This is a genomic window from Bacillus sp. UMB0728, from assembly GCF_002858875.1.
GTDB classification, from domain to species: Bacteria; Bacillota; Bacilli; order Bacillales; family Cytobacillaceae; genus Bacillus_AB; species Bacillus_AB infantis.
The window spans coordinates 115343-165509 of the sequence record NZ_PKLA01000001.1 but is presented as its reverse complement, the minus strand read 5'-3'; the positions used below and the strand labels follow the sequence as shown (position 1 = coordinate 165509).

General features: G+C 46.6%; 50 protein-coding genes and 1 pseudogene (1 of these 51 only partly in view). 9 read left to right on the top strand and 42 right to left on the bottom strand.

Annotation, left to right across the window (positions count from 1 at the left end; genetic code table 11):
* Window positions 1-268: 268 nt before the first annotated feature.
* From CYJ37_RS00820 to CYJ37_RS00810, 3 genes are all read right to left on the bottom strand, one after another.
* On the bottom strand, window positions 269-763 hold the full coding sequence (locus CYJ37_RS00820) for a CcdC family protein (RefSeq protein WP_101547531.1): 495 nt from the start codon (window positions 761-763) through the stop codon (window positions 269-271).
* Window positions 764-899: 136 nt separating this feature from the next.
* Window positions 900-1259, bottom strand: a complete 360-nt coding sequence (locus CYJ37_RS00815; RefSeq protein ID WP_101547530.1) for a response regulator — start codon at window positions 1257-1259, stop codon at window positions 900-902.
* Window positions 1260-1488: 229 nt separating this feature from the next.
* Entirely contained in the window at window positions 1489-2196 is a 708-nt protein-coding gene (locus CYJ37_RS00810) for a cytochrome c biogenesis CcdA family protein (protein ID WP_009790950.1), read from the bottom strand.
* 322 nt (window positions 2197-2518) lie between these two features.
* Between CYJ37_RS00810 and CYJ37_RS00805 the strand changes: the two genes are divergently transcribed.
* Entirely contained in the window at window positions 2519-2692 is a 174-nt protein-coding gene (locus tag CYJ37_RS00805; RefSeq protein ID WP_009790949.1) for an aspartyl-phosphate phosphatase Spo0E family protein, read from the top strand.
* 49 nt (window positions 2693-2741) lie between these two features.
* On the opposite strand, the gene CYJ37_RS00800 is transcribed toward CYJ37_RS00805, so the two are convergent.
* Together CYJ37_RS00800 and CYJ37_RS00795 are read right to left on the bottom strand one after the other, a co-directional pair.
* Complete coding sequence (locus CYJ37_RS00800) at window positions 2742-4541, bottom strand: ABC transporter ATP-binding protein (protein ID WP_009790948.1); 1800 nt, start codon at window positions 4539-4541, stop codon at window positions 2742-2744.
* A complete protein-coding gene (locus tag CYJ37_RS00795) occupies window positions 4531-6294 on the bottom strand; it encodes an ABC transporter transmembrane domain-containing protein (RefSeq protein WP_101547529.1) in 1764 nt (587 codons plus the stop codon). The genes CYJ37_RS00800 and CYJ37_RS00795 overlap by 11 nt, the downstream gene beginning before the upstream one ends.
* Window positions 6295-6498: 204 nt before the next feature.
* On the opposite strand from CYJ37_RS00795, the gene CYJ37_RS00790 reads away from it, so the two are divergent.
* A complete protein-coding gene (locus CYJ37_RS00790) occupies window positions 6499-6768 on the top strand; it encodes a hypothetical protein (RefSeq protein WP_101547528.1) in 270 nt (89 codons plus the stop codon).
* Window positions 6769-6813: 45 nt separating this feature from the next.
* Here the strand turns inward: CYJ37_RS00790 and CYJ37_RS00785 are convergent, their stop codons facing one another.
* The 7 genes from CYJ37_RS00785 to yneA form a co-directional block, all read right to left on the bottom strand.
* Window positions 6814-7011 carry a hypothetical protein gene (locus CYJ37_RS00785; protein WP_009790945.1) on the bottom strand — a complete coding sequence of 66 codons (198 nt, stop codon included), beginning with the start codon at window positions 7009-7011 and terminating at the stop codon, window positions 6814-6816.
* Window positions 7012-7149: 138 nt separating this feature from the next.
* The gene (locus CYJ37_RS00780; RefSeq protein WP_009790944.1) at window positions 7150-7365 is read right to left on the bottom strand and encodes a YneF family protein; all 216 of its coding nucleotides are present in this window, start codon (window positions 7363-7365) and stop codon (window positions 7150-7152) included.
* A gap of 86 nt (window positions 7366-7451) precedes the next feature.
* On the bottom strand, window positions 7452-7889 hold the full coding sequence (sirA, locus tag CYJ37_RS00775) for a sporulation inhibitor of replication protein SirA (protein ID WP_022543749.1): 438 nt from the start codon (window positions 7887-7889) through the stop codon (window positions 7452-7454).
* A 199-nt stretch (window positions 7890-8088) separates the two neighbouring features.
* Entirely contained in the window at window positions 8089-10089 is a 2001-nt protein-coding gene (gene tkt / locus CYJ37_RS00770; protein ID WP_101547527.1) for a transketolase, read from the bottom strand.
* Window positions 10090-10268: 179 nt separating this feature from the next.
* On the bottom strand, window positions 10269-10508 hold the full coding sequence (locus CYJ37_RS00765) for a DUF896 domain-containing protein (RefSeq protein ID WP_009791601.1): 240 nt from the start codon (window positions 10506-10508) through the stop codon (window positions 10269-10271).
* A 130-nt stretch (window positions 10509-10638) separates the two neighbouring features.
* On the bottom strand, window positions 10639-11286 hold the full coding sequence (locus CYJ37_RS00760) for a YneB family resolvase-like protein (RefSeq protein WP_009791600.1): 648 nt from the start codon (window positions 11284-11286) through the stop codon (window positions 10639-10641).
* Between the two features lie 15 nt (window positions 11287-11301).
* Window positions 11302-11634, bottom strand: coding sequence for a cell division suppressor protein YneA (gene yneA / locus CYJ37_RS00755; protein ID WP_094767395.1), 333 nt, complete (start codon window positions 11632-11634; stop codon window positions 11302-11304).
* A 158-nt stretch (window positions 11635-11792) separates the two neighbouring features.
* Between yneA and lexA the strand changes: the two genes are divergently transcribed.
* From lexA to CYJ37_RS00740, 3 genes are all read left to right on the top strand, one after another.
* Window positions 11793-12416, top strand: a complete 624-nt coding sequence (lexA, locus tag CYJ37_RS00750; protein WP_009791598.1) for a transcriptional repressor LexA — start codon at window positions 11793-11795, stop codon at window positions 12414-12416.
* A gap of 252 nt (window positions 12417-12668) precedes the next feature.
* Window positions 12669-12950, top strand: coding sequence for a DUF4257 domain-containing protein (locus CYJ37_RS00745; protein ID WP_094767396.1), 282 nt, complete (start codon window positions 12669-12671; stop codon window positions 12948-12950).
* Window positions 12951-13156: 206 nt separating this feature from the next.
* On the top strand, window positions 13157-13699 hold the full coding sequence (locus CYJ37_RS00740) for an IseA DL-endopeptidase inhibitor family protein (RefSeq protein WP_009791595.1): 543 nt from the start codon (window positions 13157-13159) through the stop codon (window positions 13697-13699).
* 113 nt (window positions 13700-13812) lie between these two features.
* On the opposite strand, the gene CYJ37_RS00735 is transcribed toward CYJ37_RS00740, so the two are convergent.
* The 7 genes from CYJ37_RS00735 to hflX all read right to left on the bottom strand — a co-directional run bounded on the left by CYJ37_RS00735 (window position 13813) and on the right by hflX (window position 20540).
* Complete coding sequence (locus CYJ37_RS00735) at window positions 13813-14346, bottom strand: helix-turn-helix domain-containing protein (RefSeq protein ID WP_009791594.1); 534 nt, start codon at window positions 14344-14346, stop codon at window positions 13813-13815.
* A gap of 97 nt (window positions 14347-14443) precedes the next feature.
* The gene (locus CYJ37_RS00730; RefSeq protein ID WP_142385207.1) at window positions 14444-14776 is read right to left on the bottom strand and encodes a hypothetical protein; all 333 of its coding nucleotides are present in this window, start codon (window positions 14774-14776) and stop codon (window positions 14444-14446) included.
* A gap of 195 nt (window positions 14777-14971) precedes the next feature.
* The gene (locus CYJ37_RS00725) at window positions 14972-15217 is read right to left on the bottom strand and encodes a hypothetical protein (RefSeq protein WP_101547525.1); all 246 of its coding nucleotides are present in this window, start codon (window positions 15215-15217) and stop codon (window positions 14972-14974) included.
* Between the two features lie 813 nt (window positions 15218-16030).
* On the bottom strand, window positions 16031-17365 hold the full coding sequence (gene glnA, locus CYJ37_RS00720) for a type I glutamate--ammonia ligase (protein WP_009791587.1): 1335 nt from the start codon (window positions 17363-17365) through the stop codon (window positions 16031-16033).
* A gap of 34 nt (window positions 17366-17399) precedes the next feature.
* Window positions 17400-17804 carry a MerR family transcriptional regulator gene (locus CYJ37_RS00715; protein WP_009791586.1) on the bottom strand — a complete coding sequence of 135 codons (405 nt, stop codon included), beginning with the start codon at window positions 17802-17804 and terminating at the stop codon, window positions 17400-17402.
* 163 nt (window positions 17805-17967) lie between these two features.
* The gene (locus tag CYJ37_RS00710) at window positions 17968-19236 is read right to left on the bottom strand and encodes a methionine gamma-lyase family protein (RefSeq protein WP_101547524.1); all 1269 of its coding nucleotides are present in this window, start codon (window positions 19234-19236) and stop codon (window positions 17968-17970) included.
* 47 nt (window positions 19237-19283) lie between these two features.
* Window positions 19284-20540 carry a GTPase HflX gene (gene hflX, locus CYJ37_RS00705; protein WP_101547523.1) on the bottom strand — a complete coding sequence of 419 codons (1257 nt, stop codon included), beginning with the start codon at window positions 20538-20540 and terminating at the stop codon, window positions 19284-19286.
* A gap of 294 nt (window positions 20541-20834) precedes the next feature.
* Between hflX and CYJ37_RS00700 the strand changes: the two genes are divergently transcribed.
* Entirely contained in the window at window positions 20835-21446 is a 612-nt protein-coding gene (locus tag CYJ37_RS00700) for a trimeric intracellular cation channel family protein (RefSeq protein ID WP_094767406.1), read from the top strand.
* Between the two features lie 197 nt (window positions 21447-21643).
* On the opposite strand, the gene spoVK is transcribed toward CYJ37_RS00700, so the two are convergent.
* The 3 genes from spoVK to miaA all read right to left on the bottom strand — a co-directional run bounded on the left by spoVK (window position 21644) and on the right by miaA (window position 24601).
* The gene (spoVK, locus tag CYJ37_RS00695) at window positions 21644-22594 is read right to left on the bottom strand and encodes a stage V sporulation protein K (protein WP_094767522.1); all 951 of its coding nucleotides are present in this window, start codon (window positions 22592-22594) and stop codon (window positions 21644-21646) included.
* 743 nt (window positions 22595-23337) lie between these two features.
* On the bottom strand, window positions 23338-23571 hold the full coding sequence (gene hfq, locus CYJ37_RS00690; protein ID WP_022543740.1) for an RNA chaperone Hfq: 234 nt from the start codon (window positions 23569-23571) through the stop codon (window positions 23338-23340).
* A 28-nt stretch (window positions 23572-23599) separates the two neighbouring features.
* Window positions 23600-24601 carry a tRNA (adenosine(37)-N6)-dimethylallyltransferase MiaA gene (miaA, locus tag CYJ37_RS00685; protein ID WP_257964148.1) on the bottom strand — a complete coding sequence of 334 codons (1002 nt, stop codon included), beginning with the start codon at window positions 24599-24601 and terminating at the stop codon, window positions 23600-23602.
* Window positions 24602-24856: 255 nt separating this feature from the next.
* On the opposite strand from miaA, the gene mreBH reads away from it, so the two are divergent.
* Both mreBH and CYJ37_RS00675 read left to right on the top strand, forming a co-directional pair.
* Complete coding sequence (gene mreBH / locus CYJ37_RS00680; RefSeq protein ID WP_009791505.1) at window positions 24857-25864, top strand: rod-share determining protein MreBH; 1008 nt, start codon at window positions 24857-24859, stop codon at window positions 25862-25864.
* A gap of 143 nt (window positions 25865-26007) precedes the next feature.
* A complete protein-coding gene (locus CYJ37_RS00675) occupies window positions 26008-26544 on the top strand; it encodes a CBO0543 family protein (RefSeq protein ID WP_009791506.1) in 537 nt (178 codons plus the stop codon).
* A 51-nt stretch (window positions 26545-26595) separates the two neighbouring features.
* Here CYJ37_RS00675 and CYJ37_RS00670 read toward each other — a convergent pair whose 3' ends face one another.
* Together CYJ37_RS00670 and CYJ37_RS00665 are read right to left on the bottom strand one after the other, a co-directional pair.
* On the bottom strand, window positions 26596-27282 hold the full coding sequence (locus CYJ37_RS00670; RefSeq protein ID WP_094767408.1) for an HAD family hydrolase: 687 nt from the start codon (window positions 27280-27282) through the stop codon (window positions 26596-26598).
* Window positions 27279-27818, bottom strand: coding sequence for a GrpB family protein (locus CYJ37_RS00665; RefSeq protein ID WP_101547522.1), 540 nt, complete (start codon window positions 27816-27818; stop codon window positions 27279-27281). The genes CYJ37_RS00670 and CYJ37_RS00665 overlap by 4 nt, the downstream gene beginning before the upstream one ends.
* A 218-nt stretch (window positions 27819-28036) precedes the next feature.
* Between CYJ37_RS00665 and CYJ37_RS00660 the strand changes: the two genes are divergently transcribed.
* The gene (locus CYJ37_RS00660; protein ID WP_094767410.1) at window positions 28037-28441 is read left to right on the top strand and encodes a nucleoside 2-deoxyribosyltransferase; all 405 of its coding nucleotides are present in this window, start codon (window positions 28037-28039) and stop codon (window positions 28439-28441) included.
* 58 nt (window positions 28442-28499) lie between these two features.
* On the opposite strand, the gene CYJ37_RS00655 is transcribed toward CYJ37_RS00660, so the two are convergent.
* The 18 genes and pseudogenes from CYJ37_RS00655 to CYJ37_RS00575 form a co-directional block, all read right to left on the bottom strand.
* Window positions 28500-29039, bottom strand: a complete 540-nt coding sequence (locus tag CYJ37_RS00655) for a helix-turn-helix domain-containing protein (RefSeq protein WP_101547521.1) — start codon at window positions 29037-29039, stop codon at window positions 28500-28502.
* A gap of 105 nt (window positions 29040-29144) precedes the next feature.
* Window positions 29145-31067: a DNA mismatch repair endonuclease MutL gene (gene mutL / locus CYJ37_RS00650; protein ID WP_101547520.1), complete on the bottom strand. Its 1923-nt coding sequence runs from the start codon at window positions 31065-31067 to the stop codon at window positions 29145-29147.
* An 18-nt stretch (window positions 31068-31085) separates the two neighbouring features.
* Window positions 31086-33737, bottom strand: coding sequence for a DNA mismatch repair protein MutS (gene mutS / locus CYJ37_RS00645; RefSeq protein WP_180827218.1), 2652 nt, complete (start codon window positions 33735-33737; stop codon window positions 31086-31088).
* A 162-nt stretch (window positions 33738-33899) separates the two neighbouring features.
* On the bottom strand, window positions 33900-34340 hold the full coding sequence (locus tag CYJ37_RS27940) for a VOC family protein (protein WP_224952342.1): 441 nt from the start codon (window positions 34338-34340) through the stop codon (window positions 33900-33902).
* Window positions 34341-34628: 288 nt separating this feature from the next.
* Window positions 34629-34940 (bottom strand): annotated as a pseudogene (locus CYJ37_RS27935) (VOC family protein); the annotation flags it as partial.
* Window positions 34941-35102: 162 nt separating this feature from the next.
* On the bottom strand, window positions 35103-35651 hold the full coding sequence (locus CYJ37_RS00635; RefSeq protein ID WP_009791515.1) for an outer spore coat protein CotE: 549 nt from the start codon (window positions 35649-35651) through the stop codon (window positions 35103-35105).
* Between the two features lie 249 nt (window positions 35652-35900).
* A complete protein-coding gene (locus CYJ37_RS00630; protein ID WP_009791516.1) occupies window positions 35901-36329 on the bottom strand; it encodes a RicAFT regulatory complex protein RicA family protein in 429 nt (142 codons plus the stop codon).
* Window positions 36329-37873, bottom strand: coding sequence for a tRNA (N6-isopentenyl adenosine(37)-C2)-methylthiotransferase MiaB (gene miaB, locus CYJ37_RS00625; protein ID WP_009791517.1), 1545 nt, complete (start codon window positions 37871-37873; stop codon window positions 36329-36331). The genes CYJ37_RS00630 and miaB overlap by 1 nt, the downstream gene beginning before the upstream one ends.
* An 804-nt stretch (window positions 37874-38677) precedes the next feature.
* The gene (locus tag CYJ37_RS00620) at window positions 38678-39544 is read right to left on the bottom strand and encodes a 2-oxoacid:ferredoxin oxidoreductase subunit beta (RefSeq protein WP_009791518.1); all 867 of its coding nucleotides are present in this window, start codon (window positions 39542-39544) and stop codon (window positions 38678-38680) included.
* Window positions 39545-41281, bottom strand: a complete 1737-nt coding sequence (locus tag CYJ37_RS00615; protein ID WP_101547518.1) for a 2-oxoacid:acceptor oxidoreductase subunit alpha — start codon at window positions 41279-41281, stop codon at window positions 39545-39547.
* A gap of 264 nt (window positions 41282-41545) precedes the next feature.
* Entirely contained in the window at window positions 41546-42472 is a 927-nt protein-coding gene (locus CYJ37_RS00610) for a dipeptidase (protein WP_101547517.1), read from the bottom strand.
* Window positions 42473-42705: 233 nt separating this feature from the next.
* Window positions 42706-42966, bottom strand: a complete 261-nt coding sequence (gene spoVS, locus CYJ37_RS00605) for a stage V sporulation protein SpoVS (protein ID WP_009791522.1) — start codon at window positions 42964-42966, stop codon at window positions 42706-42708.
* Between the two features lie 199 nt (window positions 42967-43165).
* Window positions 43166-43963 (bottom strand): TIGR00282 family metallophosphoesterase, encoded by a 798-nt coding sequence (locus tag CYJ37_RS00600; protein WP_009791523.1) that lies wholly within the window; start codon window positions 43961-43963, stop codon window positions 43166-43168.
* Between the two features lie 113 nt (window positions 43964-44076).
* Window positions 44077-45639 (bottom strand): ribonuclease Y, encoded by a 1563-nt coding sequence (gene rny / locus CYJ37_RS00595; protein ID WP_009791524.1) that lies wholly within the window; start codon window positions 45637-45639, stop codon window positions 44077-44079.
* 324 nt (window positions 45640-45963) lie between these two features.
* Window positions 45964-47010 carry a recombinase RecA gene (gene recA, locus CYJ37_RS00590; protein WP_022543735.1) on the bottom strand — a complete coding sequence of 349 codons (1047 nt, stop codon included), beginning with the start codon at window positions 47008-47010 and terminating at the stop codon, window positions 45964-45966.
* A gap of 745 nt (window positions 47011-47755) precedes the next feature.
* Window positions 47756-48997: a competence/damage-inducible protein A gene (locus CYJ37_RS00585; RefSeq protein ID WP_101547516.1), complete on the bottom strand. Its 1242-nt coding sequence runs from the start codon at window positions 48995-48997 to the stop codon at window positions 47756-47758.
* Window positions 48998-49044: 47 nt separating this feature from the next.
* Window positions 49045-49623, bottom strand: a complete 579-nt coding sequence (gene pgsA / locus CYJ37_RS00580; RefSeq protein WP_009791529.1) for a CDP-diacylglycerol--glycerol-3-phosphate 3-phosphatidyltransferase — start codon at window positions 49621-49623, stop codon at window positions 49045-49047.
* 192 nt (window positions 49624-49815) lie between these two features.
* A protein-coding gene (locus CYJ37_RS00575) for a helix-turn-helix domain-containing protein (RefSeq protein WP_101547515.1) crosses the window boundary here: on the bottom strand, window positions 49816-50167 show its 3' end. Its footprint extends 554 nt past the window's final position; 352 of the gene's 906 nt are visible here — the last part of the coding sequence; the start codon falls outside the window, past its right edge; the stop codon is at window positions 49816-49818.

Sequence of the window (50167 nt, the reverse complement as noted above, 5' to 3'; positions counted from 1 at the left end):
AATTGATATGGCTCCTTATGAGCATTTATTCTAGAAACCATTCCGCTGTCCGTGGAGTGGTTTTTTTCATAAGAAAAGCGCAAGCGCCTTGGTCACCCCCGACAAGCACAAGACGATCCTCCCGGAAAGGCGTTCTTTGCCTTTTTGGGAGGATTGGCTTGTGACCTCGAGGGGGTAGGCGCTGGAGCTAGACAGTAATCGAGGATAAAAAATATACTTTCTTATTTTATAAAAAAAACACCGAAAGCGAATTCGATGTTTTTCAAGGTTATACGGTTGTCTTTGTATCCAATGAGGTACCATTGAGCTCATTGTAGATCTTTTTGTAGTTCAGGTACATGGCGATCCGCCAAGGGACGATCATGCCGAAAGCAAGGATCCAGAACATGCCGCTCAGCTGTCCGACGTCAATCGTGGAGCTGAGGATCAGCTTGGCCACAATCCGGACGACAAGAAGGCCGACCAGGATAAAGGCAAAGGCCTTTGATCTTTTTAAGAAAATATCATTATCACGCACTTCAAATGCCGAGGTTTTGATCAACAGGATTGAAAACAGCATGCCGACTCCGGCAGCTTCTAATATCTCAAGCGGTGTGACGCGAAAGTACGGAAAGACGAACATCAGGGCGCCCGTGCTCATAAATAGCGGCGGCAAGATGATCTTTTTGGCTGAAGCAGGTTTCTTGGCTGCCCGCATCCGGATGAACATGACAAAAACAGCCATGCAGATGGCTCCGATCGAAGAAGCTACAACCATGTTCATAGCATTCATCCTTTGTATGTTTAATATTTACCATTATATTATATCCTAAATTCCTCTGTTTAGAAAATATTTTTCGGGACTTTGGGCATCGGTGCAAAAAGAAAAGCCATTTAAGGCAGGCTTAAATGGCTTTGGGTCAGCTGAGGACCCGGTTGACTGCGTCGAGCACGCGGCCTTCATCAAATGGCTTTACAATAAAGTCTTTGGCGCCGGCTTCGATGGCTTCGACCACCATCTTCTGCTGGCCCATCGCTGAGCACATGACTACCTTGGCGTCAGGAAATTCCTGTTTGATTTCCTTCATGGCTTCAAGGCCGCTCATCTCCGGCATGGTGATATCCATGGTTACGAGCTCCGGCTTGAGCTCGCGGTAAAGGTCAATTGCTTCGCGGCCGTTTTCGGCCTCCCCGACGATTTCATGTTCGGCTTTCTTTAATATGTTGGTTAAGGTAATTCTCATGAATTTTGCGTCATCTACAATTAATATTCTTGCCATGCTGGTTCCCCCTCGACACTGCAACAGAAATCAATCTATTAGTATGTATTTTTCTATATTGTCACATGTCAAAAAACAGTATTAGATAAAAGAGCACATATTTCAATATAACGGAATGTGAGGGAGAATTCAATCCAAAGAATCCGACAAATTTCGCTTTTTCTTCAAATTTCAAGTTGTAATTTATGGAAGGATAAAAGAAAACCCGGCATTTTTGCCGGGCCATCCTTTAGAAACCTTTAAATCCGCCAAACATAGCAGTCATTATAGATATGATCTGAGTCATCCAGTCAAAGAACAGCACAATACCCATGACAATCATCACATAGCCGCCGATCTTCATGATTTTTACGTTATTGCGGCGGATCCATTGCATTTTGCCGATAAAGAACGACAGCACGAAGAATGGAATCGCAAATCCGAGTGAATAGGCAATCATATACACAAGGCCTGAGCCAGGATTTGAGGCAGCGAGGGCCCAAACGGACATGAGGATCGGTCCTGTGCATGGCGTCCAGCCTGCTGCAAATGCAAGGCCGATCAGGACTGAACCCAGGTAGCCGCCTGGCCTGTTCTTGAATTCCAGGCGCCTTTCCTTCATGAGCGCCTCCGGCTTGAAAACGCCGACAACCATCAATCCGAAAATGACAATGAAGATGGCGCCGATCTGCCTGATCAGATCATTATGATCGCTGAATATTCTTCCGATAAAAGATCCCCCAAAGCCGAGGGCAATGAAAATAATGCAGAACCCGAGCAGGAAGAAAAGGGTATGCAGCATGCTGCGCTTCTGCAGCATCGCGTTTTCTTCTTTCAGTTCGCCCACTGACATGCCGGTTATGTAAGATAAGAATGCGGGATACAATGGCAGGCAGCAGGGAGAAATGAAGCTCAGGAAGCCCGCTCCAAGGGCGATGAATATATTGACATCAGTCATTCAAGACACCTACTTTTCCTTGATTCTTTACCATTTTAACAAAATCCCGCCAAGAAAGATAATGGTCACCCTGTGAACACTTTGTGACCTACTATAATTATATTAAAAACATATAAAGGACATGTTATAATTTTGATAATGTTTTTGTCATATCAGAGAAACTTTCTTTTGAATTTATTACCATTATTCGATATACTGTATGAGTAACTAACATTATTTGTTATAATCTTTCATGTTTTTACATGGTTTTGATTTGGAAACTTACATACAGACAATAATAAAATGGGGCTTCTTTTAAATCCACAGGAAAGGACTATCAGCCGTGGCAGGAAAACAAGAACTACTGTCTTTGATTGAGAATAAGCGGGCTGAACTAATCCAAGTCGCCATGAAGAATGGCCTGCATTCAACTGCTGCGATTAAGTACAGTCAGGAGCTTGACCATCTCTTGAACGAATATAACCGTATTTTTATAAAAAAGGTTCAGACACAATAGAAAAACAGCTTGGAAGCTATATAAGCCCAAGCTGTTTTTATTTTGTCTTCTAAGCGTTGCCGACAGCGTCTTCCACTCTCTCGACTGAACCGTTCTGCAGCAGGTACATTTTATGGTACAAGCCTTTTAATGCCAGCAGTTCCTGGTGGGTGCCCCGTTCCACGATTTCCCCCTGGTGAAGGACAAGGATCAATTCAGCATCCTGGATGGTGGAAAGCCTGTGGGCGATGGCAATGGTTGTGCGCCCCTTCCTCATCTTCTCAAGGGCCGTCTGGATGGCCTCCTCTGTCTCAGTGTCGATATTGGCAGTCGCTTCATCAAGCACAAGGATTTTCGGGTTGGCTGCAATCGTGCGTGCGAAAGCAATCAGCTGCCTCTGACCGCTGGAGAAGGTCGAGCCTCTCTCAACTACCTTGTGATCGTAGCGGTCATCAAGCTTCTCAATGAAGGTATGCGCCTGAACGAAATGGGCAGCTTCCTCTATTTCCTTATCGGTCATCTCTGTATCATGGAGGCGGATATTGTCCTTGACCGTTCCATAAAACAGGAAAGGATCCTGGAGGACTAGACCAAGCTTTTCCCTCAGCTCTTCCCTTGGATAAGATTTAATCGACTGCCCGTCAATCAGAATGTCACCTCTTGAGAATTCATAAAACCTCATCATTAGATTGATGATCGAGCTCTTTCCGCTTCCTGTATGGCCAACCAGCGCCACTGTTTCGCCCGGCTTGGCAGTAAAGCTGATGTTTTTCAGCACATCCCGCTTTCCATCATACGAAAAGCTGACATCCTTGAATTCAATCTGTCCGTCCCCGATTGAAAGCTTCTCTTCCTTTTGAGCGGGCGCAAGCTCTTCTTCATCCAGGAGCCTGAAGACCCTGGAGCCGGCAATGATGGCCTGCTGGTACATGGATAACCGCTGCATCATATTGTTGACCGGCTCGAAAAAGCGGTCCAGATAGCTGACAAATGCGAATAAAACTCCGACTTCAATCGGATTGCTGAATGAGGTGATCCCGAAAAAGCCCAGGACAATTACAAGCGCAAGTGTATAGACCAGGTCGATTGCCGGCCTGAGGAGCAGCCCATCAACCTTGATGTTCCTCATTCCTGCGTCATAATGCTTCTGGTTAATGTCTGCAAATTCCTTGCGCAGGCGCTTTTCCTGCCTGAACACCTGGATGATCCCCATTCCCTGGAGCGACTCGCTGAGCTTCGCATTCAGCTGGCTGAGCCTTTCCCTCATATCCTGATAAAAGCGCGAGCTGTATTTGCGGTACATCTGCATGATCATAAAGATGATCGGCAGGATCACCAGGCAGAATAAGGCGAGCTGGACATTCAGGGCAAACATCGCGATGAATATCCCGATCAGCAGAAAGCCGCTCTGGATGAAGATGACCAGGACGCTGACAAACATATCCTTGATGGCCTCTGTATCATTCGTGACCCGCGAGACAATGCTTCCGGCCGGCGTCTGGTCGAAGTATTTCAGGCCGAGCGACTGCACCTTAGAAAAAACGTCGATCCGCAGCTGCTGAATGATCTTTAGTGCGATCTCCTGGAACTTAAGCAGCTGGAAATAAGAGATCAGGACATTCATGACCTGGATGCCGATATAGCCTGCCCCGAGCAGGAACAAAGGCTCAAATGCCAGATTCCTTGGGGTCAGATAATCGTCAATGAATATTTTAACAAGGATAGGCCCCATGATATCGCCGATCGTTGTCAGCAGCAGCAGGCTGAAGGCGAGGATAAGCGTTGCTTTATGCGGCTTTGTATAAGCAAGGAGCCGGTATAGGACGGTCCGCTGTTCTTTCTTATTGATATCCTGCTGGTTATGCTCCATGATTTCTGCCTCCGTGCTCTACAAGTTCTTCAAGCTGCTGGCGGAGATACATGCTCTTATACCAGCCTTCTTCTTCCATCAGCTCGTCGTGTGTGCCTTTTTGCGCTATCCTGCCCTCATCGAGCACAAGGATCAGATTCGCATGCTGAATCGCACTCAAGCGGTGGGCGGTGATGATGGTCGTCTTGCCTGCCCGGTTTTTCCTGAGGCCGTTCAGGATGGCTTCCTCGGTCTTCGCATCAACCGCTGACAGAGAGTCATCCAGGATCAGTACTTCCGGGTCCATCATGAGCGCCCTGGCGATTGAGATCCGCTGCTTCTGCCCGCCAGACAAGGAAACGCCGCGCTCACCGACAACCGTTTCATAACCTTCCGTAAATTGAAGGATATCTTCATGGATATTGGCAAGCTTTGCTGCCTTAAATACTTCCTCCCGCTCAGAGGAAGGGTTTGCAAAGGCGATATTTTCTGCAACCGTGGCTGAAAAAAGGAAATGATCCTGCGGAACATAGCCAATGGCCTCATGCAGCTTTTCGAGCGTATAATCATTGACAGAATGGCTGCCAAAGCGGACATCCCCTTCAAAACCGTCAAATTCCCTGATCAGCAGCTTAAGGAGCGTTGTTTTCCCGGCACCTGTCTTCCCGACGATCCCAAGGGTTTCTCCCCTTTTCAATTGAAATTGGATGTCTTCTAGGACAGGTTTTTCTTCGTTAGGGTAATGAAATTTATTTATATCATAAACAAGATCCCCGCTCGGAACGATTGCAAGTGCCCCTTCCTTGTCAGCCACCTCTGCCTTTTCGGCAAGCAGGCTCATGATCCGGTCATTGGAAGCCCGCCCTCTTTCAACGATATTAAAGAGCCAGCCAAAGGCAAGCATCGGCCAAATCAAGAGTCCGAGATACGTTGTAAACGAAACAAGCTCCCCGATCGTTAATTCCCCTGAAATCACATATCTGGCACCAAAAGCGACAGACAGGAAAAAGGAAACCCCGACGATGATGCTGATTGTTGGATCGAATAGTGAATCTACCTTGGCCACTGAAATATTTTTCTCCACCACATCATGTGATTGCTTGCGGAAATCCTCTATATCTTCTTTCTCCTGGCCAAAGGTCTTGATGACCTTGATGCCTGTGATGCTTTCCTGTGTCTTATCATTTAAAGCAGAAAAAGCCTCCTGTGCCCCATGGAACCGCTTATGGAGGAGCGTCCCATACCAGCTCGTCAAAATCGCCATGAGAGGCATCGGGATCAGGCAGATGAGCGTCAGCTTCCAGCTGATCGTCGCAGCCATGGCGATGATGACAAATCCACCGGTCGCAAGCGAGTCGACAAGGGTCAAAACGCCTGAGCCGGCCGTCTGCTGGACGGCCTGCAGGTCATTTGTCGCATGGGCCATCAGGTCCCCGACCCGCCTTCTTTGGTAAAACGATTGCGGCATCTCTGTAAAATGCCGGTACAGCCTGTTCCTCAGCTGCCTGGACAGCTTGACGGCAGATCCGAAAATCATGATCCGCCAATAATAGCGCAATATGTACATCATGAGTGCGGTTCCGATCAATATCAGGAGCCAGTTGACAAGAAGGCCGCTGGTCAAAGTATCGTTTTTGATATGATCAACCACAATCCCGATGACCTTTGGCGGAATCAGCTGCAGGAATGCTACAAACAGCAGCAGGAAAATCCCTGTCACATACGATTTCTTCTCTTGCTTAAAAAACCACATTAAATCTGCAAATACTTTCATGCTTGCTTCCCCCGGCTCTCGTGTTCCTGAATTTTCCTCAATTATGCTCCAAATAGTTTATCAAATATTTTAAAAATAAGAAAGATTTTTCAAGGGGCGCACTAAAGACATATTCATCATTTATCGGAATCCGTGATATTGGCAGGGACAAGTTGGAGCGTACAAGCATTAACTATAGAGATAAAAAGGAAAAGAGGTGTTTAAATGTCTGCTGGTATTCCATCTTTGCCAAGCCTTCCGACAGTCGTAACAGTCTGCTGGTTCCGGAACCCATTAAGTCCTGTATCACTGAGAAGGATTTCCCAGGCGACTGTTCTGGGAAATGATGCAGAAGCCTGCCTTGAGACACTTGAAACAGGAGCCCTTTATGGCCCGGCATCAGAATGCCTTCTGGCTAACGGCTTTCAGCTCGTGACCCTTCTTGATTTCGGCATCTACGGATTTTCCGTTTTCACATCTACGCCAGAAGCATAATAAAAAGAGGACAAGTATCCCTGTCACCCAGGTGCTTGTCCTCTATCAGCTTCCGTTTCCGTCATAAAGACGCACAAAATGCTTCATCAGCTCTTCTTCTGAAATTTGGATCCGGTGCTCCAGGTCTTTCGTCCGCAGGACATATTCCTTAATGCCGATGAATTCGGATTCAGCAATCAGCCAGAATACTGTACCGCGTTTGAATCTGCCGTTAAAGCCAGTTTTCAATCTGTATTTTTTCATGTTATCCTCAGCTTAACATTTACGATTTTTATCTAAAAAGCCGCTTTCTCTGTCATAATCACAGAAAAAGCGGCTTTCTTGTTGTACAGTGATGGCCATGTAATAGACTTTATTACAATAGGGAGCCCTATGTAAGCCTTACTTGCCGGACTGCTTATTCATGGCAGACATCATCTGATTAATTTTCTTCTGAGATGGTTTCATACCCATTTGCATCATCATCATTTTAAGCATTTGTTCGTTGATTGGCGGATTTTTCTTTAAGTAGCTCATCATATATTTACGAGCGATGAAAAATCCTAGTGCTACACCGGCGATCAATGCCAGTATACCAACTAGAATAACGTCCCACATTCAAAACTTCCTCCTTCATGTTGTCTATCATACAGTGTACTAAACCAAAGGTTATTATACAATATTTGCACCTGTTTTTCCCCTATTTAAATAAATTTTCTTTCTTTGATCGGCTTCAGCCAGCCAAAGCGCCTGTTCGTCATATCTACCGCCAGATAAGAGGATTCATTTTTCCGGAGGATTTCAAAGAACACCGTTTCTGCATCATAATTCCCATGTGATTCAATCACTAAACATCGGTCATAGATTTCAAGCCGCGCCGAACTGTTTTTTCCGTTTTGGATAACATAGGCCCCCTGATCGGCTGATGCTCCTTTTTTCCTTGAAAGCTGCTGTGTAAGATACTGGTGAAGCCTGAGGGCGGGAATCGGCCTTGTGATAAACTCAATCTGGCGTGACAGGATCGATTTCAGCTCTCCCTTCGAACGGCTGTATTCCTGAAAGAGCTGGTAGAACATCCGCTCTCTGCCGAAATAATGGGAAGCAAATTCGTCTTCTATTAAATAAAGCTGATAGGTTCTCACCAACATCTCCTCCAATATCTTCTATATTGCTTCAAGTATAAGGGAACAGAATCAGTTACTTTGTCTTTCAGCGTCAAAAATAGGCACTAATTTTGTCGAACAGGCTTATTTGCCTATCAATTATATAAAAAATAAAAATATTCAATCAATTATAAGGAAATAAAAAAGAGAGCGTACTCTGACGCTCTCTTTATACCCTTTACAGAAGGGCCTTTAAACGTGCAACCACGTTTTCAACTGTGAAGCCGTACTCTTCGATGATCTTCTCACCTGGTGCAGATGCGCCGAATGTATCGATCGCCAATACTTCGCCTTCATCACCGGCATAACGGTGCCAGCCAAGTGAAGAGCCCATTTCAATGGCAAGGCGCTTCTTGACAGCCTTCGGAATGACGCTTTCTTTATATTCCTTGGACTGTGCTTCAAAGCGGTCCCATGCAGGCATGGAAACAACTGCTGCATCGATGCCTTCTTTCTTCAGGGCTTCCTGCGCTTTTACAGCAAGATGCACTTCAGATCCGGAAGCAAGCAGCAGGGCATCTGCCTGATCTTTGCCAGCCGGTGAGACAACATAAGCTCCTTTAGATACGCCTTCATACGCGTTTTTGTCAGTATCCTGGAGGGTAGGCAGGTTTTGGCGCGTCAGCACAAGAGCTGTCGGCTTATCCTGTGATTCTACCGCCACTTTCCAGGCAGCAGAGGTTTCATTGCCATCAGCCGGGCGGATGACAGACAGATTAGGCATCGCACGAAGTGATGCAAGCTGTTCAACCGGCTCGTGTGTAGGGCCGTCCTCACCAACCGCGATGCTGTCATGCGTGAATACATAAGTAACAGGCAGACCCATCAGGGCAGCTAAGCGGATTGCCGGGCGAAGATAGTCAGAGAATACGAAGAATGTTCCTCCGAATACCTTTAAGCCTCCATGAAGGGCCATACCGTTTAGGGCGGCACCCATGGCGAATTCCCTTACGCCGAACCAGATGTTGCGGCCTTCGAATGAAGCAGGGGTAAAGTCGCCCGAGCCTTTGATCATCGTTTTATTTGAACCGGCAAGGTCAGCAGATCCGCCGATAAAGAATGGAAGATTCTGCGCGATTCCGTTCAGTGCTTCGCCTGAAGAGGCGCGGCTTGCCAGGCTTGAACCTGTTTCGTATACAGGGATATCCTTATCCCATCCTTGCGGAAGCTCGCCTTTCATTGCTCCGTCAAGCTGTGCACCGAGCTCAGGGAATTCCTGCTTATAGCTTTCAAGCATAGAGTTCCATTCCTGCTCAGTCTTTTCTCCGCGTTCAGCGATGTGTTTCTTGAAGTGGCTGTACACTTCATCCGGAACATGGAAATCTTCTTCAAAAGTCCACTTGTAAGCTTCCTTCGTCAGCTTCAGCTCATCTGCACCAAGCGGTGCGCCGTGAACATCTGATTTCCCGGATTTGTTAGGTGAGCCGAATCCGATGACCGTTTTTACTTCAATCATAGTCGGATGGTCAAGGTCGCCTCTTGCTTCCTCAAGCGCTTTCGCCACTTCGTGAAGGTCATTACCGTCTTCAACACGGATATACTGCCAGCCGTAAGATTTGAACCTTTGCTCCACACTTTCAGAGAAAGAGCGGTCAAGGTCGCCGTCAAGGGAGATATCATTTGAATCATAAAGGACAACGAGCTTGCCAAGCTTCAGGTGGCCTGCCAGCGATGCTGCTTCGGCAGATACACCTTCCATAAGGTCACCGTCGCCGCAAATGCTGTATGTAAAGTGGTCGACTACATTATACTTGTCTTTATTGTAGACGGCTGCCAGGTGGCGCTCAGCCATAGCCATGCCGACTGCCATTGAGATTCCCTGTCCAAGCGGACCAGTTGTCGCGTCAACGCCCTTTGTATGTTTGTATTCAGGGTGTCCGGGAGTCTTGCTTCCCCATTGGCGGAATTCTTTCAGGTCATCGATTGTGAGACCATAGCCTGATAAATGGAGCAGGCTGTATAGAAGCATGGAACCATGTCCTGCAGATAAGACAAAACGGTCACGGTTAAACCACTCAGGGTTTGCCGGGTTATGGTTCATGAAACGGCTCCAGAGTGTGTACGCCATAGGAGCTGCCCCCATAGGCATGCCAGGGTGGCCGGAATTTGCTTTTTCAATAGCATCGATAGATAGAGTTCTGATCGAGCTTATGGACAAATCATCGATAGATTCAAACATATACTACATCCTCTCTTTAAAAAAATCCTGCTCAATTAATTTTATAGCGGCTCTTTATTTTACACAACTGAGAAGCTTCTGTATATCTTGTGCATTTTGGAAACCTGTATGTAAAAGAGAACCAAAAAATAAATCCAAAAAGGAACACAGATTGTTGTATTCCTTTTTGGCCTGATGCATTAATGAAGGCGCTTCTTCTCGTCCTCACGCAGCTTTTTTATCTTTTTCGGTGTAACGTCATTCCCCTTTGGATCCATGATGGTTACACCTTTTAAGGTTGTGAGCATATTGGAACGGAATGTCTGCAGATACTCGCTGCGAAGCTTTGTCTGTTCCTTTGCCTCTTCATTCGTCAGCCCTGCGGTCTTAGCTTTGTTTGCCAGCTCATTGATTCTGGCCATTTTATCTTTAGGCAGCATAATAACGCTCCTTTTTCATTCATTTCATTTGGCTTTCTCTAGTCGTCTTCCCCTTAGGGCCTTGGTCTAAACGGCCGGAGAATACATCAAATGTTACTATAAAAAAAAGCGTTTGCCAAGGCAAACACTCTTACTCTTCCTGTGCATCTATGTATTCCTGATAGCGCCTGTGCACTGTCGCCTTGGAAATGGGATAGCCGAAGCCCCTGAGAGTCGCCGCGATCTCCGAAAATGTCAGCCTGCTGGCTCTCAGGCGGACAATTTCTTCTATTGGAACCTCGATCCGTTCCCTTCCAGAGTGCTCCCCCAGATTCTTCAGGTTCTTCTCTGGCCTGAATCCTTTGTCCACTGCCCTTTTCATGCCTCTTTTGATCTTGATATTATGCAGCTTGCGCTGATATTCTTCCACCATCGAGACGATATTAAGAACCATGGAATCTGATTCGGAAAGCTGCAGCTCACCATTGTGGGAAATGCTGTAGAGCACAGCGCCCTCTTTATATATGAAGTGAAGCAGGGCGATTTTGGCATTGCCCCTTCCGAGCCTCGTTTCATCCTGGATAAGGACCGCTTTGATGCCTTCATCCTTTATAAGATCAAGAAGCTCGAGTACACCGTCCCTCTCCAGGTCATACCCGCTTGCCTGTTCCCTGATGATCGCGGCTACTTCAAAGCCTTTTTCCCCGGCAAGCGCAGTCAGTTCCTCCTCCTGCCTCTCCAGGGATGTTTCCTGCGCTTCTTTTGTTGTCGATACCCTGCAATAGATTACTGCTTTCATATATGCTCCTTTATGTCATTCACCCGCAAAGTTCTGCAGATCATCCTGCAGCTGCCTTGTATGGCTGTCTGCTTTAACCGGGATCAAAATCTGCTCCCCCGCTTGGATTGCACTGCCGGCGATTCCATTCTCCTCTTCCACCCACATTACAAAGTCTTCTGCAGACAGCTTATGCTTGTCCGAAAATTGCTGAGACAGCCCCCATAAGGTATCTCCTTCATCAACCGTCACCTTTATGTAGTCTTCTTCACCGAAAATTTTGTCGTATCCGGTAAGCAGCAAAGCCGCCCCAAAGCTTAAAACGATAAGTATAATAGCATATGAGTATTGATTCCACAATTTTTTCATACAAGACACCCCACTGTCAGAATATATGTTCGCATTTCGTTAAATTTATTATAAACCGAACATGTGTTTTCCGTCAACAAAAATTCGAACTTATGTTTGTATCTGTTCCGGGTACATGCTATAATTTAATCAATAATAACCATACGGGGTGCGAATACATGGCTAAAATATCAAAAAGGCAGCAGGATATACTCGAATTTATCAAGGAAGAAGTGAAAGCGAAGGGCTATCCCCCTTCAGTCAGGGAAATTGGGGAAGCAGTCGGCCTGGCCTCCAGCTCGACTGTGCATGGGCATCTTGCCCGCCTCGAAAGCAAAGGGATGATCAGAAGGGATCCGACAAAGCCGCGTGCAATTGAAATCCTGGAGCTTGATGAAACATCTCATATTCCAAGGAATAATGTCGTCAACGTTCCTATCCTCGGGAAGGTTACAGCAGGACAGCCGATCACTGCGATTGAAAATGTAGAAGAGTTCTTCCCGCTTCCTGAAAGCATGGCACCGGCAGCCGAACAGGTCTTCATGCTTGAAATCATGGGTGAAAGTATGATTGAAGCCGGCATCCTTGACGGAGACTACGTCATCGTCCGCCAGCAGCAGTCAGCCAACAATGGCGATATCGTCGTTGCAATGACAGATGAGGATGAAGCAACTGTCAAGCGTTTCTTCAAGGAAAGGGATTATATCAGGCTTCAGCCTGAAAACTCTACAATGGAGCCTATCATTCTCAGGAATGTTTCCATTCTTGGCAAGGTCATTGGCGTCTACCGCCATATCCACTGATTATATGATTCTCTCAGCCCGGGCCATGTGTTGCCTGGGTTTTTTTCTGCCCAAAAACCTTGTGAGCACTAGAATAGTCGCATCTTTGCTGCTTACTTTTTCCTGAAGAGTACATATGTACCATTCGCTGTGCGCTGAAAATTCAGTCGATTTATGCATATCTTTCCTCTCCCGCTCTGTTATATAATAGAGACAGCACCATGATTGACCTAAGGTCGCACCAAAAATACCGGCTTTAGGAGTGTGAGGCAAATGTGGCAGCATGTCGTCTTCGCAATATTCATTGGTGGCCTTGTCGGCGCGGTTGGGCATCTTAAGAAGCACGGGAAGCTGATCATGCCGAAAAGAACAAAGCAATTCATCTATCTAGGCTTTTTGGAGGAAATGGTATTAGGTTCACTCGCCTCAGCGCTGCTTGTGCTTTCATCAGATGCAAGCTCCCTCTTGAAGGTAGCATTCCTGTCCATGCTGGCAGGACTTGGCGGTGAAGCTCTGATCCGCAGCCTTGACCTCATCAGGGCCGAAAAGAAATGAAACAGGAGGAAATGCAGAAGCTATGCTTAAAACAGCAAAAGTAAAGACGTAAGAAGCCTCTCCCGGGAAATTGGGCAGAGGCTCTTTTTATGCCTGAAAACTGTAAACAATCATCTGCATTTCGGTAACCTTTCTGTAACTCTTTTGAAGAGATGGAACGATAATATAAGGTTAGCAAGTGACTACAACTTATTGGAGGCTTTAAAATGAAAAAATTATTATCCATCCTGCTGGCTGCTGTCGCCCTGTTTACTTTCAGCCTTGGCGCCTCGGCCAAATCCGCGAGCGGAGATTTAAGCAGCAAAAAAGCAGTCGAACTGGCGCAGAGCGCACGTGTGCATCACTGGAATGCTATGAACGGACATATCCCATCTAAGAAGAATACAGCCTGCTCCATTAAGACTTTTCAGTACAAAGGCACAGAATATCGCTACCTTTGCAGTGAAATCAATACGAAAGCAAAGCTGACCAAGTACCTTAACGAATCTTTCACCTTAAATGCAATCGATAAAGGCTACAAGAAATACAGATTCATTGAGTATAAAGGAAAAATGGCACAGCCAAATGCCGATGGCGGCAGCCTGCTCCAGTGGAATAAAGCTAAGGCAAAGCTGATCTATTCCAGGAAAGATATCCGCCAGTTTGAATTCACGGTGCCTTACGGCGAAAAGCAGCATGAAAAGAAAAAGGTTACGTTTGTAAAGGTACGCGGGAAGTGGCAAATCAATGCTTTTGATGCAGTGAGATAGTATAAGAAAAGGGAAATACCTTGAACTTTTGTTCAAGGCATTTCCCTTTTTAGCTGGCCGCGCTATTTGTTTATGGCCATTTAGATTATCTGCAGCCTACATTAATCCAGGAATTATAAACCCAAAGCATTTATTTTGATCCCAAATGTACCAATGCCAATTAATTCGCCTTCTTCCCCTAGCAGGGGATATCCTACTATATAATGCGTGTGTACTTCATTGTTATATTCATATTCTGCGAATGTTCCTGATGTTTCTTTGGTATCCAGTACTCTTTGTTTAAGAGAGATCAATTTTTGGGAATCGATGCAAAAGCTTAATTCATCATCCCTTGCACCGATAAACTGATTGACTTCCTCCTGATTGGCCGAATCAAAAATCCATGTATATCTCAGATCAAGGTCACTGTGCGCAAGCATGCATTTCGTTCGCGTGAACACCTCTTGAAAGGCGGCTAAATCAGACAATAGAAGCGAAGGGTTTATATCTAAAACCTTAGCAAGGTTCCTGCTTATATCCACACTGGGATTTCTTGTACCAGATTCGATCTGCGAATAATAGGCCCGGTCGATAAAAATCGAGTCTGCCACGTCCGCTTGAGTCAGATTTTTATTTTTTCTAAGCGTTATCAGCCAGTCGCGTTTCATACTATTCCCCCCTCTTTATCATAATACGGCCCCCTTGGTGAAAAGAGAAGGAATAGAACTTAGTCAATGTGTAATTTCAATGAATAACGATTGGCCATTATTTGGAATCCGGATTTTGATTGAGATAAAAAAATCTTTCCATAGGAATCTCATCGTAACTGCAGCCCAATTTCCTTTTTACATGGTCATTCAGTGCACTTTCTATATCTTCCACATAAAAATTCACTCTTACATGGCAATGAGCAAGCGCAAGATGATCAGTAAAGCTTTTTGCCAGCTGATCCAGAGGATATATGTGGTCATCCAGAACTTTTTCCTCTGAGTAAACTTCTGCTTTGATGATGTTCGATCTCATTTCGTCAGATGGCAAACTATCTTCCTGAGAAAAATCATCAGGAGTGCTGGGTCTTTTTTCATCAATGATTATCATTCGATACGTTTTATCATCGAAAAAAATGTCCCATGCTTCCAGTTCACTGGAAAATAAACACGTTTGTGGACAACATTACTCGGAACTACGGTCACCAAGGCACAGCCTAAGTAAGGAAGAGTTTCAGCCCTTTAAGGATAAAAGGGCTTTTTTGAATTAGAAAAAGCCCTCTAGAGTGAGAAAGAGCTTTTTCCATTAAAAGAAAAAATAGAATATGCCGAAAGTTAGTGACAATCCAAAGAAAATAGTCATCACCAAGTTAAAGTTATATGATTTATCTTTTTGCTTGGAATGAAGAATAGTTCTTGTTAAAGAAGCAATAAAAATTAGTAATCCCGAAGTCACAAAGAACAATTCGTCCTTACCCATGATTAAGAATGAGGTTGATGCTAAAAAGAGAAAGATGGCAGCTGCTTTTAGCCAGACCGGAGAATTATCCATTTATTACCTCCCTTTTCAGTGTATTATAAGCAATCTTATCGCGGTAGGAAAGAGGAAAATAAACAAACATATTGAGCAAAAAGCAAGCAGGAGAATATATGTGCATCCGGTATGGCCCGGCAGGAGCGCTTTCAAACTAACAAGAAATATGAAAAAGCAAGAATAAACCAATTCGAGGACTGACAGGCATTTTTTAGCGTCTGAGTACTCATATTCCCCACTAGAGGCACTCTGTTGGGCTTTTTCGACCTTTAGAGTGATTCATGTCCTTATCTTGAGGCACTCTACTCAGCCTTGCCCACCATCAGAGTGATTCATATTCTCCTCTTAAGGCACTCCGGTTGGCTATTTCACCTTTAGAGTGACTCATATTCTCTTCTTGAGGCACTCTGCTCAGCCTTCATCACCATCAGAGTGCCTCATATTCTTTTCTTGAGGCACTCTGGTTGGCTTTTTTCACCTTTAGTGTGACTCATATTCTCCTCTTGAGTCACTCTGACCTGTTTCTTCCACCACTAGAGTGACTCATACCCTCCTCTCGAGTCACTCTGAACTGCATCTTCCACCACTAGAGTGTCTCATACCCTCCTCTTGAGTCACTCTGACCTGTTTCTTCAACCACTAGAGTGACTCATACCCTCCTCTTGAGTCACTCTGACCTGTTTCTTCCACCACTAGAGTGACTCCTATCTCCCTCTTGCGGCGAACCGGCCAAATATATGAAGACTGCCCTTAAATCGTAAAAATCGGACCCCTCTTAAAATCAACACAAAAAAGCCCCTCAATACCAATGGTATCAAGGGGCTAAATCTATTAATACATCTGCAGGTACTGCTCGCGCTCCCAAGGGTGAACTTGTGTGCGGAACATATCCCACTCAATTTCCTTCGCTTCAATGAAGTGTTCGAAGATGTGCTCGCCGAGGGCTGAAACCATGATTTCATTGCTCTTCAGCTGGTCAAGCGCCTGGGCTAGTGTTGCAGGAAGATCTTCAATGCCTTCTGCTACGCGCTCTTCTTTGTTCATCACGTAAATGTTGCGGTCTACCGGTGCAGGAGGAGTCAGTTTGTTCTTGATTCCATCAAGCCCTGCTTTTAATAGCACTGCCATAGCCAGGTATGGGTTGGCTGCCGGGTCAACGCTGCGGACCTCAACACGTGTGCTCATGCCGCGTGATGCCGGGATGCGGATAAGCGGTGAACGGTTCCTTGCAGACCATGCCACATAGCAAGGTGCTTCATAGCCGGGCACAAGGCGCTTATAAGAGTTGACAGTCGGGTTCGTTACAGCTGTGAAAGCCGGAGCGTGCTTGATGATGCCGGCGATGAACTGGCGGGCAGTATCGCTTAGCTCAAGGTTTCCAGTAGTATCATAGAATGAGTTCTTGCCTTCATTGAACAGGGACATATTGCAGTGCATCCCTGATCCGTTTACGCCGAACAATGGCTTTGGCATGAATGTTGCGTGCAGGCCGTGCTTGCGGGCGATTGTTTTAACAACAAGCTTGAATGTCTGGATCTGGTCGCATGCAGTCAGCGCATCAGCATATTTAAAGTCGATTTCATGCTGTCCTGGAGCCACTTCGTGGTGGGAAGCTTCAATTTCAAAGCCCATTTCTTCAAGCTCGAGCACGATGTCGCGTCGGCAGTTTTCGCCAAGGTCTGTCGGCGCAAGGTCGAAGTAGCCTCCGTTATCGTTCAGTTCAAGAGTAGGTTCGCCCTGCTGGTCAAGCTTGAACAGGAAGAATTCCGGCTCAGGTCCGAGGTTAAAGTCTGTGAAGCCTAATTCCTTCATCTCATCAAGGATTCTTCTCAGGTTGTTGCGCGGATCGCCATCAAATGGAGTCATATCCGGGTTGTAGATATCGCAGATCAGGCGGGCAACCTTGCCCTTTTCAGCTGTCCAAGGGAATACAACCCAAGTGCTGAGGTCAGGATACAGAAGCATATCTGATTCTTCAATGCGGACGAAGCCTTCGATGGAAGAGCCGTCGAACATCATTTTGTTGTCCAGCGCTTTTTCAAGCTGGGAAATCGGGATTTCCACGTTTTTGATTGTTCCGAGGATATCCGTAAATTGAAGGCGGATAAATTTTACGTTTTCTTCTTCAGCAATACGTTTAATGTCATCTTTAGTGTAGTTAGCCATTAGTTTTTCCTCCCTTAGGACACATCAATTTTATTTAATGGAAAAAGCGGGACATATCTCCCTGGCGGAGTGAATGCCGGTTGAATCGGCCGGCCTGCATCATTTCCTGCCTCAGGAGCTTTCTCAATTCATCATCAGACAAATCGCGCCTTACTTTTTCTGCTTGCTGCTGTACTTCAGCTGATAATGTTTGTTCCTGCATGGCGAATAATTGCTTGATTCCCGCCATATTGACTCCCTGATCGATCAAATCCTTGATCTCCAGGAGCTTATCAATATCATTTAAGGAAAAAAGCCGTCTATTTCCGTCAGTTCGTGCTGGAGAAATCAATTGGTGCTCTTCGTAATAGCGGATCTGCCTGGCCGTCAGCTCAGTCAGCTGCATTACAGTCCCAATTGGAAATAGCGGCATGGAACGGCGTATTTCACTGCCTTTCATCCGATTTCTCCTCCTTTTCAATCATTTCTTGTGTTTATTATATGTAATGTCAGATTTGTTGTCAACCTTATGTAAGGTTTTATAACATTAAAAACACAAAAAATTTTCCCCCTGACAAAAATTAAAAAGGACAGCCTCTGCTGCCCTTTTATATATTCACCTATTAAAGTTGTATTAAACCCTTTTTTGCTAAAAGGTTGACCGCTGTGCATACGGCAATTTTTACATGCGAGTATGTGAGCCCCCCCTGGACATAGGCCACATACGGCGGACGCGTCGGTCCATCGGCTGTAAGCTCAATGCTCGCACCCTGGATGAATGTGCCTGCCGCCATGATCACATCATCTTCATAGCCCGGCATATAAGCAGGATAAGGGGTTACATGGGAATTGATCGGAGATGCATATTGAATGGCCTGGCAGAATGCCACCATTTTATCCCGGTCATCGAACTGGACGGATTGAATCAGGTCTGTCCTCTCTGCATCCCATTTTGGCGAAGAATTCATCCCGAGCATTTCAAGCAGTGCTGCAGTGAATACTGCCCCTTTCAGTGCTTGGCCGGCAACATGCGGAGCAAGGAAGAATCCCTGGTACATCTCCTGGAGACTGTATAGGGAGGCTCCCGCTTCCGCACCGATCCCTGGCGATGTCATTCTGTAAGAGCAAGCCTCAACCAATTTCTTTTTGCCGACAATATAGCCGCCGGTTTTGGCAAGGCCGCCGCCTGGATTCTTGATGAGGGATCCGGCCATCAGGTCAGCGCCAACATGGCAAGGCTCCATTTCCTCGATGAATTCCCCATAGCAATTGTCCACAAAGACGACCGCGTCCGGCTTGATTCCTTTTACAAACTCAATCATTTCCTTGATCTGGGAAATTGTAAAAGAAGGCCTGACAGCATAGCCTTTAGACCGCTGTATTCCGATCATCTTCGTATTCGGCTTAATGGCGCTCCTGACGGCTTCAAAATCCACATAGCCATCCTCACCGAGCGGAACGCTGCTGTAGCTTATGCCGAATTCCTTCAGAGAGCCTGTCCCTTTGCCTCTGATGCCGACGATTTCTTCAAGGGTATCATAAGGTTTACCGGTCATATAAAGCAGTTCATCCCCTGGGCGGAGGATACCGAAAAGAGCGGTAGAGATGGCGTGTGTTCCTGAGATGATCTGCGGCCTTACAAGACCTGCTTCCCCTCCGAACACCCTCGCATATATTTCTTCAAGTGTATCCCTTCCGATATCATCATACCCATAGCCTGTCGAAGGAATGAAATGAGAATCGCTTACCTTATAATGCTGAAAGCTTTCAAGCACCCTGAACTGGTTGGCTTCGATTCTTTGGTCAATCTTTTTATGAACGGATGCAATTTTTTCTTCTGCCTGTGAAGCCAGTTCTTGAATCCGGCTTCCGTATTCTAAATGCTGAAACATGCTGTTCTCCAATCCAAGAGCCGGAGGTTTCATTCCCTCCGGCCTTTTTATACTGTATATTTATTTAATTCTCCAGTGATCTGGTGATCTTCAAGGGCATATCCTTTGCAGAGATAAACCTCTGTCTCTTCCTGGAATGAGAGCTCCCTCAATATGGTTTCGTTTTTCAGCTGCGACAGCAATCTGCCTTCAGTTGACGGAATTTCTACCTGATAAGGCTTCATCATGCCCAGGACAAGCTCCTCGATTTTCCGCTTCAGCATGCTGCGGTCCTGATCCGCAAATGCGCTGATCACAACGGATTCGGTCTTTGCCGATGGAACGAAATCCGGATGCACCTGGTCACTTTTATTATAAACCGCCAGCTGCGGGATGTGCTGGATATCAAGATCCTCGAGCAGCTTGTTCACGGTCTTTTCATGCTGAAAATAATCCGGATTTGATGAATCGATGACATGTAGCAGCAGATCTGCTTCACTCACTTCCTCAAGCGTCGACCTGAAGGCTGCAACAAGCGTTGTCGGCAGATCCTGAATGAACCCGACCGTGTCGGTTGCAAGCGCCAGATAACCGCTTGGGAGGATGAGCTTCCTTGTCATCGGATCAAGCGTCGCAAAGAGCTGGTTCTCTTCAAAGGATTCAGCTTCGGCAAGCCGGTTGAACAGGGTCGATTTCCCTGCATTCGTGTAGCCGACAAGGGCGATCTGGAACGCTTTATTTTTTTTGCGGCGCTCGCGGTATCTGTCCCTGTGCTGCACAATGACTGACAGCTGGAACTTGATATCATCAATTTTCCTGCGGATATGGCGGCGGTCGGATTCAAGCTTCGTTTCCCCCGGCCCCCTTGTCCCGATCCCAGCACCAAGCCTGGAAAGCTGGATACCCTGCCCGCCAAGCCTTGGGAGCAGATACTGCAGCTGGGCAAGCTCAACCTGCAGCTTCCCTTCCTTCGACCTGGCCCGCTGTGCGAAAATATCGAGGATCAGCTGAGTCCGGTCAATGACCCTGCTGTTCACTTCATTGGAAACATTCCTGACCTGGCTTGGTGAAAGTTCATCATTGAAGATGATCAGGTCTGCTCCAAGCTCTTCCTCAAGCATCTTTAATTCTTCAACCTTGCCTTTTCCTATATATGTAGAAGGATGGATTCTTTCTCTTTTCTGGGACAGCTCGGCGAGCACCTTGCCGTTGGCTGTTTCTGTCAATGAGGCAAGCTCTTCCATTGAATACTGGAAATGCCTGTCGTCCTCGCCAGTCTGGCAGCCTACGAGAATAACCCTTTCGAATTCCGTTTTATTTTCCAAGTAATCCCTCTTTTCTGTATAAGTCTTCAAACATAATCACGTACAGCTGACCTTCAAATATCATACCAAAAATATGCTTTCCATCCTACTATTTTCACCAGCCTGAGCGCTTTAAAACCCTTCTGTTTCTTATTCTTTTCTGCTGCTGGAAAATAAAGATTGAAAAATCATATTTGCATGTTAAAATCATATTTGGTTTGAATAGAATTTTATGCAGGGGAATACGCAAAACGCACTGCCTGATATAAATGAAAAGCTGGCCTGCTACGGCCTTCACCAGAGGAGAAATGCACCATGACTTGGGAAGTATTGAGCATGATTGGCACGATTGCTTTTGCAGTAAGCGGCGCGATCATTGCCATGGAAGAAGAATATGATATTTTAGGGGTTTACATACTCGGGATTGTGACAGCGTTTGGCGGAGGCGCCATCCGCAACCTTCTGATCGGGGTGCCGGTTTCAGCCCTTTGGGAGCAGGGGATGTTCTTCCAGATTGCCCTGCTGTCCATTACAGCGGTATTTCTGTTCCCTAATAATCTGTTAAGGCACTGGCAAAAATGGGGGAACTTCTTTGATGCAATCGGCCTTTCTGCCTTTGCGATCCAGGGTGCGATTTACGCATCGGAAATGGGCCACCCGCTCAGCGCTGTCATCGTGGCTGCTGTCCTGACCGGAAGCGGCGGAGGCATCATCCGCGACCTTCTTGCCGGGAGGAAGCCGCTGGTGCTGAGATCGGAAATCTACGCAGTCTGGGCCATCCTCTGCGGCTTTGCCATCGGGCTCGGGCTGGCAGACTCGGCCGTTGCATTATACAGCCTGTTTGTGTCCATCACCCTTCTCCGGGTGCTGTCGTACACCTATCACTGGAAGCTTCCGGCGAGGCGGCTTGGCGCAGCCAGGCAGTAAAATACAGAAAAGCAAAAAGCAGGCCCGGCAGCCTGCTTTTTTTTTTACAAGATAAGAAAATATAACTTTTACGAATTTGATTACTGTCTACCTACCCCCTCGAGGTCACAAGCCAATCATCCCAAAAAGGCAAAGAACGCCTTTCCGGTATGATCGTCTTGTGCTTGTCGGGGGTGAGCAAGGCGCTTGCGCTTTTCTTACATATCTTCTTCAAACATTAAATCATTGCTTCTGATCGTCATCAGCTCATGCCGGTCGAAATGGCTTTGCATCAGCAGCCTCATCGCCTGTGCACGGATCGATTTTTCAAGGATATTGCGGATATAGCGCCCATTGGAAAAAGCGGTTGTGCTGATATCCGATTTTGCCCACACAAGATGCTCCCTCAGCTTCTTCTCCGCTTCATGGCTCAGGGAATATTCTTTTTCCACCAGCATCTTTTGCGCGATTTCCATCAGCTGCTCGATTGTATAATCAGGAAAATCGATGACAAGCGGAAATCTTGAATGAAGGCCGGGATTGAGTGTGAGGAAATAATCCATTTCCCTTGAGTAGCCGGCAAGAATCAGGATGAACTCGTGCTGCCGGTCCTCCATATGCTTGACAAGCGTATCTATCGCTTCTTTGCCAAAATCTTTCTCTCCTCCCCTGCCGAGTGAATAGGCCTCATCTATGAAAAGAATGCCGCCGATTGCCTTCTTGATAAGGTCACGGGTCTTTTGTGCAGTGTGGCCGATATATTCACCGACAAGATCGGCTCTTTCCGCCTCGATCAGATGGCCTTTGGCAAGGACATTCATCCTGAGGAATAGCTTGCCGATCAGCCTGGCGACCGTCGTCTTCCCTGTACCCGGGTTGCCCTTGAACATCATATGCAGAGCCTGTTTCCCTGCCTTCAGCCCTGTTTCTTCCCTTTTCTTGTTCACATATATCCATGCATAAATTTCTTTTATCATCCGCTTCATTTCTTCCATGCCGACAAGAGCCGCGAGCTCTTCCTCAATTTCTTTAAGTGCTGCATGCTCCTGAGGCAATACCCTTGGAACAACTTGGATGTCCGGGCTTTCCTTTGTAAATGGCTTCCTTTTCTGCGAATTGAGCACAATGCTGATCTGGCCATTATTTTTCATGCGTATCGGCTGGTCCAAAGCTTTCACCTCACTATTTCCCACCAGTATACTCCCTGAAGCTGACTCTTGTGACAAATGCCTATCTTTCAGGCAGAAAAAAAGCCATATTTACTGCTGAAGCGACATTATATCGGGTTTTTCTCCATACAGGAGCTTCCAGATGTCATATCCTGCGGTTTCCCGAGAAATAACCGTTATTTTTATATATATTCACAAGCCTCCAAAATCATTAAAGAAAGTTGCTGAAAAGGGAAATTGTTCTTTCAATATCGCTTTGTTAAACTCTGTTGGTGATAAATGTTTAAATGGAATGATAAACTAGGAAGTCCTATCCTTGATTGAGTGTCAGCCAAGCCTTAAAATAAACGGAGATTCTACTGTTAAGCTGCTGAATTTGGCCAGAGTAGGTATAAATAAGCGGAGAATTTCCGGTTAAGGGCAGCGAAGGTGTCCGTTTTCCTGTTTTCTGAGTTGATAGTTGTAATTTCTCCGTCTATTTGAGCTGTTTTTAGTGTTTTTTCGAAGTTAAGGGGAGTTCCTCCGCTAATTTCCACCTCAGCCTGTCACTGATTCCCTCATTCAGGCTCGTGAAAGTCCGCTCTTTTATAGCTGGGCGGGGAATGGCTCTTAGATGAATTTTAACTATCGAGTGTGTCAGTGTAATAAGCAAGTATAAGTAATATCACCATTGAACTTTAACTTAGCCTTCAATATAAAAAGCCCGCTCCCAGGAAGAAGCGGACTTGCGTTTATAGTATGGACTATTGCTGTCCTTCAAGATCGATCTGGACGTTGCGCTGCGGAGAAAAAGTGGAAATGGCATGCTTATAGACCAGCTGCTGCTTCCCTTCTGATTCAAACAGCACCGTGAAGTTATCAAACCCTTTGATCTGCCCGCGCAATTGGAATCCGTTCAAAAGGAATACAGTCACCCCTGTGCCGTCCTTGCGAAGCTGGTTAAGAAATTGGTCTTGAATATTAACGGATTGTTTCATGATAAATCCTCCTCTTTTGTCTCTAATATTATGTATTCGATTTTATTTGAAGCTTTCCTTCAATATACGCAGAAATTTCCGCGATTTTTTTTTCAAGCAAGCCTGGATCGGATACATCTGTCATATCAAACCATTCCACATTCATCTTGTTTCGAAACCAGGTCAGCTGCCTTTTTGCGTATCTGCGTGAATTTTGCTTCAGATTTTCGACCGCGCCCTCTAAAGAGATGCGGCCGTTTATGTATTCATAGACTTCCTTATAGCCGATTGCCTGGATTGACTGGCAGTCCTTCAGCCCCTGCCTGTGAAGAGCTTCGACTTCTTCCAGAAGGCCATCGTCCATCATTTTATCAACCCGGCTGTTGATCCGCTCATACAGCTTTTCCCGGTCCATGAATAGCCCGATGATGCTTGTATCATACAGCAGCTCAGGCACCTGCTGTTCCTGGTACTGGGACATGGTCTTTCCTGTACAATGGTATACCTCAAGCGCGCGGATCACCCTTCTTGTGTTATTGGGGTGCATTTTTTCGGCACTGGCAGGATCGATTTCACAAAGTTCCTTGAATAGGCTCTCTGCCCCTTCTGCTTCAAGGCGCTTTTCCAGCTCACCCCTGAAGGCATCATCTGACGGGGCTTCGGAAAATTGATAGTCATAAATGACGGATTGTATGTAAAGGCCTGTTCCCCCAACAATCATAGGCATTTTCCCCCGGGAAGCGATGCAGGCGATTTCCTTTCTGACGAGCTCCTGGAATTCAGCTGCTGAAAAAGGTTCATTTGGCGCTTTAATATCAATCAAATGATGGGGGATCCCATCCATTTCGTTCTCTGTAATCTTGGCTGTCCCTATATCCATGCCTTTATAGATCTGCATAGAGTCGCCGCTGATGATTTCGGCATCAAACCTTTTGGCCAATTCAATGCTGAGCCTGGTTTTGCCGACAGCTGTCGGGCCGATCAGCACGATCAATTTCTGCTTTGTATCCAATCCATTCACACTGCCTTTATCTTTCATTCTCTGGGCCATAAGGGCTGTTGATCCTTTTGGCTTTCCTATATCCTACCATAACTTGCCTGTGCAGTTGAATATCTAAGCAGTATTGCCAGCAAGGTTTTTCTTTATTCAGCCAATTCCTCCCTTTTATTTTACCATTTATGATAAAAATTTCATCATTCATTACATTTATTTAACGATTCGATAACATTCGTCAGAAGACCCCCTTTTTCGTGCTAATGTTACAGAAGATTATTAGGCAATCATAATGAAAGAATAGGTGATAGGATGATTTCAACTTCTGAAATTGGAATTGACTTAGGAACTGCTAATATACTGGTGTACAGCAAAAATAAAGGCATCGCCCTTAACGAACCTTCTGTTGTGGCCATTGACACAGATACAAGGAAGGTGCTTGCTGTCGGCACGGAAGCAAAGGAAATGATCGGCAAGACGCCGGGCAAAATCGTTGCCATCCGTCCTTTGAAGGATGGAGTAATTGCCGATTATGATATTACGACCGAGCTGCTTCGCCATGTCATGAGACAGGCATCGAAAAAGCTTGGCTTTGCCATCCGCAAGCCGAATGTGGTGGTCTGCACACCATCAGGCTCAACAAGCGTTGAAAGAAGGGCCATCCATGATGCTGTCCGGAATGCAGGAGCAAAGAAGGTTCACCTGATTGAAGAGCCTGTAGCTGCAGCAATCGGGGCAGGGCTTCCGGTCGATGAACCAGTCGCGAATGTAATCGTCGATATCGGCGGGGGATCGACAGAAGTGGCGATCATTTCATTTGGCGGAGTGGTAGCCTGCCATTCTGTCCGCATAGGCGGAGACAGGCTTGATGACGATATTATCCAATATGTACGCAAAGAGTACAATGTCCTGATCGGGGAAAGAACAGCCGAACTGGTCAAAATGGAAATCGGCTATGCCCTCATCGACCATGAGGAAATGAAAATGGATATCCGCGGCAGGGATCTGGTAACAGGACTGCCGAAGACCATTAGCCTTACTTCATATGAGATCAGGGATGCAATGAAAGAATCCCTGCTTCATATCCTTGAAGCGATCCGGGCCACTCTTGAAGACAGCCCGGCAGAACTGAGCGGCGATATAGTGGACCGCGGCGTTATCCTTACAGGAGGCGGCTCACTGCTGAATGGCATGCAGGACTGGCTTTCACAGGAAATCGTCGTTCCCGTCCACCTCGCGTCCAGCCCGCTTGAATCTGTAGCAATCGGGACAGGCAAGGCGCTTAAGTTTATTGATAAGCTGCAGACAGCAGTGAGATAGTGTATTTCTTTTTAAAAAAACAGCCTATAAACGGTCTTTCATGCCGTTTATAGGCTGTTTTTTTATGGGCAGCCACTGCTGAATAATTTTAAGCCTCGTTGGATATAATCAACAACTAGATAATATAATAGGAGGCACCCATTATGTTCAAGATGGTCCAGGACCTGAATGAAAGAGCCAGCCGTCTGGAATTGGAATACTGGCTGATTGAAGATTTATTCAGTCCGCACTGGTGGTTCATTACTATCTTAAATCTATTATTCATACTTCTGTTATTGGTTCTGATTGACCGCTACCGGCTGATGCAAATGAGCCTTGCTTTCCTTATAAGTTTTATCCTTGTCGGGATTGTGGATGAATTAGGCTATTTTTATGGCCTGTGGACCTATCCGCATCAGTTTATAACCGTCCTGCGCTCTTTCAATGCTGTTGATTTTGCGGTTATTCCGGTTATGATCACTTTAAGCTATCAATTCTTCCGCAAATGGAGAAACTATCTGATTGCCAGTGCGGCCATTTTTCTATTCGTCTCGTATATCATGATTCCATTGTTTGTGCATTATCGTTTATACATTTTGTATAAATGGAATTATACCTATTCGTTCTTGTCACTTTTTGTTTTAGGCATAGTGGTAAAAGCTTGTTCCGACTGGATTGGCAGACGAGCAAAAAGTCCTTAAAAGACAGACTTCCTGGAACTTTGCCCGTTTGTTTATCCCCCAGTCATGGCTTCAGCCGGACAGATTTTTTTGCAGCAGGTTATATTTCATCAGAAGAGCGGCTAGATCCATTCCGCTCCGGTCCAGGTGAAAACCTTTTATCCCAGACCTGCCGGCTCCTTCAATATTGATCAACTTGTCATCAATAAAGACGCTTTCCTCACCTTTAGCATTCATACAGTCAAGGGCTTTTTGATAGATAGCTGGATCCGGCTTTTCGGTATGTACAAAAGCAGAGAGAATGATGGTTTTAAAATAGTGCCGTATCCCCAGCCTGCTGAACACTTGGTCCATACTGGGCATCGCATTCGAGATGACAGCCAGTTCATAATTCCTGCTCAGCTCTTCCAAAACAGGGATCACCTCAGGGTAAAGCTCACAGTGGGCTGCATAATGAGTTTCAGAAAACAATTCATCTCCTAGTGCCTTATCACCGAGCTCCCTTGCCATCGTCCCATAAAACCTTTTATAAAAGTCCTCTTCTTCCTGAAAAGACGTCACAAAGGGTGTCTGTATCCCTTTAGCCGCTATAATGCTTTTCTCTATTTCTGAAAGACTGTATCCTTTCTTCACCAGGAACTCCTGAACCCTTTCACCCAGTTTTACAGGTGTATCAAAAAGTACACCGCCCGCATCAAAAAAGATCCACCGGACTTCTTTTTTCAGTTTAATGGCTTTTCCGTTTTGGCCACCTATCACTTTTCCTCTGTTCCCCTCAGCTCTGTAATCCTGTTCACAAAGATTTCCTTGTACTCTGTATACGCTTTAATGCCTGTGGAAGTATTCTTAATATAATCAAGCTTCAGCTGTACATATTCTTTTCTTGCATCTTCGTTATCGTTTAAATAGTCCCTGAAGAAAAGGAGATTCTTCCATAAAACTCCTTCATATTCGACAAGATGCAGGAAATGGGTTTTGATTTTATAATCTTCATCCGCAAATCTGGCAAAAACCATTTCCCCTGGCCGTTTGACTTTCAATTGAAGAAATCCTGCGGCTCTCAGTCCGGCAATCAGTTGTTTATCAATAGCAGCCAGGTCTTCAACAGCTGCCATAACATCAATGATGGGTTTGGCTGGGATGCCTGTGATAGCGGTGCTGCCAATATGTGCAATATGGCTGTCAGAGATATTTGTGTTTTCCAGCAGATTTTTGCGCACCTTTTGAAATTCTGTTTTCCAGCCTGGTGAATGGTCTGCCAGCCTCACTTCATCAGGATTTAAGCCGAGCAGCATACAATATCCTCCCCCTTCCAGTTCTCAATCATTATTTCGCTGTTCTTGCCTTATTTCCCTTCTGCCGAAACTATACTGGAAGGTGTGTAAAACGGATGCAGGCAGAAATCAGAATCTTTGTTTACATAATATTATTATTATAACCTTCAACTTTGGCTCTCATTGACAAATTGTTCTGACACTATACACTATGAATAACTACTTGAAAGGATGATAGGATGAAATTTTACATCGGCTCAAGTTTTTCCAATATTTCTCGGGTTCGGGAGCTCGCGGCAATCTTAAAGGAGCAGGGTTTTCGGCAAACCTATGACTGGACCAGCAATAGCCGGGCTGAAGATGCGGAGGAGCTCCGCTCAATCGCGGAAGCTGAATTTGCAGCAGTGAAGGAAGCTGGCTTTGTTGTCATTCTCCTTCCGGCAGGGAAAGGAAGCCACATTGAGCTTGGGCTCGCCCTTGGCTTTGGAAAACGGGTGTATCTATACGCTGAGGGAGATTTGAAGGAACACCCGGCTGAAGCTTCCACCTTCTATTTTTTACCGCAGGTTATCCATCTGAGCGGCACATTTGAAGAGTTGAAAAAGGAGCTTATCAAAAGAGAGTGCAGAACAGAAAGCAGATAAGACTGGAAATCGGGCGTTAAACACGATATGCCCTTCCTGCCAGAAGGGCATATCGTGTTCATTCTTCCACTGCCATATTATCCATCCTCATGGCAATGGTGCCTACCCCTATCAATACGCCTGACTGATCGACCAGAGGATAGCCGATGAAGCAATAATTATAAGATTCTCCGTTGTGGAAACAGCTGTCATAGACGGAGACGGTCTTTTGAGTATCGATGACCTTCTGTTTCAGATCGAGTATTTTCTTTGCATCAATCGTGTAATTAAGCTCATCATCCCTGGCACCGATAAAATGCTGGACCTTCTCCATGCCGGTCGGGTTATAGACCCATGTATAGCGGAGGTCGAGGTCGCTGTGGGCAAGGATGCTTTGGGTCTGGAAAAATGCATCCTGAAAGGCATTGGTATCTGAGAAAAGGAGCAAAGGATCAATGTTGAGGACCCTGCCGATCGATCGGCTGATTTCTTCGCTCGGATTTCTCAAGCCTGATTCAATTTGTGAATAATAGGCTCTGTCTATATGAATAAGCTCTGCAATTTCTGCCTGGGTCAGATTCCTGTTTTTCCTGAGTCTCACAAGCCAATACCTTTTCATTTCATTTCGCCTCCTTTTCTATCATATAGAAAGCCCTTCCTCTGTGGGAAGGGCTTTCTGCCGGATTTCATAAAACTGTTAAAATATAGGTAAGACATGACAGAACTACATGACTCTTTTAAACATCTTTTCCATTTCATAGGTAGAATAATGGATGATAATCGGACGGCCGTGCGGGCATGTAAACGGGTCTGATGATTTGCGGAGCATATCAAGCAGAGCCTGTATCTCATCATTGCGCAAATGGTGGTTGGCCTTGATAGAAGCTTTGCAGCTCATCATGATGGCTGCTTCTTCCCTCAGCTTTTTCACATCGGCCTTTTTCATGGAAAGCACTTGTTCAATCATATCCTCTATGATCTGCTGCTCTTCTCCCTTAGGAAACCACTGGGGGTGGGACCTGACAATGAATGTGTTCTGCCCGAAGTGTTCCAGGAAGATCCCGACCTTTTCAAGCTCAGCAATATGCTCATTGATCTTAATATATTCATCTGCAGGGTACTCAAATGTCAGTGGAACGAGCATTTCCTGCAGCTCGCTTTCCACCTGGCCGACTTTGTCCCTGAAATACTCGTACTTGATCCGCTCCTGGGCAGCATGCTGGTCAATGATATAGAGTCCGCGGTCATTTTGGGCGAGAATATAGGTGCCATGCATCTGGCCGATCGGATATAATGGCGGCACCCTGTGAACGGCAGCAGCTTCCGGCTCTGCTGTCCCCTCGATCACCTCTTCTTCATCATCTTCCAAAAAGGCTTGGCTTTCCGCAGGCTGTTCTGCCTTGAATGGAAATGCCATGCTGTCAGTCCGCAGTAAATCCTGCGGCTTAAATGCCGGTGCTTCCTCATGTTGCCGGACAGCTATTTCCTCTTTAATGAACATCGGCTGTCCGGATTCAGATGGGGCCTGCCTGCTGTCATTCTGCCTGTTCTGAGCCTGTTCCTTATATTCCATCTCCTTTTCCGGAAGATGGTCAAGTTCAAAAAAGGTCTGCTCAGACTTCGGTTTTTCAGCCCTTGCCGGGGCAAAGCCGGCAGGAATCAGTTCCTGTGACTTGAAGACCTCTTTAATGGTACCGGCTACAAGCTCATTCAGTTCATGCTCCTTACTCAGCCTGACCTCCATTTTGGAAGGGTGGACATTGACATCCACAAGCAGCGGATCCATCTGTACATTCAAAAGCACAATCGGATAACGCCCGATCGGCAGCAGGGTATGATATCCTTCCTGGATCGCTTTAACCAGCGGATAATTCTTGATGAACCGGCCGTTGATCATTGTTGAAATATAATTGCGCGAAGCGCGGGTGATTTCCGGGAGCGCGATATAGCCATGAACATGGAAATCGAGCGAGCTTGCTTCGACGGGAATCATTTTCTTGACAATATTCATGCCATAAATGGAAGCCAGCACCTGCTGGACATTTCCGTTCCCGGCTGTATGCAGGAGCTTCCGGCCATTATGGACAAGGCGGAAGGACACCTCGGGATGGGCAAGTGCGAGGCGGTTGACCACGTCGGTAATATTGCCAAGCTCCGTGTGGATCGTCTTCATATATTTCAGCCGGGCCGGTGTATTATAAAACAGATCGGAAATGGTGATATCTGTCCCTTTCCGGCTGGCGGACTTTTCAAATTCTGCAACCTTTCCGCCTTCAATCAGGATCCTTGTGCCTGCATCTCCTGTCGAGGTCTTCAGCTCCAGCCTGGAGACAGAGGCGATGCTGGGCAGCGCCTCCCCTCTGAAGCCGAGTGTCCGGATGCGGAACAGATCATTTTCATCTTTGATCTTGCTTGTGGCATGGCGCTGGAAGGCCGTCATCACATCGTCTTCTTCAATGCCTTCCCCGTTGTCAATGATGCGGATTTTTGCGAGGCCCGCCTCTTCTGCATCAATTTCGATTATGGTGCTTCCCGCATCAATGGAATTCTCCACCAGCTCTTTTACGACAGATGCCGGCCGTTCGACCACCTCACCTGCGGCAATTTTATTGGAAAGGGCATCATCGAGCTGAACTATCTTTCCCACGAGCAACACCTCCTCTTACTATTTCTTTGTGCTTTTTGCCGTTTTTTGCAGTTCATATAAAGTATTCATCGCATCAAGCGGTGTCATTTCAAGAATATCCATCTTGGCCAGCTTGTCCAGGATTTTCTTTTCGGCCGGGCTCAAGCTTGCTTTCTTCGGCTCTGCCGGACCATCAAAGAATGACAGCTGGGCATCGTGAACTTCTGGAGCTGGAGCTGGGGCCGGGTCAGCTGCAGTGAGCTCAGGCATGCCTGCTGCTACTTTTTCGCGGACGGGCTTTTCAGCGGGTTCTCCCTCTTTCTTTTCAAGCTTCTCCAGTATTTCATTTGCCCGGTCAATCAGTTCTGCCGGCAGCTCTGCCAGCTGGGCGACGTGAATTCCATAGCTCTTGTCTGCTGCTCCTTCTTTAATTTTATGAAGGAACACGACCTTGCCATTTTGCTCAATGGCACTGACATGGATATTCTGCAGATCAGGGAGCTCTTCTGCAAGCACGGTCAGCTCATGATAATGGGTCGAGAACAGGGTCTTTGCCCCGATCCGTGAATGGATATACTCAATGATCGCCTGGGCCAGCGCCATTCCATCATAGGTGGAAGTCCCGCGCCCGATTTCATCAAAAAGGATGAGGCTGTTCTGTGTGGCATTGGCAATCGCATTCTTCGCTTCCAGCATTTCAACCATAAAGGTACTCTGGCCGGAGATCAGATCATCCGCTGCCCCGATCCTCGTGAACACCTGGTCAAAAATCGGCAGCACCGCCTCTGAAGCCGGAACATAGCAGCCAATCTGTGCAAGGATGCTAGTCAGGGCAACCTGGCGCATATAGGTGCTCTTACCGGACATATTCGGTCCTGTGATCAGGAGCAGTTCGCGTCCGTCACCCATCACACAGTCATTCGGGACATATTCCTGGCTGTCCATCACTTTTTCCACGACAGGATGGCGCCCTTCCTTCACGCTGATTTCCCGATTACCGGAAAAAACAGGTCGGACATAGTGGCGGTCCTCGCTGATCTGCGCAAAGCACTGGAGCACATCAAGCTCGCTGACCGTCCTAGCGAGTGACTGCAGCCTCGGGATGTATTCCTTCACATGGTCGCGGACATGGCAAAACAGCTCATACTCAAGCTCGGTAATGCGCTCTTCCGCTTCAAGGATCAATGTTTCCTTCTCCTTCAGCTCAGGGGTGATATACCGCTCGGCATTGGCCAAAGTCTGCTTCCGGTCATACCGCCCTTCCTCAAGAAGATGGATATTAGCCTTCGTAACTTCAATATAATAGCCAAATACCCGGTTATAGCCAATTTTTAAAGACTTGATGCCCGTACGTTCCCGCTCCTGGGCCTCAAGCTGGGCAATCCAGGTCTTGCCGTTCCTGCTCGCGTCGCGGTACTGATCCAGCTCATCATGGTAGCCATCCCGGATCATATTCCCGTCCTTCACGGAAATCGGCGGATTATCAACAATCGCGCTTTCAAGAAGATCCGTGATTTCCTCACATGCATCGAGCTTTTCCGCCAGCGCTTTCGCATCCTCATTCTGAAGGCCGCCCACAAGCTCCTTCAGCAATGGCACCTGGAGGAGCGAGCTTTTCAGCTGGATCAGATCGCGGGCATTAACATTCCCGAATGCGACACGTCCGGCAAGGCGCTCAAGATCGTAAACCTCTTTCAGTTTTTCACGCAGATCCTGCCTGGCAAAATAATCATCCAGAAGGGACTGGACAAGCGAATGGCGCCGCCCGATCGCCTCTTTATCGATCAGCGGACGGTCAATCCACTGCTTCAGCATCCTTGCCCCCATTGCTGTCTTTGTTTCATCCAGAAGCCATAAAAGCGAACCTTTTTTCCCTTTCGATCTGATGGTTTCAGTCAGCTCCAGATTCCTTTTGGAAAAATAGTCAATCTTCATGAATTGGTGCACCTGGTATGTGGCAAACGGCTGAAGGTGGTCAAGGCTCCGTTTCTGTGTCCTGAACAGATAATTCAGCAGTCTTGCCGCTGTCTCCCTGAGCTTGTCCTGATTAAGGTCATCCAATAAGGGAGCGCTCATCTCTGATATGCCTGCGTCCTGTTCATAAGACACGGCCGCGACAGAACGCTCCCTGAATTTGCGCTCCATTTCCGGGTCGAAGCCGGAGGAAACAACCACTTCCTTTGCACCTGACATCGAGAGCTCATTCAGAACTTCTTCCTGGCCGGCAAGTAAGGTGATTTTGTTCTCTCCTGTGGAAAGGTCATTGCAGGCAAATCCAAACGAACCGTCTGAAAATGCGGAAATGGATGCAATATAGTTATTTTCCTTTTCATTGAGCCCGCGCCCTTCCATCAGGGTACCGGGCGTGACGAGCTGCACCACTTCCCTTTTCACGACGCCCTTGGCCTGGCGGGGGTCCTCTGTCTGTTCGCAGATGGCTACTTTATAGCCTCTTTCCACCAGCTGCTCTATATATTGCTGGGCAGAGTGGTAGGGAACCCCGCACATCGGGATTTTCTCTTCCACTCCGCCATTCTTGCCTGTTAAGGTAATCTCAAGCTCCTGGGACGCCCTGATGGCATCCTCAAAAAACATTTCATAGAAATCCCCGAGCCTGAAAAATAAAAAGGCATCAGGATAGTCTGCTTTTACTCGTAAATACTGCTGTATCATCGGCGTGTAAGCTGCCATAATATCCTCCAAACAACATCTCTCATTATTTCTCTTCAGCTATCTATTATAGCATAAGCGAAGCTCCCGTTGTTTGCTGAGGGACATGATGACAGCAGGCAGAAATACGAGTTAGAGGGGATATCTGGCATTACTTTTTTTCTGGCAAAATATAAACTTATCTCAAATCCCTGCTGTATTCATCAGCACAATCCTCCAGCCGTCAGGATCTTCAATGGTAATACCGCCCCTTCCCCAGTAGGGATTCTCCGGCTCGACTTCCTGATAGCCCAAGGCTGAAAGCCGGGCAGCAGCCGCATTGAGTTTGTGAAGGTCAGGGATGTAAAGGACGAGCAAATGGTCTTTTGCAGGTGCAGGGAGTTCCTGTTTTTCATCCGTCTGGGTGAATTCAAGATGATATTGCCTGTCCGGAAGCCCGTACATAATCCCTTTATATCCTTCATGGTGGAATCCCCCCAGCTCTATAAGGCCAAGGCCTTCTCCATAAAAATGCTTTATTTTTTCCAGCTGGTTTGTCGGCCTGGCAATCCTGACTTGAACGGCAGATACTGGCTGCTGCCATTCCCCTCTGACCTGTATCTCGTACGGAAGGCCATCGTCCATATAATGGGCATCCCTGCTGCCTGAGACGATTAATTTAATCGGATGGATCTCGGCTCTCCGGTCTGTGGGGTACCAGCAGCGCCCTTCTTTTACAAGGACAAGGACACCTGCATCATCACCATAAAACGCGAATGAACTGTTATCTGCCCCTTGCTTATCAGCAAGAATCGGCTGCAGCTTCGCCTGCATTCCGGCAACGTCAGCCGAAGGGAAACCAACTTCCCCGACATCATGCCAGCCCCCTGCCTGGCAACGCAATGCTGGCCGCTCAAGGCATTCAAGGATGTTGCCGTCCGGATCGGTGAAATAGGCCTGCTTTCCCTCCCAAAACATGCTGTATTCGCCATCTTCGTTGGCAAGCAGGCAGCTTTCTGCTCCAAGCCTGCTGAAAATATGTTCAAAATAAGCTGCATCTGTCCGGAAGCAAAGATGATAATAAGGGACTGTTTCCCCTTTTTCAAAAAACAGCTTGGTGCTTCCTGCCCTGACGGAAAACCATCTCTCAGTCTGGTGAATCAGCTCCATCTCAAGCACTTCTGTATAAAAGGCGCACATCTCTTCCAGATGGAAGCACTGCAGGTTAACCTGGTAAATCTGCATAAAAATCTCTCCTTTGTCTGCCAGTCTTGCTTCAGATTCATTATAAGAGAAACACTATGCAGAAGATTCAGCCTAAGGACGGAGGCCGCCTTCGTCTTTTTGACTGGCTGATTCCGGAGAAAACAAAAGAAAACTAGGAAGCGGAACCTTCCTAGTTTACGATTATTCCTCTTCTGTTCCGACCAGGAAGTGGGGATTCAAATCCTCAAATTCCTCATCCTCGACATCGAGACCCCATACTTCGTCATCATCGCAATCGCATTCGCCGTGGTACACAGCTACACAGACTTTCGTCTCTCCGATTACTTCCACAAGGAATTCCCTTTCCACGTGGACGATGATTTTGTTTCCGTTCGGGGAAATGACTGCTTCAACACAATTCGGCTGCTGCAGTACTTTGGCAATGACATCCTGATCATCTAAGCAGTCATGATCACGGTATTTAAGTTTGATGACATCTTTATATTCAACCCGTTCAGTAACGACTTCCGTCTTTGTGTTATCGTTATAGGAATACCAAACGTTAATGTCATAATAGCCGCAGATTTCAACTGTCTTGCCGACCTTTTTCGCCTCATACTTGTGGTTGATGATCCAACAGCCAAGGATGCTTGACGGGTGGTGTGCCGGGCATATCGTATGATTGGACTGGGTGAATTTGCGTCCCTTCGCTACGACGGCTTTTGTAATTATCTCTCTGTATTCTCCCATTGCGAGCGAACCCTCCTCATTCATTTTCAATTCATCCTATGCGGGATATTAGACTAGTGTGATTACAATTTTAAGGGTGCATGCAAAGCTTCTTGTAGGGTGCGATATACGGTATTCTATGCGGATACCCATGGTTTGGTGCCATGGAAACGGACCGGGGAGCACCGGCTTAGGGAGACTGATGCCATTCGAATGAAAATAGGCAAAAAAAAGACCCCTGCACCCAAAAGGGATGCAGGGATCTGAGCATTAATGCTGGCAGCTGTTTTTGTTTTGCAGTTCTGCTCCTGTTTCACCGCTCAGGATATTGCCTCCTGTTGAAACGAGGATTTCATCTGTGACTTTATTGCTGATGGTGTTCGCAACAAGCTGAAGAAGCTCATTCACTTCCACCTGGGATTGCTTGAATTCCTGGACAACCGGAATCTCATCAAGCTGGCGCTCAAGCTCCTCGATTTTGGCTTCGGTCTTTTTTAAAGCTTCTTCTTTGCCAAAATGCTGCAGATTGACTGCCTGCTTCTGCAGTCCTTTAATGCTGGTGATCGCAGTGCGGACCTTTTCATTGCTGTGGATCTGAGCTTCCGCTCTTTTGAAGAAGTCCACTTCTTCTGTTTCTGCTATGATTTGTGCAAGCTCCCTTGCACGTGCGATAATATCGTCTTTAGTATATTTTCCCATTATTTCACCTCAGCTGGTTGAAGCTCTTCAACCATTTCTCCATTTAATGACCATGTTTTTGCATCTGTTATTTTAACAGAAACAATCTTTCCAATCGCTGACTTTGGCCCTTTAAAGTTAACAAGCTTATTCTTTCTTGTATACCCTGCCAGAACTTCAGGATTGTTTTTGCTTTCGCCTTCAACCAGGACTTCAACAGTCTGGCCGTGATATTTCTTCATCGCTTCTGCCGACATTTCATTAACGAGGGCATTCAGGCGCTGAAGGCGCTCTTTCTTGACCTCCATCGGCACATTATCCTTCATCTTGGCCGCTGGTGTGCCTTCACGCGGAGAGTAGATGAAAGTATAGGCAGACTCGTATCCGACTTCCTTATAGAGGGAGAGAGTTTCCTCAAACTGCTCATCCGTCTCATTCGGATAGCCGACAATAATATCCGTTGTAAAAGTGGCATTCGGAATGGCGGCCCTGATTTTCCTTACCAGCTCCAAATACTGTTCGCGTGTATATTTCCTTGCCATGATTTTCAGGACATCTGTTGAGCCTGACTGGACTGGAAGGTGGATATGTTCAAGAAGGTTGCCGCCTTTGGCAAGCACTTCAATCAAATGATCATCAAAATCACGCGGATGGCTTGTAGTGAAGCGGATTCTCGGAATATCAATCTTTCTGATTTCATCCATCAGATCGCCAAGCCCGTACTGAAGGTCTGTAAAGTCCTTGCCGTACGCATTGACATTCTGGCCAAGAAGGGTAATTTCCTGATACCCCTGGGCGGCAAGCTGGCGCACCTCCTGGATGATTTCTTCAGGACGGCGGCTCCGCTCCTTGCCCCTTGTGTAAGGAACAATGCAGTAGGTGCAGAATTTATCGCAGCCGTACATGATGTTGACCCAGGCCTTGATATTGCCTTTGCGGACTTTAGGAAGATTTTCAATGACATCTCCCTCTTTGGACCACACTTCAACGACCATCTCTTTAGACATATAAGCTTCCTGCAGAATGTTCGGAAGTCTGTGGATATTATGCGTGCCAAAGATCATATCCACCTGGTCATATGTCTTGAGGATTTTATTCACGACAGATTCTTCCTGGGACATGCAGCCGCATACGCCGAGCAGCAGGTCAGGGCGTTCTTTCTTCAGGTGCTTCAAATGGCCGAGCTCGCCGAATACTTTGTTTTCCGCATTTTCACGGATTGCACAAGTGTTCAGGAGAATGACATTTGCATCCTCGACAGTATCAGTCGGCTCATATCCGAGACTGAGGAAGATGCCGGCCATGACTTCGGTATCATGCTCGTTCATCTGGCAGCCGAATGTTCTGATATAGAATTTGCGGTTATTCCCCATGCCTTGGAATTCAGCCGGAATATTGAAATCTTTATGATAGCGGACCTCTTCTTTCCCGCGTTTTTTTGCATCTTTCAAGGAAGGAGGCGCATATACGGTTTCAAAGTATCGGCTGTAGTCCTTTTCGGATTTTTTGTCCGAAGGATTGGCAGCAGCCGCCAGCTGGCCTTCCATCCGCTGTTTTTCGTTCATAGAAAGTACCCCTTTCTTCTGTCTATCCAAACGCTAATCGCTATTTTCATTTCTATCATGTAAGCGCAGTTAAAATGTTGTACACATTATAATAGTATAAGGGTTTAAAACGCTGAAAACAATAGAAATCCTGTAAGGATACTGACTCTATTGGTACTTTGGCAGCTGGGGATGGGATGGATGGATAAAAAGGCATGGGCTTTGCAGGCAAGTAATTCACTTTCCGTGGAGAATCACTGAAAATGGCATATGAGACCGCTTTGAGTGCATACTTGCTCTTAGCAGATACAGCAGATGGAAAGCTGAAGAGTGAGTAACCAGGGATAGAAAATAAGGGGAGATTTTACTTCAAATCGCAGATTAGAGCGGGTTTTTGAGTAAAATAAGGGGAGTTTTTCCCTCTATTAAAAGAAAAGCCCTCTATTTTCATACTTCCAAGTCCAATAAGAGGAATCTCTCCCTCTATTTAAGGGGGTTTCAGTGCTATTTTTCATATTAGGGGAATTTCTCCCTCTATTTTTCTCCATCAGCAGAGAACCTGGTTTTACTAAAAATAACTCGGCAGTTCAATTATCCAGCGATGGGGCATAAGAACTACCTATTCAAAATAGCCCGGGATATCCCAGGCTATTTTGGTTTATTAATTTCCATGCTATTTCCATTACAAAACGTGTGTGGTTCAGGCTGTTGGCTCCATATTATCTGAACTATTTTCTTTGCAGGGCCCCTGCCTTTCACATGAAGTCTGTTGTTTTCCGTTCCAGGAGCTTCGCTTTCCGCGGGGCGGCCCAGCGTTTTTTCAACTCACATAAATTCTGCAGTCAGTTTGCCGAAATGCTCTTCATCGAGCTTCAGGTCTGCATGGGCAAGCGGTGTTTCGGAATAGCCAGGGAGCATTTCCTGATAGGATTTGCGCTCTGTATCCTGGTAGATCAAGCCTGTCACAAGTCCGTCATGCTTCATCAGCGTCTGCATGGCCATGGAGCGGTCTGAAGAGTCATAGCCTTCCACATCGGCGAGCTTTGTCAGGTTTTCTTTGAACCAGTCGTACGTATTCACTTTATTATAAGTCACGCACGGGCTGAAAACGTTGATGAGCGAGAAGCCTTTATGCTTGATGCCTGCTTCGATCAGCGCTGTCAGGTCCTTCAGGTCAGTTGAAAAGCTTTGGGCCACAAACGTTGCCCCCGCTGTCAGCGCCATTTCCATCGGTGAAATGGCTTGCTCGACAGAGCCGTGCGGCGTGGACTTTGTTTTGAATCCGGCAGCAGACCTTGGTGAAGTCTGCCCTTTTGTCAGTCCGTAAATCTGATTGTCCATTACAATATAGGTAATATCGACATTACGGCGGATGGAATGGACGGTATGCCCCATCCCGATCGCAAAGCCGTCACCGTCACCGCCGGAAGCGATGACTGTCAGATCGCGGTTTGCCATTTTAAGGCCTTGGGCAATCGGGAGTGCGCGCCCGTGGATGCCGTGGAATCCATATGAGTTGATATAGCCGGAAATCCTGCCGGAACATCCAATGCCTGAGACGACTGCAAGGCTGTCCGGCTCGAGCCCTACATTGGCAGCTGCCCGCTGGATGGCGGCCTGGACAGAGAAGTCTCCGCATCCAGGGCACCAGTTTGGCTTGACGTTATTGCGAAAATCTTTAAATGTGGCCATTTAGAACAGCTCCTTGCAAGTGGTATGGATTTCATTAGGCAGGAATGGATTCCCGTCATATTTCAGGATTTTATTGATTTTTTGATGCTGGCCGACATTCATTTTGATGATGTTTGCCAGCTGGCCTGTTGCATTGTTTTCAATCACAGCCACCTTTTTGGCAGACTCCATCAGAGGTCTGAGCTCTTCTGCCGGGAACGGGTGAATCAGGCGGATGTGAGCATGATTAACCTTCAGGCCATCCTTTTCAAGGCGGCCCATAGCCTCTTCTATCGCTCCCCTTGTGGAGTTGAAGCCGACAATCAGGAGGTCTGCTTCCTCATGCGGCGCATTTTTATGGATCGGATTGCTGAATTTAATATTTTCGACTTTCCGGAAACGCTTGTTCATCTGATCTCTGCGGTTTGCTGCGGATTCAGAAGGCTTTCCAGTTTCGTCATGTTCTACGCCGGTTACGTGGTGGATGCCGTTCTTCATGCCTGGCACCACGCGCGGGGATACCCCGTCTTCTGTCACTTCATAGCGCTTGAAATAACCTTTGTTTTCGATTTCAGGCAGCTCTTCATCCACTAGCTTGCCCCTGCGGATTTCAACTTTGCTGAAGTCCAGCGGTTCGACTGTCTGTTTGCCGAGAGACAGCTGCAGGTCAGAAAGCATGATGACAGGGCACTGGTATTCTTCTGCCAGATTGAAAGCTTCTGCTGCATCATAGAAAGCTTCCTGGACCGTGCTTGGCGCAAACACGATCTTAGGGATTTCCCCGTGGGTTCCATAGATCATCGCCATCAGGTCAGACTGCTCCTGCTTTGTAGGCAGTCCTGTAGAAGGTCCTCCGCGCTGTGTGTCTACAATCACAAGCGGCGTTTCGGTAATGCCGGAAAGACCGATCGCTTCCATCTTCAATGAAAGCCCGGGTCCTGCTGAAGCAGTCATTGCACGGATACCGCCATAGTTGGCGCCGATCGCCATGGTAACAGCCGCAATTTCATCTTCTGTCTGGATAACGCTCCCGCCAAGCGGTGGAAGCTTCTTGATCAGGTACTCCATGATCTCGGATGCAGGAGTAATCGGATAGGCCGCCATGAAGCGGCAGCCGCCGGCAAGAGCACCAAGTGCGATGGCGTCATTCCCGATCATGAACATGCGCTTTTTCCCATCAGCTTTTTCAAGCTCCATAAGTTCTGCGCCTTCGCCAGCCAGTTCCTTCATCCGGTCAAATCCGGCTTTGATGGCTTCCATATTTTTATCGACAACCTGCTGCCCTTTTCTGCCGAAAATCTCCTGGACAACTTCCTCAAAAACTTTGATATCCAGGTTAAGAATGGCACAGGTCGCGCCGACAGCGACCATATTTTTCATCAAAGAAGTCCCCAGCTCAGTGGCAAGCTCGGTAAAAGGTACAGCAAACAGCGATGCATTCGTATCCTCTGGCTTCTTCGGATCAAATTTCGCATCGGCAATGATAACGCCTTTATCATGAAGCTCTTTATAGTTCACATCAATCGTTTCCTGGTCAAAAGCTACTAAAATATCAAGATCATCGGAAATGGAGCGGATCTGGGACGTGCTGACCCGGATCTTATTATTCGTATGCCCTCCTTTGATCCTCGAAGAAAAATGCCGGTACCCATATAAATAATAGCCGAGGCGGTTAAGAGCTATAGAGAAGATTTCCCCTGTACTCTCAATTCCTTCCCCCTGCTGTCCGCCTACTTTCCAAGAAAGCTGCTTTAACATTCATTACACCCCTTCGGATTGTTCTATATATGTATAATTGTATGTTCTATTAATTAACCCCTGCAGCCTATCAAACAATGGAAAACAGCTTCAAAAAAGGTGCAAAAGGGTACTAAACGATTTCAATTCTAGACCGAACCCCCGAAAAAAGCAACCCTTTCCAAAGAATAAATCCCTTGTAGGAATGGCTTGCACAGTCCTGTCCTGAGCCCCTGAGCGAAAGGTTTTCTTAAAGGAAGTCCTTCATCCGCCAATCTCGTTTCTTCAGGCAGGAGGCAGCCTTTTTTCCATATTGCGAAAAAGGAATTTTTCTACTTGTATCTCAGAATAATGTTTTTGAAGTTCGTTTACTAGGTTCCCATAATATTGGAAAGAAGACAGCCCTTTTACTGTATCATCAATGCCGTCAAAATCTGATCCAAAACCGGTATGGTCTTCTCCTCCCAGGGAACAGAGATGTTCTACATGCTTAAGGATGTCAGAAATCGCGGATTCTTTGGTTCCTGTCAAAAATTCCGGAACAAATGTCAGTCCGATGACGCTGTCCCGCTCAATCAGCGCCTTCAGCTGATTGTCGTTCAAATTCCTTGGCACAGGGCAGAGGGCATGGCAGTTGGAATGGGAGGCAAAAGGTAATTCTGCCAGCTCCATCACATCCCAGAACCCTTTCTCAGAGAGGTGGGATACATCGCATAAGCACTGCTTTTCATTCAGGATCCCGACCGCTTTTTTTCCAAATGAAGATAGTCCTGCCCCCCTTTCCTCAAGGGCGCCGTCTGCTGCATAATTGCTGTAATTCCAGGTGAGCCCGACAGAAGATACGCCAAGCCTTATCAGGGTTTTCAGCTTAAGAAGGTCATCTCCGATGCAGTCGCACCCTTCAAGAGTCAGGACTGCGCCGATTTCGTCCTCCTTCAGCTGGTATGCCTGCCCTCTATCCCTGATGTGCTTCATCTTCGGGAACGGCTTCAGCACCCTATCGTAAAAAAGCTCAATCATATACAGCGCAGCATGAAACTTCATGTTCGGATGGACCGATTCCGGGACATAGACGGCAAAGCATTGAACCTTGGAGCCTGCTTTTACAAGCTTCTCGTAATCAATATGCAGCCGGCTGCTGCTCCTGAAATCAATTGAAGGATCAATAAACATTTTATAAAGGACGTCGCAGTGAGAATCAAAAATGTTCATGTTTTCCTCCCCTTTCAATATATCTGGATAGCAACTATATTCGATGGATGCTATTCCAATTCCTTTATTCAGACTGCACTGATCATAAAATAAAAATGGAGCAGCACATGCATGAATGGAAAAAAGCCTGTTTGCTCTTTTTAAGCAAACAGGCAAAAATGATGTACTGCCGGCTATTTATTGCCCAAAGCAAAGGGCCGCTATATTTTGTATGCCTCTACTTTTCCCTTTTGTTATCTTGGCTCAACAATCAGCTTGATCGCTGTCCGCTCTTCACCGTCAATCTTAATATCGGTGAAAGCAGGAATGCAGATCAAATCCACTCCGCTAGGCGCTACGAATCCTCGGGCGATCGCTACTGCTTTAACCGCTTGGTTCAATGCACCCGCACCAATTGCCTGGATCTCTGCGCCGCCTCTTTCACGCAGAACACCAGCAAGCGCACCAGCTACAGAATTAGGATTAGACTTTGCTGAAACTTTTAATATTTCCATTCCTAGCTCCTCCTTGTTTATCCCCTCCTGCATGCCCTCGGGATTAATGCCCCGGGCACATCAGGTATATCATTCCATTGCTACTATATTCAGAGGATAAAAAACATATTCCAGCTTGGACAAAATATTGGAAAATTCCGTACTTTACGGGTTCACATAAACAAAAAGAGACTGCCCATGGAAAGGCAGCCCCTGTTATTCAGCTGAAAAAAGGATGATCTTCGTTGATCAGAATTCTTTCTATTTTCCTGGCAAGCCCTGTTTTCCGGTCCAGTTCGACCGATACAGCGCTAAGCTGGTCCCTGCCTTCCTTCGGCACCTCAAAACGGACAGGAAGGTTTGTCATGAACCTTTTCAATACGGCTTCCTTCTCAACGCCCAGGATTCCGTCATAAGGGCCGGTCATGCCTACATCAGTTATGAAGGCAGTCCCGTCAGGAAGGATCCGGTTATCTGCCGTCTGGACATGTGTGTGCGTACCAACGACAGCAGATGCCTTTCCATCAAGATACCAGCCCATGGCCTGCTTTTCGCTTGTCGCTTCCGCATGAAAATCGACAAAGATGAAGGGAGTGCGCTGCCGGGCTTCCTCGATGAGCTCATCCGCTTTTTTAAACGGACAGTCGGACGGCTGCAAAAAGGTCCTGCCCTGAAGGTTAATAACAGCCACTTCATCATTGTTCACCTTTAAATAGACAATGCCTTTGCCAGGGTTATTATCCGGGAAGTTCGCAGGCCTGATCAGATATTTCGCACTCTCAATAAACTCAAAAATCTCTCTGTTATCCCATGTATGATTGCCAAGGGTCACCGCCTGCGCGCCTGCTTCCAAAAACCCCCGGTAAATCTTTTCAGTAATTCCTTTTCCGCCTGCAGCATTTTCACCATTAATAATGGTCACCTGTGGACGGTACTTATCTTTCAGTTTGGGCAGATATTCTTTTACCATATCACGCCCGGGAGAACCAACTACATCTCCAACAAACAAAATATTCATTCAGCAAACCCTTTCTAACTTCAATTTCTTCACTTTTATCATTGTAACACAAAAAGGAGGATTCCCATTCGTATTGTAATGCCAAAAAAATAAAGCAGCGCCGAAGCACTGCTTTATTTTGCGTATTCAACGGCTCTCGTTTCACGGATGACCGTAACCTTGATATGTCCTGGATAATCAAGCTCTTCTTCAATCTTTTTGCGTATATCCCTTGCGAGCCTGTGTGACTCAAGGTCATCAATCTGATCTGGCTTAACCATGATCCTGATTTCCCTTCCGGCCTGGATGGCAAATGATTTCTCGACCCCATCATAGGATTCGGAAATCTCCTCCAGTTTTTCCAGACGGCGGATATAATTTTCAAGCGTTTCCCTTCTCGCTCCAGGCCTTGCTGCTGATAAAGCATCTGCTGCAGCAACAAGTACAGCGATAATGGATGTAGGCTCAGTATCGCCATGGTGGGAAGCAATGCTGTTGATGACAACCGGATGCTCTTTGTACTTAGTCGCAAGCTCAACACCGATTTCAACATGGCTTCCTTCTACTTCATGGTCGATTGCTTTACCGATATCATGAAGCAGGCCGGCGCGGCGGGCAAGCGTTTCATCTTCGCCAAGCTCAGCAGCCAGCAGCCCTGAAAGCTGGGCAACTTCCATTGAGTGTTTCAGCACATTCTGTCCGTAGCTGGTACGGAACTTCAGGCGGCCGAGAATTTTGATAAGGTCCGGGTGAAGTCCGTGTACGCCGACCTCAAAGGTCGTCTGCTCACCGATTTCACGGATATGCTCGTCCACTTCGCGGCGCGCTTTATCCACCATTTCCTCAATCCTCGCCGGGTGAATGCGTCCATCCTGAACTAATTTTTCGAGAGCAAGCCTTGCTGTCTCACGGCGGATTGGATCAAACCCGGATAAAATGACTGCTTCCGGAGTATCATCGATGATAAGATCAATTCCGGTAAGCGTTTCAAGTGTACGTATATTCCGTCCTTCACGGCCGATGATACGTCCCTTCATTTCATCGTTAGGCAGATTGACCACTGATACGGTCGTTTCTGCAACATGGTCTGCAGCGCAGCGCTGAATGGCCAATGACAATACTTCCTTCGCCTTCTTGTCTGCCTCTTCCTTCGCGCGGTTTTCCGTTTCCTTCACCATTATGGCAATATCGTGAGCAACTTCCTGCTCGACCCGATCTAAAATGATGGATTTTGCCTCTTCACGAGTTAAGCCTGAGATGCGTTCCAGCTCAGATTGCTGTGCTCGTACCATCTCGTCCACTTTGCTTTCCATCTCTTCAATATGCTGTTGTTTTTTGTTAAGAGAATCGTCTCTTTTCTCCAGGATTGATTCACGCTTATCAAGCGATTCATCTTTCCGGTCAAGATTCTCCTCTTTTTGCAGTAAACGATTTTCTTGTTTTTGCAGCTCATTTCTTCGATCACGAACTTCTTGTTCAGCTTCAGTCCGAAGCTTGTGAATTTCATCTTTTGCTTCCAGCAGGGCTTCCTTCTTTGAAGCATCAGCTTCACGCCTTGCATCCTCAAGGATTTGCTCAGCAGCGTTCTTAGCTCCTGCAATTTTTGCTTCGGCAATCGATTTGCGAATAAAATAGCCAACAACTGCACCGACGACTAGGGCAAGCAAAATGGAGATGACTAATAAAATATCCATCATTTCACCTCCTCTTGCTATGAACTTTTTTGTGTTACGTTTCTAAAGTGTCGGCATGTACATTGTTTAGGATCAACATACAGCACTAAGGCTTTAAACGTTTTCAAATACTCATAAAAATGTAAAATATACAATATAATTGTAAAGCTGTGGATTTTTATTGTCAAGGGTTTGTCCTTGCGGCTTTTTTTAATATTTCGGACAAGTCTGGCAACTGCGCCGGATGTATCCCCCATTTGACGTATTCCATGCCAAATGAGCTGCCCTTTGTTTCATTCTAACCTCCATAAAAGCAAAAGGCAAAGCCTGTGGCTTTGCCTCAAGTGATCAGTCAATCAGTTCGAAATGCTCCTGATCCTGATCCTGGTTTTCATCTAATAACTTCTCCTCATCAAGACCATAGTGGTCGCGGATCTGCTTTTGGATAGTCAGCCTTAAATCAGGGTTCTCCTTAAGGAACTGTTTCGCATTCTCACGCCCTTGGCCCAGTCTCTCTTCATTGTATGAATACCAGGAGCCGCTCTTCTGGACAATATCCAGTTCAGAGCCCATATCAATGATTTCGCCTTCTTTTGAAATGCCTTCCCCGTACATGATGTCAACTTCTGCGACACGGAATGGAGGAGCAACCTTGTTTTTGACGACCTTGATTTTTGTCTTGTTTCCGACCATTTCATTGCCCTGCTTTAACGTTTCAGCACGGCGCACTTCCAGACGTACGGAAGAGTAGAACTTAAGAGCACGGCCGCCTGGAGTGGTTTCAGGATTTCCGAACATGACTCCGACTTTTTCACGGATCTGGTTGATAAAGATGGCGAGCGTCCTTGATTTATTGATCGCACCAGATAATTTACGAAGGGCCTGGGACATAAGGCGGGCCTGGAGACCGACATGGGAGTCACCCATTTCTCCTTCAATCTCTGCTTTCGGTACAAGTGCCGCTACTGAGTCGATGACAAGGATATCAATGGCACCGCTTCGCACAAGGGCTTCAGCAATTTCTAGCGCCTGTTCCCCGGTATCAGGCTGGGAAAGCAGCAATTCATCAATGTTTACGCCCAGCTTTTGGGCATATACAGGATCAAGGGCATGCTCAGCATCGATAAAGGCAGCTTGTCCGCCATTTGCCTGCACCTCAGCAATCGCATGAAGGGCAACAGTCGTTTTACCTGAGCTTTCCGGACCATAGATTTCGACTATGCGCCCCTTAGGGTAGCCTCCGACACCAAGCGCAACATCCAGCGCCAGGGAGCCGCTCGGAGAAGTTGAAATTTTGCGGTCTGTCTGCTCTCCAAGCTTCATGATCGAACCTTTACCAAATTGTTTTTCTATTTGCTTTAAAGCCATATCTAATGCAGCTTGACGTTCACTCACTAGTGATTTCCTCCTTTATATATAAAGAAAAATATGCATTGCATATTACAAAATCTATCTCAAAGAACCTATCTTTACTATATACTTTTTCCGCTTGTTTGTCGAGCAAAAAGTCGAACATTCATTCGTTTTTTTTGAGAGGGATATTGATGGGTAAATACCCCGATTCCCTCAAGAGAAAACTCTTTTCAGCCGCCTCCTTTAATACTGAAACGGCAAAACGGAAAGCTTTCTGAATATTGAAAGGGAAGTTACGGAGTTTCGCAGTTTGCCAAATTGCCAGATCAGTTATCTGACTAGCGGGGAGATCGTAAAGGAATGGTTTTAATAACAGGCAGTCTTATCCTTTATTTGAGTGGCCGGCAAGCCATAAAATAAACGGAGTTTCTCAAATTTACTGCTGAATATGGCCCGGCTGGGTGTAAATAAGCGGAAAATTTCCGGTTAAGCAGATTGAAGTTGGCCATTTTCCTGTTTTTTAGCCGGACATTCTCCGTCTCTTTGATCTGTTTTAGAGTGTTTATGAAAATTGGGGAATTTCTCCGCTTATTTTCAACCTGTCACGGATTCCCTCATAAAGATCCGGGATGGTCCTCCGCTCTTTTATGGATGGGAGAGAAGAAAAAACTTGCTCTTAAACTGCTTTTCTTAATGTTGCTTTAATTGAATATGAACAGGACCGTCCAAAGTAGATCTTTATGCCAGAAAAATAGAAAACAGGCCATAGTCCAACGGCCCGTTTCCTTTATATCTCTTCCAGCTCTTTCATTAAGAAATGGCAGCCGTACTTCACTGATCGTGATCGGTTGGCTGCACGCGATCCGCCCAGGTTCAGCTTCTCCACATGTACCGGCCTGCCTTTGATGGCTATCCCGATGTAGACCGTGCCGACAGGTTTGCCTTCAAGCTCATCCGGTCCGGCAACCCCGGTAAAGCTGATCCCAATGTCGGCGCCTGTCAGGGAAGCAGCATTTTCAGCCAGTTCTGCGGCACAGGCTTTGCTGACAACGCCATCTTTTTCAATTGTTTCCTTTTTTACCTTCAGGACTTTTTCCTTCACTTCGTTCGTATAGCAGACAACTCCGCCCTTAAGAAGGCTTCCCGCTCCAGGTATGGAAGTGAATTCCTGCTGGAACATCCCGCCTGTCAGACTTTCCGCACAGCCGATCGTCAGCCCTTTTTCCTTCAGACGCTTTGTCAGCTCATTCATTAAGGAGGTTTCATCATACCCATAGAAGAATTCACCTGTCCTGCTGAGTATCTTCTCTTCTGCCTCTTCTATCAGCCGCAGTGCCGCGTCAAGGCTTTGATGCTTGGCTGTCAGCCTCAGGGTCACTTCCCCGTCTGCAGCGAGGGGCGCTATCGTTGGATTGGACTGGCTGTCAATCAGGTCCTCGATTTCTGTCTCAAGCATAGCTTCCCCGATCCCGAAGAACCGGAGCACCCTGGAGAGGATTTTGTCCTGAGAATCCATCCTGGCAAGCAGTGCGGGGTGGCCGTATGCGAGGAACATCGGCTCCATTTCCTTTGGAGGGCCGGGAAGGAGCATATACGTTTTAGTACCTTTTGTATATACCATTCCAGGTGCCATGCCATGGTCATTCGGAAGCACTTCAGAGCCTTTAAGTACAATCGCCTGCTTCCGGTTGTTCTCTGTCATCACCCGGCCGGTCCTTTCGAAATAAAGCTCGATTTGGCGGAGCGCCTCTTCATTGTGGACAAGCTCGGCGCCCAGATGCTCTGCAATGGCCTCTTTTGTCAGATCATCCTTGGTCGGGCCGAGGCCCCCTGTGAAGATGACCAGGTCAGAGCGCTCCTCGGCTATCCCGATCGCCGCTTTGAGCCTGGAAGGATTGTCTCCAACAACCGTATGGTAAAACACATTGATGCCGATATCCGCCAGCTGCCTGGAGAGGAATCTGGCGTTTGTATTGTTGATTTGTCCTAGCAAAAGCTCTGAACCCACCGCAATGATTTCTGCATTCATTTCCTTTGTCCCCTCCTGTTGACGCCTCATCTTACATCACTTGCCTATTACTTGGAATTGATGAAAGCTGCTCTATTTTTATAAAAATAATCCCAGCCTGACCAGATTGTAAAGATCATCGCCACCCAAAGCGCAATGTCATCGAATGGCACAGAAATCAATTCAAAGATGATGTTATGCAGCAAGAGTGCCGAAATGGCGACGATCTGCGCCCATGTTTTCACCTTGCCAAGCATATTGGCTGCCACAACTTCCCCTTCGCCTGCAAGGACAAGCCTTAGGCCTGTAACCGCGAACTCACGGCTGATAATCACAATGACAATCCAGGAAGCTGCCAGTTCAAGGTCGACCAGGACAATCAAGGCTGCTGATACAAGCAGCTTATCTGCGAGCGGATCAAGGAACTTTCCGAGATTGGTGACCATGTTCAGCTTCCTTGCGTAATAGCCATCAACCCAGTCTGTCGCAGAAGCAATGATGAAAATCAAGGCCCCGACAAGATGCGTGACAGGCATTTCAGCTCCTAAAAAGGCTGCCTCCCCCCATGAGAAGGGAACAAGCATCACAATTAAAAAAAGCGGAATCAAGAAGATCCTTGATACGGTAATTTTATTAGGCAAGTTCATTATGTACCTCCAAAAAGCTATGTAGTTTCGGCAGACTTGCGCTAAAGGCGGAGAAAACATCCATGCCCCCAGAAAAGTCTTACTCTATAGTTTTACAGCAAAAAAATAAATATAGCAATTTTTTCACTTTTTTATCGGGCTGAACCTTCTTTCTTTGGCCGCCGGGAGAAAAAATAGCCATCACACGGATGGCTATTCTGTCGTTTTTGTGTAGCGGATGGTAATATCCTGCTTTACACTCTGGGAAGAAGGAATAGCATATTCCAGCTTCTGGTCATTGATATACAATTCAGTCTGGGAGGTGTTTCCTACTACGAGTACAGCCTCAGGCTCTTTCGACAAATCAATTGTCTGGCTTTCGGCAGAACCTTTTAAAAGCATTCCCTCGAAGAAAGAATAGCCTTTGCCATTCTTGATGCTCACCCAGGTTTCGCCCGTGCTGACCACTTTCAGCACGAATTGATCAGCATTTTTCACTTCATATACGGTATCATTGCCAGCTGACTCGACGACAGCGACTTCCTGTGCAGGCGGTTCCGGCTTT

Coding starts and splice junctions, on each gene's coding strand:
- CYJ37_RS00660 (WP_094767410.1), top strand. CDS start 28,037: ATGAAATTTTACATCGGCTCAAGTTTTTCCAATATTTCTCGGGTTCGG.
- CYJ37_RS00730 (WP_142385207.1), bottom strand. CDS start 14,776: ATGATAATCATTGATGAAAAAAGACCCAGCACTCCTGATGATTTTTCT.
- CYJ37_RS00610 (WP_101547517.1), bottom strand. CDS start 42,472: ATGAACATTTTTGATTCTCACTGCGACGTCCTTTATAAAATGTTTATT.
- CYJ37_RS00615 (WP_101547518.1), bottom strand. CDS start 41,281: ATGTTAAAGCAGCTTTCTTGGAAAGTAGGCGGACAGCAGGGGGAAGGA.
- lexA (WP_009791598.1), top strand. CDS start 11,793: ATGGCTAAAATATCAAAAAGGCAGCAGGATATACTCGAATTTATCAAG.
- CYJ37_RS00635 (WP_009791515.1), bottom strand. CDS start 35,651: ATGGGAGAATACAGAGAGATAATTACAAAAGCCGTCGTAGCGAAGGGA.
- miaB (WP_009791517.1), bottom strand. CDS start 37,873: ATGAACGAAAAACAGCGGATGGAAGGCCAGCTGGCGGCTGCTGCCAAT.
- CYJ37_RS00745 (WP_094767396.1), top strand. CDS start 12,669: ATGTGGCAGCATGTCGTCTTCGCAATATTCATTGGTGGCCTTGTCGGC.
- CYJ37_RS00760 (WP_009791600.1), bottom strand. CDS start 11,286: ATGAAAGCAGTAATCTATTGCAGGGTATCGACAACAAAAGAAGCGCAG.
- CYJ37_RS00800 (WP_009790948.1), bottom strand. CDS start 4,541: ATGGAGCATAACCAGCAGGATATCAATAAGAAAGAACAGCGGACCGTC.
- pgsA (WP_009791529.1), bottom strand. CDS start 49,623: ATGAACTTGCCTAATAAAATTACCGTATCAAGGATCTTCTTGATTCCG.
- tkt (WP_101547527.1), bottom strand. CDS start 10,089: ATGTTTGAATCTATCGATGATTTGTCCATAAGCTCGATCAGAACTCTA.
- CYJ37_RS00715 (WP_009791586.1), bottom strand. CDS start 17,804: ATGAAAGGCAGTGAAATACGCCGTTCCATGCCGCTATTTCCAATTGGG.
- CYJ37_RS00600 (WP_009791523.1), bottom strand. CDS start 43,963: ATGAATATTTTGTTTGTTGGAGATGTAGTTGGTTCTCCCGGGCGTGAT.
- miaA (WP_257964148.1), bottom strand. CDS start 24,601: ATGGCCCAGAGAATGAAAGATAAAGGCAGTGTGAATGGATTGGATACA.
- CYJ37_RS00725 (WP_101547525.1), bottom strand. CDS start 15,217: ATGGATAATTCTCCGGTCTGGCTAAAAGCAGCTGCCATCTTTCTCTTT.
- CYJ37_RS00785 (WP_009790945.1), bottom strand. CDS start 7,011: ATGAAAAAATACAGATTGAAAACTGGCTTTAACGGCAGATTCAAACGC.
- mreBH (WP_009791505.1), top strand. CDS start 24,857: ATGATTTCAACTTCTGAAATTGGAATTGACTTAGGAACTGCTAATATA.
- CYJ37_RS00820 (WP_101547531.1), bottom strand. CDS start 763: ATGAACATGGTTGTAGCTTCTTCGATCGGAGCCATCTGCATGGCTGTT.
- CYJ37_RS00675 (WP_009791506.1), top strand. CDS start 26,008: ATGTTCAAGATGGTCCAGGACCTGAATGAAAGAGCCAGCCGTCTGGAA.
- CYJ37_RS00735 (WP_009791594.1), bottom strand. CDS start 14,346: ATGAAACGCGACTGGCTGATAACGCTTAGAAAAAATAAAAATCTGACT.
- mutS (WP_180827218.1), bottom strand. CDS start 33,737: ATGGCAGCTTACACGCCGATGATACAGCAGTATTTACGAGTAAAAGCA.
- glnA (WP_009791587.1), bottom strand. CDS start 17,365: ATGGCTAACTACACTAAAGATGACATTAAACGTATTGCTGAAGAAGAA.
- CYJ37_RS00655 (WP_101547521.1), bottom strand. CDS start 29,039: ATGAAAAGGTATTGGCTTGTGAGACTCAGGAAAAACAGGAATCTGACC.
- CYJ37_RS00700 (WP_094767406.1), top strand. CDS start 20,835: ATGACTTGGGAAGTATTGAGCATGATTGGCACGATTGCTTTTGCAGTA.
- rny (WP_009791524.1), bottom strand. CDS start 45,639: ATGATGGATATTTTATTAGTCATCTCCATTTTGCTTGCCCTAGTCGTC.
- CYJ37_RS00790 (WP_101547528.1), top strand. CDS start 6,499: ATGTCTGCTGGTATTCCATCTTTGCCAAGCCTTCCGACAGTCGTAACA.
- CYJ37_RS00795 (WP_101547529.1), bottom strand. CDS start 6,294: ATGAAAGTATTTGCAGATTTAATGTGGTTTTTTAAGCAAGAGAAGAAA.
- CYJ37_RS00665 (WP_101547522.1), bottom strand. CDS start 27,818: ATGCTGCTCGGCTTAAATCCTGATGAAGTGAGGCTGGCAGACCATTCA.
- yneA (WP_094767395.1), bottom strand. CDS start 11,634: ATGAAAAAATTGTGGAATCAATACTCATATGCTATTATACTTATCGTT.
- CYJ37_RS00630 (WP_009791516.1), bottom strand. CDS start 36,329: ATGGGAAAATATACTAAAGACGATATTATCGCACGTGCAAGGGAGCTT.
- spoVS (WP_009791522.1), bottom strand. CDS start 42,966: ATGGAAATATTAAAAGTTTCAGCAAAGTCTAATCCTAATTCTGTAGCT.
- CYJ37_RS00810 (WP_009790950.1), bottom strand. CDS start 2,196: ATGACTGATGTCAATATATTCATCGCCCTTGGAGCGGGCTTCCTGAGC.
- CYJ37_RS00710 (WP_101547524.1), bottom strand. CDS start 19,236: ATGTTTCAGCATTTAGAATACGGAAGCCGGATTCAAGAACTGGCTTCA.
- CYJ37_RS00585 (WP_101547516.1), bottom strand. CDS start 48,997: ATGAATGCAGAAATCATTGCGGTGGGTTCAGAGCTTTTGCTAGGACAA.
- CYJ37_RS00780 (WP_009790944.1), bottom strand. CDS start 7,365: ATGTGGGACGTTATTCTAGTTGGTATACTGGCATTGATCGCCGGTGTA.
- CYJ37_RS27940 (WP_224952342.1), bottom strand. CDS start 34,340: ATGGACGATGGCCTTCCGTACGAGATACAGGTCAGAGGGGAATGGCAG.
- CYJ37_RS00620 (WP_009791518.1), bottom strand. CDS start 39,544: ATGGCCACATTTAAAGATTTTCGCAATAACGTCAAGCCAAACTGGTGC.
- hfq (WP_022543740.1), bottom strand. CDS start 23,571: ATGAAACAATCCGTTAATATTCAAGACCAATTTCTTAACCAGCTTCGC.
- CYJ37_RS00765 (WP_009791601.1), bottom strand. CDS start 10,508: ATGCTGCCTAAAGATAAAATGGCCAGAATCAATGAGCTGGCAAACAAA.
- CYJ37_RS00815 (WP_101547530.1), bottom strand. CDS start 1,259: ATGGCAAGAATATTAATTGTAGATGACGCAAAATTCATGAGAATTACC.
- CYJ37_RS00740 (WP_009791595.1), top strand. CDS start 13,157: ATGAAAAAATTATTATCCATCCTGCTGGCTGCTGTCGCCCTGTTTACT.